50 protein-coding genes and 1 CRISPR repeat array are annotated in these 56,163 nt (G+C 44.8%); of the genes, 32 read left to right on the top strand and 18 right to left on the bottom strand.

From position 1 onward, the window contains the following. The first annotated feature begins 176 nt into the window (after positions 1-176). From NZ875_09250 to NZ875_09230, 5 genes are all read left to right on the top strand, one after another. Positions 177-1,487 (top strand): HD domain-containing protein, encoded by a 1,311-nt coding sequence (locus NZ875_09250; GenBank protein MCS7175922.1) that lies wholly within the window; start codon positions 177-179, stop codon positions 1,485-1,487. Positions 1,488-1,489: 2 nt separating this feature from the next. Next, positions 1,490-3,310, top strand: a complete 1,821-nt coding sequence (locus tag NZ875_09245) for a heme NO-binding domain-containing protein (protein MCS7175921.1) — start codon at positions 1,490-1,492, stop codon at positions 3,308-3,310. A 24-nt stretch (positions 3,311-3,334) separates the two neighbouring features. Beyond that, positions 3,335-5,299 (top strand): methyl-accepting chemotaxis protein, encoded by a 1,965-nt coding sequence (locus tag NZ875_09240; protein MCS7175920.1) that lies wholly within the window; start codon positions 3,335-3,337, stop codon positions 5,297-5,299. 115 nt (positions 5,300-5,414) lie between these two features. After that, on the top strand, positions 5,415-5,729 hold the full coding sequence (locus NZ875_09235; GenBank protein ID MCS7175919.1) for a hypothetical protein: 315 nt from the start codon (positions 5,415-5,417) through the stop codon (positions 5,727-5,729). Between the two features lie 61 nt (positions 5,730-5,790). Then, entirely contained in the window at positions 5,791-7,098 is a 1,308-nt protein-coding gene (locus NZ875_09230) for a deoxyribodipyrimidine photo-lyase (GenBank protein MCS7175918.1), read from the top strand. A 14-nt stretch (positions 7,099-7,112) separates the two neighbouring features. On the opposite strand, the gene NZ875_09225 is transcribed toward NZ875_09230, so the two are convergent. Next, positions 7,113-9,401: a GAF domain-containing protein gene (locus NZ875_09225; GenBank protein ID MCS7175917.1), complete on the bottom strand. Its 2,289-nt coding sequence runs from the start codon at positions 9,399-9,401 to the stop codon at positions 7,113-7,115. Between the two features lie 231 nt (positions 9,402-9,632). On the opposite strand from NZ875_09225, the gene NZ875_09220 reads away from it, so the two are divergent. Further along, positions 9,633-9,929, top strand: a complete 297-nt coding sequence (locus NZ875_09220) for a hypothetical protein (GenBank protein MCS7175916.1) — start codon at positions 9,633-9,635, stop codon at positions 9,927-9,929. 186 nt (positions 9,930-10,115) lie between these two features. Beyond that, complete coding sequence (locus NZ875_09215) at positions 10,116-11,522, top strand: MATE family efflux transporter (protein MCS7175915.1); 1,407 nt, start codon at positions 10,116-10,118, stop codon at positions 11,520-11,522. Positions 11,523-11,749: 227 nt separating this feature from the next. Here NZ875_09215 and NZ875_09210 read toward each other — a convergent pair whose 3' ends face one another. Further along, positions 11,750-12,643 carry a hypothetical protein gene (locus NZ875_09210; GenBank protein MCS7175914.1) on the bottom strand — a complete coding sequence of 298 codons (894 nt, stop codon included), beginning with the start codon at positions 12,641-12,643 and terminating at the stop codon, positions 11,750-11,752. A gap of 58 nt (positions 12,644-12,701) precedes the next feature. Here NZ875_09210 and NZ875_09205 point away from each other — a divergent pair, with 58 nt between their 5' ends. Next, a complete protein-coding gene (locus NZ875_09205) occupies positions 12,702-14,063 on the top strand; it encodes a serine hydrolase (GenBank protein MCS7175913.1) in 1,362 nt (453 codons plus the stop codon). A 1-nt stretch (position 14,064) separates the two neighbouring features. On the opposite strand, the gene NZ875_09200 is transcribed toward NZ875_09205, so the two are convergent. Further along, positions 14,065-15,138, bottom strand: coding sequence for a hypothetical protein (locus NZ875_09200; protein MCS7175912.1), 1,074 nt, complete (start codon positions 15,136-15,138; stop codon positions 14,065-14,067). 97 nt (positions 15,139-15,235) lie between these two features. Here NZ875_09200 and NZ875_09195 point away from each other — a divergent pair, with 97 nt between their 5' ends. Together NZ875_09195 and NZ875_09190 are read left to right on the top strand one after the other, a co-directional pair. Beyond that, positions 15,236-16,021: an S-adenosyl-l-methionine hydroxide adenosyltransferase family protein gene (locus NZ875_09195; protein MCS7175911.1), complete on the top strand. Its 786-nt coding sequence runs from the start codon at positions 15,236-15,238 to the stop codon at positions 16,019-16,021. Continuing rightward, entirely contained in the window at positions 16,018-18,651 is a 2,634-nt protein-coding gene (locus NZ875_09190; GenBank protein MCS7175910.1) for a CBS domain-containing protein, read from the top strand. The genes NZ875_09195 and NZ875_09190 overlap by 4 nt, the downstream gene beginning before the upstream one ends. On the opposite strand, the gene NZ875_09185 is transcribed toward NZ875_09190, so the two are convergent. Both NZ875_09185 and NZ875_09180 read right to left on the bottom strand, forming a co-directional pair. Continuing rightward, positions 18,614-19,357: a cobalamin-dependent protein gene (locus NZ875_09185; GenBank protein MCS7175909.1), complete on the bottom strand. Its 744-nt coding sequence runs from the start codon at positions 19,355-19,357 to the stop codon at positions 18,614-18,616. The two genes, NZ875_09190 and NZ875_09185, sit on opposite strands and share 38 nt — an antisense overlap. Continuing rightward, entirely contained in the window at positions 19,354-20,922 is a 1,569-nt protein-coding gene (locus tag NZ875_09180) for a lysine 5,6-aminomutase subunit alpha (GenBank protein MCS7175908.1), read from the bottom strand. Before NZ875_09180 ends, NZ875_09185 begins: the two co-directional genes overlap by 4 nt. Before the next feature lie 101 nt (positions 20,923-21,023). Here NZ875_09180 and NZ875_09175 point away from each other — a divergent pair, with 101 nt between their 5' ends. The 10 genes from NZ875_09175 to NZ875_09130 are packed head-to-tail and all read left to right on the top strand — an operon-like array spanning position 21,024 to position 30,717. Continuing rightward, entirely contained in the window at positions 21,024-21,527 is a 504-nt protein-coding gene (locus NZ875_09175; GenBank protein MCS7175907.1) for a DUF6512 family protein, read from the top strand. 48 nt (positions 21,528-21,575) lie between these two features. Beyond that, the gene (aspS, locus tag NZ875_09170; protein MCS7175906.1) at positions 21,576-23,327 is read left to right on the top strand and encodes an aspartate--tRNA ligase; all 1,752 of its coding nucleotides are present in this window, start codon (positions 21,576-21,578) and stop codon (positions 23,325-23,327) included. Then, complete coding sequence (locus NZ875_09165; protein ID MCS7175905.1) at positions 23,324-23,656, top strand: STAS domain-containing protein; 333 nt, start codon at positions 23,324-23,326, stop codon at positions 23,654-23,656. The genes aspS and NZ875_09165 overlap by 4 nt, the downstream gene beginning before the upstream one ends. A 1-nt stretch (position 23,657) precedes the next feature. Beyond that, positions 23,658-24,332 carry a (d)CMP kinase gene (gene cmk / locus NZ875_09160; GenBank protein MCS7175904.1) on the top strand — a complete coding sequence of 225 codons (675 nt, stop codon included), beginning with the start codon at positions 23,658-23,660 and terminating at the stop codon, positions 24,330-24,332. Then, the gene (ispH, locus tag NZ875_09155; GenBank protein ID MCS7175903.1) at positions 24,313-25,173 is read left to right on the top strand and encodes a 4-hydroxy-3-methylbut-2-enyl diphosphate reductase; all 861 of its coding nucleotides are present in this window, start codon (positions 24,313-24,315) and stop codon (positions 25,171-25,173) included. Before cmk ends, ispH begins: the two co-directional genes overlap by 20 nt. Then, the gene (locus NZ875_09150; protein MCS7175902.1) at positions 25,148-26,755 is read left to right on the top strand and encodes a 30S ribosomal protein S1; all 1,608 of its coding nucleotides are present in this window, start codon (positions 25,148-25,150) and stop codon (positions 26,753-26,755) included. The genes ispH and NZ875_09150 overlap by 26 nt, the downstream gene beginning before the upstream one ends. A 3-nt stretch (positions 26,756-26,758) precedes the next feature. After that, positions 26,759-28,066 (top strand): ribosome biogenesis GTPase Der, encoded by a 1,308-nt coding sequence (gene der / locus NZ875_09145; GenBank protein MCS7175901.1) that lies wholly within the window; start codon positions 26,759-26,761, stop codon positions 28,064-28,066. A gap of 4 nt (positions 28,067-28,070) precedes the next feature. Beyond that, complete coding sequence (gene plsY, locus NZ875_09140; GenBank protein ID MCS7175900.1) at positions 28,071-28,670, top strand: glycerol-3-phosphate 1-O-acyltransferase PlsY; 600 nt, start codon at positions 28,071-28,073, stop codon at positions 28,668-28,670. Further along, positions 28,667-30,265, top strand: coding sequence for a hypothetical protein (locus NZ875_09135; GenBank protein ID MCS7175899.1), 1,599 nt, complete (start codon positions 28,667-28,669; stop codon positions 30,263-30,265). Before plsY ends, NZ875_09135 begins: the two co-directional genes overlap by 4 nt. After that, entirely contained in the window at positions 30,262-30,717 is a 456-nt protein-coding gene (locus tag NZ875_09130; protein ID MCS7175898.1) for a tetratricopeptide repeat protein, read from the top strand. The genes NZ875_09135 and NZ875_09130 overlap by 4 nt, the downstream gene beginning before the upstream one ends. On the opposite strand, the gene NZ875_09125 is transcribed toward NZ875_09130, so the two are convergent. The 12 genes from NZ875_09125 to NZ875_09070 all read right to left on the bottom strand — a co-directional run bounded on the left by NZ875_09125 (position 30,718) and on the right by NZ875_09070 (position 43,882). Then, positions 30,718-31,302: a sigma-70 family RNA polymerase sigma factor gene (locus NZ875_09125; protein ID MCS7175897.1), complete on the bottom strand. Its 585-nt coding sequence runs from the start codon at positions 31,300-31,302 to the stop codon at positions 30,718-30,720. A 46-nt stretch (positions 31,303-31,348) separates the two neighbouring features. Beyond that, positions 31,349-32,146 (bottom strand): HAD-IIA family hydrolase, encoded by a 798-nt coding sequence (locus tag NZ875_09120; protein ID MCS7175896.1) that lies wholly within the window; start codon positions 32,144-32,146, stop codon positions 31,349-31,351. A gap of 158 nt (positions 32,147-32,304) precedes the next feature. Next, positions 32,305-33,609, bottom strand: coding sequence for a glycosyltransferase family 4 protein (locus tag NZ875_09115; protein ID MCS7175895.1), 1,305 nt, complete (start codon positions 33,607-33,609; stop codon positions 32,305-32,307). Continuing rightward, positions 33,606-34,433: a MurR/RpiR family transcriptional regulator gene (locus NZ875_09110; GenBank protein MCS7175894.1), complete on the bottom strand. Its 828-nt coding sequence runs from the start codon at positions 34,431-34,433 to the stop codon at positions 33,606-33,608. Before NZ875_09110 ends, NZ875_09115 begins: the two co-directional genes overlap by 4 nt. Further along, on the bottom strand, positions 34,423-35,619 hold the full coding sequence (locus tag NZ875_09105) for a glycosyltransferase (GenBank protein MCS7175893.1): 1,197 nt from the start codon (positions 35,617-35,619) through the stop codon (positions 34,423-34,425). The genes NZ875_09110 and NZ875_09105 overlap by 11 nt, the downstream gene beginning before the upstream one ends. Next, the gene (locus NZ875_09100) at positions 35,616-38,138 is read right to left on the bottom strand and encodes an alpha-mannosidase (GenBank protein ID MCS7175892.1); all 2,523 of its coding nucleotides are present in this window, start codon (positions 38,136-38,138) and stop codon (positions 35,616-35,618) included. Before NZ875_09100 ends, NZ875_09105 begins: the two co-directional genes overlap by 4 nt. After that, positions 38,135-39,208 carry an ABC transporter ATP-binding protein gene (locus NZ875_09095; GenBank protein MCS7175891.1) on the bottom strand — a complete coding sequence of 358 codons (1,074 nt, stop codon included), beginning with the start codon at positions 39,206-39,208 and terminating at the stop codon, positions 38,135-38,137. The genes NZ875_09100 and NZ875_09095 overlap by 4 nt, the downstream gene beginning before the upstream one ends. 8 nt (positions 39,209-39,216) lie before the next feature. Further along, entirely contained in the window at positions 39,217-40,011 is a 795-nt protein-coding gene (locus NZ875_09090; GenBank protein ID MCS7175890.1) for a carbohydrate ABC transporter permease, read from the bottom strand. Next, a complete protein-coding gene (locus NZ875_09085; protein ID MCS7175889.1) occupies positions 40,011-40,832 on the bottom strand; it encodes a sugar ABC transporter permease in 822 nt (273 codons plus the stop codon). Before NZ875_09085 ends, NZ875_09090 begins: the two co-directional genes overlap by 1 nt. Before the next feature lie 85 nt (positions 40,833-40,917). Continuing rightward, positions 40,918-42,180 (bottom strand): ABC transporter substrate-binding protein, encoded by a 1,263-nt coding sequence (locus NZ875_09080; protein MCS7175888.1) that lies wholly within the window; start codon positions 42,178-42,180, stop codon positions 40,918-40,920. Positions 42,181-42,410: 230 nt separating this feature from the next. Continuing rightward, positions 42,411-43,046, bottom strand: coding sequence for a class II glutamine amidotransferase (locus tag NZ875_09075; protein MCS7175887.1), 636 nt, complete (start codon positions 43,044-43,046; stop codon positions 42,411-42,413). Positions 43,047-43,114: 68 nt separating this feature from the next. After that, the gene (locus NZ875_09070; GenBank protein ID MCS7175886.1) at positions 43,115-43,882 is read right to left on the bottom strand and encodes an SDR family oxidoreductase; all 768 of its coding nucleotides are present in this window, start codon (positions 43,880-43,882) and stop codon (positions 43,115-43,117) included. Positions 43,883-44,233: 351 nt separating this feature from the next. Here NZ875_09070 and NZ875_09065 point away from each other — a divergent pair, with 351 nt between their 5' ends. The 8 genes from NZ875_09065 to NZ875_09030 are packed head-to-tail and all read left to right on the top strand — an operon-like array spanning position 44,234 to position 50,606. Further along, entirely contained in the window at positions 44,234-45,166 is a 933-nt protein-coding gene (locus NZ875_09065) for an aspartate carbamoyltransferase catalytic subunit (protein MCS7175885.1), read from the top strand. Beyond that, positions 45,123-46,244 (top strand): dihydroorotase, encoded by a 1,122-nt coding sequence (locus NZ875_09060; protein MCS7175884.1) that lies wholly within the window; start codon positions 45,123-45,125, stop codon positions 46,242-46,244. The genes NZ875_09065 and NZ875_09060 overlap by 44 nt, the downstream gene beginning before the upstream one ends. Next, positions 46,216-46,872, top strand: a complete 657-nt coding sequence (locus NZ875_09055) for an oxidoreductase (GenBank protein MCS7175883.1) — start codon at positions 46,216-46,218, stop codon at positions 46,870-46,872. Before NZ875_09060 ends, NZ875_09055 begins: the two co-directional genes overlap by 29 nt. Beyond that, entirely contained in the window at positions 46,863-47,666 is an 804-nt protein-coding gene (locus tag NZ875_09050) for a HisA/HisF-related TIM barrel protein (protein ID MCS7175882.1), read from the top strand. The genes NZ875_09055 and NZ875_09050 overlap by 10 nt, the downstream gene beginning before the upstream one ends. A gap of 14 nt (positions 47,667-47,680) precedes the next feature. After that, on the top strand, positions 47,681-48,838 hold the full coding sequence (locus NZ875_09045) for an iron-containing alcohol dehydrogenase (protein MCS7175881.1): 1,158 nt from the start codon (positions 47,681-47,683) through the stop codon (positions 48,836-48,838). Between the two features lie 12 nt (positions 48,839-48,850). After that, positions 48,851-49,459: an orotidine-5'-phosphate decarboxylase gene (gene pyrF, locus NZ875_09040; protein ID MCS7175880.1), complete on the top strand. Its 609-nt coding sequence runs from the start codon at positions 48,851-48,853 to the stop codon at positions 49,457-49,459. Further along, on the top strand, positions 49,452-50,009 hold the full coding sequence (gene pyrE, locus NZ875_09035) for an orotate phosphoribosyltransferase (protein ID MCS7175879.1): 558 nt from the start codon (positions 49,452-49,454) through the stop codon (positions 50,007-50,009). Before pyrF ends, pyrE begins: the two co-directional genes overlap by 8 nt. Before the next feature lie 36 nt (positions 50,010-50,045). Further along, a complete protein-coding gene (locus NZ875_09030; protein ID MCS7175878.1) occupies positions 50,046-50,606 on the top strand; it encodes a manganese efflux pump MntP family protein in 561 nt (186 codons plus the stop codon). 22 nt (positions 50,607-50,628) lie between these two features. On the opposite strand, the gene NZ875_09025 is transcribed toward NZ875_09030, so the two are convergent. Continuing rightward, on the bottom strand, positions 50,629-52,368 hold the full coding sequence (locus NZ875_09025; GenBank protein ID MCS7175877.1) for a methyl-accepting chemotaxis protein: 1,740 nt from the start codon (positions 52,366-52,368) through the stop codon (positions 50,629-50,631). A gap of 88 nt (positions 52,369-52,456) precedes the next feature. Here NZ875_09025 and NZ875_09020 point away from each other — a divergent pair, with 88 nt between their 5' ends. The 4 genes from NZ875_09020 (at position 52,457) to NZ875_09005 (ending at position 55,667) form a co-directional block, all read left to right on the top strand. After that, positions 52,457-53,509, top strand: coding sequence for a hypothetical protein (locus tag NZ875_09020; GenBank protein MCS7175876.1), 1,053 nt, complete (start codon positions 52,457-52,459; stop codon positions 53,507-53,509). A 1-nt stretch (position 53,510) separates the two neighbouring features. Continuing rightward, a complete protein-coding gene (locus NZ875_09015) occupies positions 53,511-53,675 on the top strand; it encodes a hypothetical protein (protein MCS7175875.1) in 165 nt (54 codons plus the stop codon). A 229-nt stretch (positions 53,676-53,904) separates the two neighbouring features. Beyond that, the gene (hflK, locus tag NZ875_09010) at positions 53,905-54,825 is read left to right on the top strand and encodes an FtsH protease activity modulator HflK (GenBank protein MCS7175874.1); all 921 of its coding nucleotides are present in this window, start codon (positions 53,905-53,907) and stop codon (positions 54,823-54,825) included. After that, the gene (locus NZ875_09005; GenBank protein MCS7175873.1) at positions 54,822-55,667 is read left to right on the top strand and encodes a protease modulator HflC; all 846 of its coding nucleotides are present in this window, start codon (positions 54,822-54,824) and stop codon (positions 55,665-55,667) included. Before hflK ends, NZ875_09005 begins: the two co-directional genes overlap by 4 nt. Before the next feature lie 81 nt (positions 55,668-55,748). Beyond that, positions 55,749-56,115: a CRISPR direct-repeat array (repeat unit 30 nt; unit sequence GTTTCCATCCCTCTAAGGTTCGATTGAAAC). Positions 56,116-56,163: the final 48 nt, after the last annotated feature.

Raw genomic sequence — 56,163 nt, 5'->3', positions numbered from 1 at the left:
TTTGGTGGAACAGGTGAGAAAGTTCAAATTTTGATGTGTGAATCGAATGTGAAAAAGGGCGCAAGCGCGCCCTTTTTTGTATTGAATTAGAGACTGTTAAGTTGGTCGATATGCATTGTGATATGATAATTGTAAGAATATTCTAGTTTCATTTTGTCAGAAAGGATGGATGCGATTTGGATTTAACTTTAAAAATACCTTTGGAATCGTTCGTTCGACTCTACTCTCAGATGAACCATCTTGAATACAGGAATTTCGTCAAGCACAGTCTTCAAGTCGCCAAGATGACAAAGCACATGGTTGAGTTGCTGAAGCTCGATACGGATTTGGAATGTGCTTATCTTGCAGGTTTGCTCCATGATATTGGCTTAGCTTTGAAAGCTTCCATAGAAAACTATGAACTTTTCGTGGACATGTTCAGAAGGGTGCCGGATCTTGAAAAGATCGTCCTAACGTTCGACAAACACGATCAACACGCTGTTCTTTCCTACATGATAGCTAGATACGCAAAACCTTTGTGTCCTTATTGTGCAAAATCCATACTCTATCACCATACACCATATCAAGAAATAAGGGAGGATAAAACGATCGTAATATTCTCCAACGTGTTGAAGATGGCGGACACGATATCGTTGATCGTTCTGAGAAACGAAGATGAAGAACTCACATTGGAACTTTTTCAGAGAATAATCGATTCGATCTTGAAAAACACGACCGTTCTGGATGATGTGAAAAAGGCTGCATTCCATATGGTTCAAGATTACAAAATTCTGTGCGAATTGCTCGACGATGAGCCAAGATTTTCATCCCAAAGGATCATAGACAGTTTGGAGTTCGAACATTTAGCCAGGATCTTAGCCTCTTTGTTGGATATGAGAAGTCCTTACACGAGAAACCACACTTTCCTTGCAGCGAGGTTCGCGAAAGCTGTGGCTAAGGAACTTTTAGCGGAAGAAGACAGTAATTTCATCAATTTGGCCATGTTGCTCCACGATCTTGGAAAGTTGAAAACACCTCTGAGTGTTCTGCACAAACCAGCTCGATTGAACGAAAAAGAGCTGTACATCATGAAGATGCACGTTGTGGATACTTACAGAATGTTGGAGAACGCTGGATTGATCAACTTTGCGAAGGTTTCGGCGTCGCACCATGAAAGGTTGGACGGTTCAGGCTATCCGATGGGTCTGAAGTCCGAAAAAATCTCCATCTATCAACGCATCGTGCAGGTGTGTGACGTTTTTTCAGCCTTGATCGAGCATAGACCGTACAGAGAGGCCATGAACGTTGAACAAGCACTCGAAGTTGTATCCAAAGAGGTCGAAGAGGGGAAATTGGATAAAACGGTGTATGAAAAACTCCGAGAGTTGGTGAAGAACGAATCTTTCCCTGAGAGAGGCATCTTTCAGAACGTTCTTGAATCGATTTTGAATGTGAGCTATGAGGAAATCAAGGAAAAAATCAAAGTCTCACCGTTCGAGGAGGGATAAACGTGAAGGGCTTTGTGGTGAACGTGTGGCTCCAAACTTGGAGTAAGATGTTCGGCGCCGAAACGGTGAAGAAACTCAAAGAAAAGCACAAGATAGATCCTGAAAAGATCTACAGTCCACTCGAAGATGTGCCAGACGAGCTAGCAGTGGAGATGTCTAAAGAACTGGCCTCGTCTAGGGGAATGAGCTACGACGAATTGTGGTACAGAACGGGTAAAGAGAATTTAAAAACGTTCTTTGAACATTATCCAGAATATTTTAAAAAGCCAACTTTCCTTTCGTTCATAGCAGCCATGGACACAGTGCATAAAGTGTTGACCAAGAGGATCAGGGGTGCCACACCTCCGAGGGTGCTGTTCAAATTGCTGAACGACAGGAAAGCCATCGTTAGGTATCAATCCAGAAGGAATTTCAAAAAGTATTTTCTTGGCCTCATGGAAGCGGCTTCCGAGTTCTTCAACGATCCGATAAAGTACAAGGTGATTTCGGAAGGCACCGTCGATGGACAAAATTACATGGAGATAGAAGTTGAGGCGACGAAAAGCTATGGAAGATTCGAAAAGATCAAAACCATCCTCGGTCTCGGACTGGGATTGGTCAGATCGATCTTCCCATTGTATGTTCTGTTCATTCCGGTGTACACTTTCGCGATCACGTACGCCACGTTCAACTTCTTACCTGCGAACGTTTTCATCAAATCCATCGTGACGGCCGGCGGAGTTTCCGTCCTGTCTTTCATGGGTGCACTCGGTCTCAAGAAGGGTTTCAAAACCGTGAACGACGCGATCGACGATGTGGCGAAGAAAAATCTGGACAATCCAACCTCGATAGACGGTGTGAAGGAATTTTCGGATCTGTCCCAGTCGCTCACGAAAGCTGTGGATAGTATGAAAGAGGTGCTTTTGGCCATATCTGGGGACGTTCAAGAAATAAGTTCTTACTCTGAGAAAGTCATAAGCGCGGTCAACGTCATGAAAGAACAGCTCGATACGATGGGTTCTTTAGCAAACGAGATCGCCAACACCGCCGTTCAGATAAGCAACGATACGGAAAGAATATCCAACGCTGTGAGTTCGAACGTCGAAACGATCACTTCGATCATTTCTGAACAGAACCAAATCATCAACTCGCTAAACGAAGCTGTTTCTCTCATAGTCAACTCCGCCAACAACGTTGAGAGTTCGGCCGATGGTATCGTTAAGATGAGTGAAAGGTTCGCCATGCTGGTCGAAGAGGGTAAAAAGCTTCAAGATCAAGCCAGCCTCATCACGCAAGTCGCAGCCACCGTTTCGAGCATAGCTGAACAGACGAACTTGCTCGCTTTGAACGCTGCGATAGAGGCGGCAAGGAGTGGGGAAGCGGGCAGAGGATTCGCAGTGGTGGCGGACGAAATAAGAAAGCTGGCCGAAGAAAGCAGATCTTCAGCCGCAAAGATCACTGAGTTTCTCGCTTCGATAACTGCAGGCATAGAGAGACTGGGGAAGGCGATCCAAGCGGAATTCACAGAAATGAAGGAACAATCGAAAAGACTTCTGAACAGCTCAGAGAGAAACAAAGAATCCAGCAACGTGATTTCATCCATCAGTCAGAAGCTCAACACGCTCATAGAGACATTGAACCAACAGGCGAGCAAACTGAACAGCATAACCAGTAGCATACAGAACTTACTCGCCATATCCGAAGAAAGTTCAGCCACGGCCGAAGAGATCAGCTCTTCCATACAGAATTTCTTCGCACAGTTGAAGATCGTTCTAGAAAGCGTCAACGAGAGCGTCAAATTGCTTTCCGTCATAAAGGAGAATTTTGAAGATTTGAAACTGTAGTTCTGAGCAACGGGGGGTGAGGGGATGAGATTGAGAACTTGGCTGATGTTTTTCGTTCCAACCATGATAGTTGTTGCGTCCTTGCTGATCACGCTCCTTGGAATCTTTTTCGTTTCACGCATGAACTCTTCTTGGCAAAGGATGTACACCGACAAGATCTACGAAGATGTGCTTTCAAAGACAAAGGCGGAACAAGAGAAAGCTGCGTTGGTCGTGGATACAGTTTTGAAGAACGAAGCCATCGTGAAGGCCTTAGCACAGAAAGATAGAGACACGCTCATAAAGCTGGTGATGCCTTACCATGAGATGTACAAACAGAAATACGATTTCTTCCAGATACACTTCATCACACAAGATGGTATTTCTTTTCTGAGGACAGCCAACTTGCAAAGATACGGTGACGATCTTAAGACCTTCAGACCAGACATCGTTTATGTTTTGAACAACAAACAACCTACATCCTCGGTGAGCGTCGGTGCGATGGGACCAATGATAAGGTACATCTCACCAGTTTTTTTGGACGGTTCTTTCGTTGGTATAGTGGAGGCCAACGTGAACATCACGGTGGGCTTCGCGAAGAAGTTCAAAGGTGATGTGATCATAAAAGTCTATTTCGATGATAAAGGTAACAGGATCGATCAAGCCGTCAAATCAAAAGAAGACCTTGAAGATTTCACAAAATTGTTCAACGAAGAATCGATATTGAAAGACGAGATACAGAGCTTTTCTCTCGGTAAGCACATTTATTTGGGTGTGCCAATCAAAGATTTTGCTGGCAAGGTCTTCGCAGCCATCTTCGAAAAGGTCGACGTTTCAGATGTCGTTTCCTACAGAGAGTTGAGTTTCCGTCTACAACTGTTGTCATCCGGTATCGTGATAGCCATCGTGTTGATCTTCAGTCTCATCCTCGGGAGCAAGATCAAGAGCAAAGTGGCCAGTTTTGAAAATTCTATGAACAAGATTTCCAGAGGCGATTTGACGATATCGGTGGACGTCTCTGGTCGAGACGAGTTTGCGCAGATGAACCTCAGTTTGAAGACCGCCGTGGAGAGGTTGAAACAACTTTTGGTTGGTGTCGTAGATTCTTCAAAGGTTTTGATGAACCGTTCTGAAGATCTGAAACTCGCTTCCGACAGAGCTCAATCTTTGGTGGAACAGTTCAAGACCAGCTATGAACAGATCGTATCTGCTTCGAAGAACGCTTCTGGATCGATCGAAGAAGCCACTAACGGCGTGCAAGAAGTTGCGACCAGTGCCACAAACATAGCTAACGCTGCACAAGAGCTTTCAAACTATGTTGATAGTGTCTCAGAGAACGTCAAGAACAGCGTTAAAGCTGTAGAAAGTATCACACGATTGATCCACCAAACACGTTCGAAGGCGGAAGAAACTCAGCGAACGATGAACGATTTGGCGGAGAACGCCAAGAACATCCAACAGATCGTCGAAACGATCAATACCATTTCTGAGCAGACGAACTTGCTCGCCTTGAACGCCGCAATAGAAGCAGCCAGAGCGGGAGAAGCGGGCAGGGGCTTCGCGGTTGTGGCAGATGAGATAAGAAAACTCGCTGAGCAGAGCAAATCCGCCACCTCAAAGATAGGAGAGATACTCAGATCGATCCAACTTGGGACCGAACAAGCGAACAAAGCGACGAACGAGACAGCCGAAGCGACCAATGCAGTGGCGAAGGATTCAGAGAGCATCGCGAGATCTTTGAACCAAATCTTTGGCCAAATGGCTTCACTGACGAACATGGCAAGCAATCTAGCTGCAAGTTCACAGCAACTCAGTGCTTCTGCAGAAGAAATGAGCAGTGCTTTGAGAATGGCGGCAGATTCGTTGAGCAAGATCGTCAAAAACATAGAAAGTCTCAGCTCAGAGATCAACACACAGTCTCAAATGGCGAAAACGCTCAGTTCGATCAGTGCAGAGATGAAGTCGCTTTCTGAGAAAATGAATCAATTCATAGAAAGCTTCAAAGTTTGAATCGACAAAACTCAAGCGGGCGTGTGTAGGGTATTGAAATTTTGGTACAAACCTCCAGAGGCTGTGAACTTCAATATAGCCGTGAAGCTCATGAACAATTTCAAACACACGCACCTTGAACAGATCAAAGACGTACTCAAAAGTTTGCCATACGCAGTATGAATTCTTCGTCGATGAGCTCACCACGGAAGGTTACGAGTTCATAGACGAAGATGTCATAGAGAGTGCCATCCACATTCGAAAGGGTATGCACGGTGACGAAGCAACTTCAAAAAGATCGGTCGAAATACACCAGCTCGATCTGTCGAAGTTGACTTTACTTGACAGCGTGGCTAAGATAGTCCAAGTGGAGGTGTGTCGATCACGGCGTTTCTATTCGGTCAACCGATCGTTCAAAGCGAACATGATCCGCGCACAGAACTTGCACTGAGCTTTATTTTCTCTGATGGTAGCTTCACATACTGTGTACAACTTTCAAGGTGAAACTCCATATGGATCTTCCATTCGCAAAGAGGATCAGCAAGATCAAGAGCGGGAATGAATCTGGCAAGTACATACTTTATTGGATGCAAGGTGCTTTCAGATGCCATCACAACCACAGCTTAGAATTTTCCATTTGGTTGGCAAACCAAACGAAGAAACCTTTACTCGTCCTCGCCGTGGTGGATCCGTCCTTTCCAAAAGCGAATTTCAGAAGTTATAAGTTCTTTTTGGAAGGTTTGAAAGACGTGATGGTCGATCTTTCGCAGAGAAACATCGCTTTTCAAATAGAAGTGGGAGATTTTCTGAAGATCGTGCCGAAGTACGCTGAAAGCGCTTCTTTTTTGATCGTGGACAAGGCCTATCTTCCAAACCTGCGACGCATCAGGAGAAACATCTATGAAAGGGTGGGATCGACCATCTTTGAAGTCGATACGAACTTGTTGGTGCCCGTCGATGTCGCGAGCGATCGGAAAGAACCAGCAGCCAGAACGATCAGACCGAAGATTTTGAGATTGTCAGAAGCGTTTCTGAACGATTTCGAATGGTTCGAATACGAAGGACCAAGGATCGAAGTGGACGATCGCATGAATCTGCAAAACGTCGAGACCGCACTGAACGATCTTCAAGTTGAGTACGTTCCACCATGTTCAATGGTGGGCGGACACAGCGAGGCGATGAAGAAACTCGAAAGGTTCATTGAAGAAAAATTCCACAGTTACGCTAAATTTAGGAACGATCCAAACTTAGATGTTGAATCAAAACTGAGTGCGTATCTTCACTTCGGTCATATAAGTACGCAAGAAATTCTGAAAAGATTGAAACAAACAGACGATGTTGAGAACTACGAAGCGTTCTTTGAACAACTCGTCATTCGACGAGAATTAGCTCACAATTTCGCCTACCACGTGGAAGATCTGGAAGACCTTTATAGTTTGATACCAAGCTGGGCGGTCAAGACGCTTGCACAACATGTCGAAGATGAACGAGAATATCTGTACGAGCTTGAGCAGTTTGAAAAGGCACAAACACACGATGAGGTTTGGAACTCAGCTCAAAGACAACTACTCGAAACCGGAAAAATACACAACTATTTGAGGATGTATTGGGGTAAAAAGATCATTGAATGGACCAGTTCACCAAAAAAGGCTTACCAGATCATGGTCTATCTGAACGACAAGTACGCTCTGGATGGGAGAGACCCAAACGGTTACGTTGGAATCCTGTGGTGTTTTGGCCTACACGATCGACCTTTCAGAGAGAGAAAGATTTTCGGTAAAGTACGCTACATGGGCCTAGGAAAAATAAAAAGACGCTGAATGATGGAGAAAACTTATGTCCTTCCCATCTGACCAACCAAGCTCAAGAACACGCCCACCACTTCGGGATCGAAATGTTTTCCACTCTGGTTTTTGATGTATTCTATCGCCTCTTCTTTCGTCCATGCCTTTCGATAAGGTCTATCACTCGTCAAAGCATCGTACACGTCCACCACAGCGAAGATCCTCGCAGAAAGCGGTATTTCGTATCCTTTCAGTCCTCTCGGATAACCCGTACCGTCCCATCTTTCATGATGACAGTAAGGTATATCCAAAGCAGGCCTGAGGTATTCTATCCTTGACAACATCTGATAGGCATACACTGGGTGCATCTTCATTATCTGCCATTCTTCATCTGTCAGTTTGCCTGGCTTTTGCAATATTCGATCCGGTATAGCCATCTTGCCTATATCGTGCAACAACGCACCCCATTTTATGTACCTCATATCTTCTTCTCTAACGTTCATTCTTCTGGCTATCTCCAAGGTGAGTTCCGTCACCCTTTCGCTGTGACCTTCCGTTTCTTTATCCCTCAGATCGAGCACATAGGCCCAACCTTCGATCGTTTCATCGTAGGCGCGCATCAACTCAACACTCTTTTTCTGAAGAGTTTCAAACATCTTTGCATTATCCATCGCTATCGCAGCTTGGTTGCTGAGAATTTTTAGAAATTCAAACCAATCTTCGCTTTCTTCCACCTCAGATCTGTGGAATACCTCAAGAACTCCCAACAATTTACCCTTCGCAATCAGGGGAAACGCGGCGTAAAACTTGAAACCTTCTTGAAGAAAGATTTCTTTCCTTCTGCAAGCAGAACCTTCGAATTTTTCACAAAATTCGCACAAGTTTCCCTTCACTACAATGGGTTTTCTGTTCAAACCTACACGACCGATCAAACCTTCACCCAACTCGAACGACATGGAGGGTGATTGAGGGAAAGTGAAACCTCTTTCGGTAACGTACTCCAATTTCATGGAATGTTCGTTGAACAGAAACACATCAACGGCATCCACATTCAATTGATGCATCGTCTGGTCCAACAAGACATTGAGCACAAGGTTCAAATCGGTGCCCGCACTTATCGCTCTGTCTATCTCATGGAGCGCTTGAATTCTTCTGAACTTTCTCTCAAGCTCTTCGAAAAGTCTCGCATTTTCGAGTGCCGCAGCGGCCAAATGTGATAGAATCCTGATCTGTTGGATCTTTTCCTGACTGAAAAATCCATACTTATCACTGTACAACACAAGAACACCGAAAACTCCCTTCGGACTGATCAATGGAAAAGAAAGAACGGTTTTAAAACCATATGGGGCTATTTTGTCTCGCCAGGCGCTGAATCTTTCATCGGTCAGAACGTCTTCAATGACGTGAGGTTCTCCAGTTTTTATAGACCTTCCCACGGCGCCCTGCGCGTAGGGACTATCGTCCCACCGAATGATCAAACCTTCAAGATAAGGATGGTTCTGAGGGTATGAGCCTACTATTCTAACACTCTTGTCCGGCGCTGCGTAACCAACCCACGCTAGAGAAGCTCCAAGCAATTGGACGCACATGCGCGATAGGGTGTTCGAACGTTTTTGAACGTTCAATTTTTCAACGACGAGCTGCTCGGCAATCGAATAGAGATCTTTTGACAATTTCAATTGCTCAGAAAGCCGCTCTTGAGTTTGTCTCAGCTCCGTTATGTCGAGGCCCGCGCTCAGTGTGCCCACGACGTTACCCAGCTCGTCCTTGATGACAACGTTGTGCCATGCGATGATCTTTTCCGTGGCATCTTTGCACCGTATCGCGTTCTCGTGATAATCTATCGAGCCATTCTGCAGAGTCTTCACACGCTCGAAGTATTGAGATAGATCGCTCTTTATGTTTTCAGGTACGAAATGTTCGAACCAGTTCATTCCAATGAGCTCATCTTGTTGATATCCAAGCACTTCAGCAGCCTTTTTGTTTGCCGAAACGATATTTCCATTCGAATCGAGCTCAACGATCATGACTTGAACCAAGTCAAAGTAACGTCTAAATCTTTCGAACAATCCTTTATACTTAGCTTCACTCTCCTCCACCATCTTTTTCTGATCGTCCAAATGCTTGAAGATCACACCAAGTAGAGTACCAAAGCCGCAAAACAGCAAAACACCTGCAATCAAATACTCGATCGTTAAATCGGTGCGATTACCAACCACGAACGCTATTGAGCTTGCGATCGAAAAGATCAACCCACCGATCGTTTTCCAAACGTACGAAGACAGTACAACCGTTAGAAAGAATAAGAAAACTTCAATCAGTACAAACTGTCGGGGCATCAAAATCAATATCAGCCCCGCAGAATAAATTAAAATCGTATAGAAAAACCACTTTGAATTTTTGTATTTAATCTTCATCAAATCTTCCCCTTTTCCTCCAACTGTATTATACCGCTTTGAAAAAATTGCAAAGTTGGAAATAATATGAATATGGAAGGCCATGTTACACTTTGGTGTTTTGAGATATAATAATTGCGAGTGCAAGGTATTTTCGATTTGGGGGTGGTTTCTTTGGCAGAGAAATTACCTATAAAAACTGTGATGGCGATTTTGATTGAAAACAGGCGTGAAACGGCAGAAAGAGTTCAAAAGATCCTCACGGCTTGGGGATGTTTGATCAAAACCAGGTTGGGACTACACGATGGAGTGCTCGATAATTGCTCTGACACAGGCCTCATCGTTTTGGAACTGGTAGGAAGTCCAGAACAGCACAAAGAACTTTGCGATAAATTGAACAAATTGCCCGGAGTCAAGGCGAACTACATGGAGCTTTCTTTCGAAAAGAAAGAGAATCAAGCTTCACAGTGAACACCGAAAAACTCTGCTGATCTTTTTAAGAACTCCAAATTTTTTCAAAAATTCAGTAGCTCTGTAGTTTCACTCAGAAAAGGGTCCGTTCTTTTTTCAAACCTCCAAGTTCACAGAGAATTAAAATCTTTTGCACAGCAAGGTTCGTAAAACGAATTATCATTGTTTCGTCGGAGGTTCGCTTGAATGGAAAGACAAACCGAAGGAGTTCGGCTTTTAAGGTCTGAGCCGAAGAAAGCGATAATAAAACTTTCACTACCCATGATGACTGCCATGCTAGTTCAGGCGCTGTACAATCTCGTTGACACGATATGGGTTGCAGGAATAGGCCCCGAGGCACTGGCCGGAATTGGTTTGTTTTTCCCTATCTTCATGGTCATCCTTGCCCTCGCTGGAGGGGTTGGAGTAGGGGCGAACTCCCTCATTTCAAGAAAAGTCGGTGAGAGGAACAAGATCGAAGCAGACAAAGCTGCGAGTAGCGCCATTGTACTTGTGATCTTGCTTGGAATTTCAGCAACCTTTTTAGGTTTTTTGGTGATGGGACCGATTCTGGGTTTGACAGGTGCGTCTGGTGAAACTTTAAAACATGCTACGGATTATGCGAACATCCTGCTCACTTCGATCACACTGTTGATGTTCAACAACGTGGTGAACGGTATTTTGAGAGGCGAAGGTGATACCAAAAGGGCGATGTATGCGATCACGCTCGGAGCTTTTTTGAACATACTGCTCGATCCACTGTTCATATACACCTTCAAACTCGGTGTAAAAGGAGCAGCCTATGCAACCGTCATCTCTATAGCGATGTCGAGCACGATGATGATGAATTGGTTGTTCATCAAGAAAGACACTTACGTGTCCATCAGTTTCAAGAATCTGAAGAACACGAAGAAAACCATCTTCGAGATCCTTCGTGTAGGTATTCCCGCTTCACTTGCGCAGATCATCATGTCCGTTTCTGTGTTCGTGTTGAACGTGTTTAACGTCAAGGCAGGTGGAGACAACGGTGTGGCTGTGTTCACCAGCGCATGGAGGATCATAAATTTTGGAACGATTCCCATGATGGGCATAGCAGCGGCAGTCACATCGGTGACTGGTACGGCGTTCGGTGAGAAGAACGCTCCGAAGCTCAGATCGGCTTATTTGTATGCGATACGTTTCGGCCTCCTGGTGGGCCTGTGCGTGAATGCTTTGGTCTTTTTCTTTGCTCCACAGATCGCACTGATATTCACCTACACTGAAAGCTCCCGCGTTATATATGAAGATCTTGTGAAAGCTCTCAAAATCTTGAGCTTCTTCATCCCCACCGTTCCTTTTGGCATGTTCACATCCGCGATGTTTCAAGGTATAGGTCATGGTTTGAAGAGTTTAGCCGTTTCCATCTTGAGAACGATCGTTCTTCACGTGTTCTTCTCTTGGCTGTTCGTCTTTGTCCTCCAGCTGGGTTTGAATGGAGTTTGGCTAGGTATCCTCATGGGCAACATCGTGGCGGAGGCGATCACCTTTTTGTGGGGACTCGCTGTTTCAAACCGTTTGAAAAAATTTTTCGACGATCAGTTGCGCTTCGATGAGGCAAAATCTGTATTGGGATGAAAAAATAATGTTTGAATTGTTGAACGGTTCAAAAAAGATTGCAGATCATTGAGAAGGTCTTTTTTGCACGATGGTGATATATTTTGCATCTACCGCTGGCAAAGTTACTTCCTGCCCGAAGATGGCTTTATAAGTTATTCGACCTTTGACCGTACCCCAAAGTTGGACGATGTCTTCTTCGAAGATGAAATCACGACGACGGGTTCAGACGTGGGGGATTTGTTTTTTTAGAATAAGTTCAACCAGATCAAAGCTAAAAGTGTTCCGCAGAAAAGTAAGCCAGCTCTGACTTGAGATAGTTCCGCACAACTGAATGAGTTTTCGAAATAGTGAAAGTTCAAAAGTTCAAACGTGTAAAGATCTTTCACACCGTTACCGATATCCGACTCTCGAGATAAGGAATCAACATCGGCGAGAGTTTGACCCAATCCAACCGAAACGGCCTGCAACACATCGTTTCTTATTTCTGCTCTGAAAGCTGCTGGGAAAAGCTTCGATTCAACATAACAGATCGCCAGCATGAGCTCGCTAGGAACGATGGAAAGATCAACTTTTTGTACAAAGAAGTTCGATTGAACCGAAGAGATTCTTGAAAGCTTCAGTTTTGAAATCGAATGACATGCATTCACTAAAAATTCTGCATAACTTTTGAGATCTTCCAAACTCACTTCGATTGAAAATCTTTTGCACCATTCATAGAAAAAACCTTTATTGTTCCAATCGTTGATCAAAAGCCTTTGGACTTTCTCAACGAGTTTTGGAGGAGTTTGATCGGAATCTAAATTCCATTCAGCTTTTGGTAGTGGTTCATCGAAAAGATCGATGAGTTTTATCGAAGAAGTTCCATTCGCAGAAAGATTGGACTTAATCACGTTCAAAATTCGCTCATCGTAGATTTGGGGTGATTTCACGATCGAAACTTTTGACGGTTTGTCTGCTTTGAAGTATTCATAATACATCAACACTTCATCGTCGTAAGTTGTTCGCTCAGCGATTTGAGCGAGCTTTTCTTTGCTCAATCCATAACCGAATCTATAGGCAAGCACGATGTAGCGAAGATTTTCTTCACTCGTTTCGCTCTGTACAGGAACGCACGAGAAAAGAAAAAGAACACTCAGCATTGAGATTATCAAAAGCGCTCTCACAGCACATATAATAGCAAGCAAGGAGGTGTGTCTAATGGATTTTGCGAAACTTGAAGAGTTCATCTTCGAAAAGATGAGACAAACCAAAATGCCCGCTTTGAGCATCGCACTCGTCGAGGACGGGAAGGTCATCTATGCTAGGGGGTTTGGTTTTAGACAGCTGGAAACCTTTGCACCTGCCGATGAAAACACCATTTATGGTGTGGGATCGATCACGAAAAGCTTCACCGCTTTGGCCGTTGTCAAACTCGCCGAGGAAGGAAAGATCGATCTGGACGATCAACTGGAAAAATATTTACCGATCAAACTCAAACCGTTCGGTGAACCTGTGCGTGTGCGTCATCTGCTGTATCACGCTTCCGGAGTACCGTCGTTGGGATACGCTGAAGCGTTCATAGATGGTATGTTCAATCTGGGGGAAAACTGGCTTCCAGTGAAAGATCCAGAAGATATTTTGATGTTCGCAAAGGATGCGGAATCTTGGGCTTTCACAAAACCTGGTGAGAGATTTTTCTATTCCAACTGCGGTTACGTCATGCTCGGAAGGATCGTTTCAAAGATCACCGGTATGCCGTACGAAGAGTATGTCAAAAGGCATATTCTTGAACCGCTCGGTATGACACGATCTCATTTCTACAGGCATGAAGTGGAAAAAGATCCCAACGTCGCAGCCGGTTACATGTTCGATCCTCAAACGCACGCACATGTGAGAAAGCCTTTCCCATACGGTATAAGCTCGGACGGTGGACTCCTCAGTAACGTGATGGATCTGGCCAAGTATTTGATGTTCTACATGAACAGAGGAAAGTTCAACGGTGAACGGATCGTTTCGAAAGAAACCATCGAATCGATGGAGGAAGGTTACATCCCCGTACCTTGGGAGAGTTTCGGTGATGAAAAGTATGGATATGGATGGATAATCCATCCGAACTTCTTAGGAGAAAAGCTTGTAGAGCACGGTGGTTCCGTGTTGATCTACACAGGATTCGTTGGCTATGTGCCGAATAAAAAGATCGGTGTTGCGATCCTATCGAACTGCTCAGGTTATCCTCTATCCAACATCGGCATGTACGCATTGGCGTTGATGAAAGGAGAAGATCCTGAAGAAAAGTTCAACTTCATCAAATACGACAAGATCCTCCAGACGGTGGTGGGCAGGTACGAAGGTTACAAAAAGTCCGTCATGTTCGACGTCAAGAGAAACGGTGATTTTCTCATTATGGAAATGATCAGTAGGAATCTGAAATTGACTTCTACGCTCGTTCCAGAGAAAATAGAAAAAAACTACGTCAAATGCTTCACGTTGCAAAACTTTAGAAAGATGGGCATCGAATTCTTCATCGAGGATGGAAAAGTGACGATGATCTATGAGAGATACAAGCTGGTCAAAGTTTGATTCATTTCGGTGATGAAAGTGAACCGATCGAAAAGGTGTGAACGTAAATATCTTCACCGGTGATTTCGTTTTCCGATTCACCGTAGAAAACAACGTATTCATTCCAAACGAGTACACCTTTCACGGTTTGATCGTTCGGCCAGTGAAAGGTGTGGATTTTCTCTTCAGATCCATCTAACAGGATGAGCACTGGATCGAAGCGTGTCCGATCGTTCCACACGGCACCGTAAATCAACAGATGGTTCCCAAACGCGCAGATACCAAACGGGGAAAAGTCTGAACCAAGATCGATCAAACGCTCCTCGATGAATTTACCATCATGGCTCATCTTTATCAAAAGACCGCTCCTGTGAGATGTGTAGGAGTTAGTCCAACCTAAGATGAAAAGCTTGTTTTCGAACTCAACACAATCTATCGCTTTGTCCCAATTCGATCTTCCAAAAACTTTCTCCCAGATCTTTTTTCCTCTTTGATCGTACAGGGCGATCAGCATGTCGGCCTTCCCGCGTCCTTTGCTCTCCGTTGAGCCCACACACAAAAGGTGTGCACCAACGAGTTTCACACGGTGAAACCAATCGTCCGATAGACCCCCGATCGTTCTTCGCCATACCAGCTCGAGGTTCGAGTTCAGTTTGAGCAGTAGGGCGTCGAACCAACCTTTTTTCAGAGTGTTGTATCCTCCCGCGAGAAAGAAACTGTTGTTATTGAAAGTCGTCGATTCTGCCCACGATTCCGTACCCGGAAAAGCCAAGATCTGCTCCTTCAACAACCTTCCTTGAATATCGAACAAGCAGATATAGACAGCTCTCCTCCGCAGTTCGTCTAAAGAGTGCCCCACCAGAGCGATCAGATTTTTCTTTTCTAGGAACACGGCATCGTTGATCTTGGCTGGTTTAACATTTGCGATCCGCTCCAGTTTCGAAGGTTTGAACGAATCATCCAAATGTACCAGCAAAATTTGCTTGGTTTCATTTTCCTGTGCGATGAGGAGCAGTTCTTTTCCAACTGCAAATAAACCGACGCTCCGCTCTTCACCAGGAAGCTCTATACACGTTGCGAGCAGGACGATGGGCAAGAACAGCAAAACCAGTGTGCTCAGTCGGACTCACCATCCAAGAAATCCGTTTGCAATGTTATGATAGCATTTGAGCGTACGGAGGTGGCAGTCTGGAATGATAGGTTTTTTGACAGATTGGTCCATTCGAAGTCATTACGTTGGGGTCGCCAAAGCCGTGATGAAGCGCATAAATCCCTCTGTGGAAATCGTAGACATAACACACGAGATAGAACCGTTCAACGTGAGGATGGCTTCTCACATCTTGTTGAGGGCTTCGAAAGATTTTCCCACAGGTTCTATCTTCGTTGCTGTGGTTGATTACGGTGTTGGGACGAGCAGAAAAGCTATCTGTTTGCGAACCAAGAACGAACAGTACTACGTGGGGCCCGACAACGGTATATTCACGCATGTGGCTCTCGAGTACGGTGTGAAACAGGTGAGGGAGCTGAACAATAAAAAATATCATTACGCCTCTTCGTACACGTTCCACGGGAGAGACATCTTTGCACCGGTGGCTGCTCATCTTTCGAAAGGTGTTCCTTTCGAAGAACTGGGCGATGTTCTGCCGAATTTCATAGTTTTACCCGTTAAGCAAGTTGAAATTGTGAACGAAACGATCGTTGGAGAGATCGCATACTTCGATAGCTTTGGAAACATTCAAACGAACATCCCAGTGGAGATGGTTCAACGCCTCGGTTGGGAGATGGACGATGTTTTACTGCTCAACGATAAAATCGAAATTCCATACGTTAGGACCTTCGGTGACGTTGTGAAGGGATCTTTGCTCGTTCATCCGGACAGTTCTGGCTATCTCGAGATCGCGGTGAACCAAGGTTCGGCCGCGGAGAAACTCAATCTGAAACAAGGTCAGCAGATAACTCTCAGGAGGAAAAGACCTTGAGGCTCATAGTCGGACACAGAAATCCCGATTTCGATTGCTTCGCATCCGCAATAGCTGCGCAAAAAATTTATCCAGATCACACAGTTTTGATCAGCGGTGCTCCCCAGCAGAATCTGTCCCAGTTTTTGGGCATCTATGAAGAGAAATACAGTTACATAACAGAGAGCGATCTGACGGAAGAAGACGTTGAATCCTTGATAGTGGTGGATACAGCCTCTTTGGATAGGCTGGGTCAAAAGGTGCAGAAAATCGTTGAAAGAGCTCAAAAAATAGTCATTTACGATCATCACCCCGAGATCAAAGAACAAACGATACGCGGGGAAAAAAGGATAGAAAGTGTTGGAGCCACCGTTACGATACTGCTCGAAGAGATCTTTAGAAAACGCATCGATATAGATTCGATAGATGCCACACTGTTCGCAACGGCGATATACGAAGATACGGGAAGCTTGCTCTACACTAGTACGACCCTGAGGGATCTAGAAGCCGTGAAGTTTTTGCTACAGAAAGGAGCAAACTTGGCAGAAGTTGCCGAGTACATAAAGTACGATCTGAGCTTTGAACAGAGACAGCTTCTGGAACAGTTTTTATCGAACATCGAATCGCACCAGATAGACGGCTTGACAGTGCACGTTGCGCTCGCCGAGACAGAAAAATTCATTGGAGGACTCGGGGCGATCGTGAGCAAGCTTTGGGATCTGGAAAACGTTGAAACCTTGATATGCATCGTGCGGACTGGTAAGAAGACACACACCGTAATGCGCACGTCCTCCAACGAGGTGGACCTCGGAGGTGTGGCGAGCGAGCTGGGTGGAGGAGGACACAGGAAAGCAGCGAGTTTCACTGTGAATGAATCCAACACGGCCTCGGTCAAGAAAATCGTTCTGGAGACGTTGAAACGCTATGTGAACAGAGGCGTACTTGCAAAAGACATCATGTCTTCACCTGTCAGAGTCGTCTATTCAGAAATGACCATAGGCGAAGTCAACAAAATCATGGAGAGAACGGGTCACAATGGCTTGCCCGTTATAGAAGGTAACAGGCTTGTAGGTATCGTGACGAAGAAAGCCGTGGACAAAGCGATGAACCACGGTATGCAAAACCATCCAGTGAAGGCGATCATGTCCAGCAAACTGATCGTTGTGGACGCGAACACCCCACTCAGCAAGGTGAGACAACTCATGGTTGAAAACGACATAGGTCGAATACCCGTGCTCGAGAATGGAATATTGGTAGGTATCATAACCAGAACCGACGTCATGAGATCGAGTTTCGCAGATGCCGTGAGAAAAGCACCGAGGAAAGCTGTCTATGAGGAACCAAAAGAGCAGTTCGTCAACGTACGCGATCTTTTGATATCTAGTCTTCCAAAGAAAATCTGTGATCTTTTGAGGCAGCTGGGGCGTTTTGGAGACGAGTTGAATTTACCTGTTTACATCGTTGGAGGTTTCGTGAGAGACCTGTTGATGGGAAATCCGAATTTAGATCTGGACATCGTGGTTGAGCGTGATGGATTGCTCTTCGCTGAGCATACGGCAAGGAAATTCAGTGCCACACTGGTAAAGCACGAAAAATTTCTCACAGCCTCACTGTTTTTGAAAGACGGCACAAGGATAGACGTTGCCACGGCACGCACCGAATATTACGAGGCACCCACGGAATTGCCGCAAGTTGAAGTCAGTACCATAAAGAAAGATCTCTACAGGAGAGATTTCACCATAAACGCGATGGCGATAAAGCTCAACCAGAAAGATTTTGGACTTCTGCTGGACTTCTTCGGAGCCAAGAGGGACTTGGAGAACGGTGTGGTGAGATGTCTTCACACTCTGAGCTTCGTGGAAGATCCCACAAGGATTCTGAGGGCCGTCAGGTTCGAAACTCGATTCGATTTTCACATAGAAGAAAGAACTTCACAGCTCATGCTAGAAGCGGTCAGGCAGGGCTATCTTGAAAAAGTCAGTGGACAGAGACTCAGGCAGGAATTCGAAAAGATTCTGGAAGAGCGAAAATGGCTAGCTGCGTTGAAAAGACTTTCTGATTTTGAAGTGATCAAACGTATGTTCCCTGGTGTTTTCTACACAGTGACGATGGAACAAAAACTCAGATCCTTGGCAGAGTTTTTACCGTGGGCTGAGGGGTTCTTCGACAAGCTGGACAGATTCTACGCGGTGATGTTCGTCTTTCTGGAATACCATGGAGACACTGCGGTTGAACAGATAAAAGAAAGATACGGCCTGTCGAACAGGTTCGTTGAGGAATTGAAGCTTTTGAAAAAGATGATAGTTCCTCTCTCGAAAGTCATTTCCAACAAATTGAATTTTTCTGATATATACAAGATGGTCAAAGGTATCTTACCTGAGGGATTCTGTTACATCGCTGCCTATTTGGATCCCGAATCGCAGGAATATTTGAAGCAGTTTTTGAACACTCAGAAATCCACAAAACTGAAATATGTGGATGGAAGAACCATCATGCAGAGATTTGGATTGAAACCATCCAAACTCGTGGGAGAGCTGTTAGAAGAACTCTACTGTGCGAAGCTCGATGGGTTGGTGAGTGACGAGCAAGAAATGGAGTTTGTAGAAAGAAGGCTCAGAGACCTCGCCGCTTCAAAAGTTCCTGCACAATGAAGTTGGCCACCTCGCTCGGTGTGGTACCACTACCAAAACCAGCATCGTAACCGAGTTCGAGTGCCAATTCGTGCGTTATTCTTGGTCCACCGACGATGATGAGGAGCTTTTCTCTCAAATTCTCTGCGTAAAGTAATTCGATCAGTTCAGTTAGATGCTGAATATGGATGTTTCTCTGCGTCACCACCTGTGAAACTAGAACGACGTCCGCGTTCACCTCTCTGACTTTTTTGACAAGCTCGATGGGCGGTACCTGAGCGCCGAGGTTGTACACCTTGAACGCTTTGTACCTTTCAAGGCCGTAATCTCCGTGGAACCCTTTCATGTTCAAGATGGAATCGAGCCCTATCGTGTGGGCATCCGTTCCTATGGTCGCTCCGACCACAACAATGGGTCGTTTGAATTTCTCCAAAACCAGCTCGTCGATCTTTTCACGCGGCAATTTTTGAACCTTGGGAGCGAGCACTTTTACAGATGAAAGATCGACTGAAACATCCGTTTTTCCATAGACCACAAAAAAGGTGAAATTCTCTCCCAGATCTTCCATAGCCGCCACGGTGACTTCGTAGAAACCGAGTTTTTCACAGAATTTCTTCGCTACCTCTCGCGCCAGAGGACCGTGAGGAAGGGGTAAAGTGAAAGAAAGCTGAACGGCCCCATCGTCCATCTGATCGCCGTAAGGTTTCACTGACTTCGGTTGGCTCATGTTTTCACCCCCAACTCCCTTTCGAGCGCATCACGAAGAGGATTCTCATACTCGTCGCTCTTTTTGAAGACACCTTCCAATCCCTTTCCTCCGTTTCTATCTCTCCTTATATCGGCAAAGATACCTTGTTCTATCGCGCTGAAAAGTCCCACATCACTTATGTACTCTAAAAGCTTCACCGCTTTCCTCAACACTTCATTCGCTCTCTTTTCGATGAATCCATCGTTTTTGAACAGAATTTCACCACCGAGATGTCTCGCAGCCGAGAAGACGTAGTTGGCATTGATGAGCGCGAGGTATCTATCCTGCATGTAAGGTGTATGGATCGCTTCCGTCAAGATGCCGAGTAATTGGATCGATTGGCCAGTCAAAACAGAAACGAGGTTGAACAGCGTGTGCATCGCATAACCTTTGAATATGTTACCAGTCATGTACTTGGTTGGTGGCATGTATTTGATGGGACAATCCGGAAAAAGTTCTCTCGCGAGCATAGCGTGAGCTATCTCGTAGAGCAAGGAGTCTTCTACATCTGGATTGACTTCGAACACGTGTCCTAAGCCCATCAAATGCGGTTTCAAACCAGCCTTGAGTGCGAACTGTTCGTTTATGAGCTGTGACGCCGTGACGGTGTGCGCCTTCTCTATGGCATCGGCAGTCGTAAGATAGTTGTCTTCACCCGTGTTTATCGTGATGTTAGAGTACGCACAGATCAATCTGGAGATGTACTGGTCGGTGAAAGTTCTGAGCATGTTGATGTCTCTGAAAAGAATACCGTACATCGCGTCGTTCAAAAGTATGTCGAGACCTTCGAAAGCCGCCATAACTGCTATTTCAGGCATACATAGACCAGATGCGTAGTTCACTTGCCTTATGTAGCGTCCCACCTTCCGCGCAGCATCGTCGAGTGCTTCCCTCATTATCCTGAAGTTCTCTTGTGTCGCATAGGTTCCACCATAACCTTCGGTCGTGGCGCCGTGAGGCACATAATCGAGCAAACTCTGAGCGGTTGAACGTATGACCGCTATGATGTCAGCACCCTGAAACACAGCCGCGCGCGCTTGAATGACATCTTCGAAGATGTTTCCAGTGGCCACAATGAGGTATTTGTAAGGCTTTGGAGGATCGCCGAGTTCTCTGAGCAAAGCGTCCCTCTCTTCGCTCTTTCTCTTTATACGAGAGAGTGATTTTTCGACCAGTTGCCGTGAGTATTCTTCAAAAACCTCCCTCCTAGCCCTTGGGAGAGTGTTCAAATCCATTCCTTCTGCAATGGCTTCACAAACCTGTTGGACATCTCTGTTCAAAACGATCGCAGCGTTCACGATGGGTTTGAACACCCCACCAGCCAACATGTCCCATTCCTTGAGCTTGTCCACAACGACGTTCACCAAAGGGATCTTTTCTTCGCCTACCACACCGTCCACACCTAAAAGCCTCAACGTGGCACGCTCCGTGGAGACAGTTGAGTGTTCGTCTATGACTCTTTGAACATCATCGGTGATTTTTTTCGCAAGAGATCTAGCGTACTCAACAAGTTTCGAATCGAGCACGATGGTGGGTCTGTTCACTCAACCACCTCCAGCATCATTGTATCATATCTGTTTCATTGAAGTGAATTAGTGAAACAACAACGCAAAAAATGATAGAATTCACCAGGAGGTGCCAGTTTGTGAAAACTTTTCTGAAAATTCTGATCTACACAGTGTTGTTCTCGATCCTGCACTTCGGTTATGAACTTACTGGTTGGCCCCTTTTAAAACCTTTCTGTGGAACGGACGAATCTGTTTTTGAACATCTCAAGATGGGTTTTTGGGCTTATCTGTTTGCAAGTACGATAGAATTCTTCATCCTCAAAAAACGTAGTGATTTTTGGCCTTCTAGACTCTTCGCAACCACATTGGTACCCTGGTTTATACTGATAGTTTGGTACTTGGTTCCAGCACTCTTCGGAAGGATCGAAAGTTTAACGATCGAACTGATTTGGGCGTTCGCCGTGGTGATCATTTCTGGAATTTTTGGAAGAGTGATCGAAAAAGAGTTGGATCAGTTGAACGCCTCTAAGAATTTCAGAACGATTGTGTCGATTCTCTTGATCGTTTCGATTCTTTTCTTCGTGCGGTTTTCCTTCTCAAAACCTTGGATAGATGTGTTCGTCGATCCGTACATCTTGTAAGACTTTGCTGTATTATTTTTCTAAGAGGCAATACTGGGAGGTTGATTTATGCTGAGGACACACACGTGTGGAGAACTCAGACTCAGTGATGTGGGCAAAAAGGTGGTGCTCTCTGGGTGGGTGGACAGGGTTAGAGACCTGGGTGGGGTGAAGTTCATCATGCTCAGGGACAGATACGGTCAGACACAAGTTGTGCTTTCGAAAGATTTCGATGTGGAGCTGAAAAGAGAAGCCGTAGTGCGTGTGGAAGGCACAGTGAAGGCTCGACCTGAAGATACCGTGAACAGAGAACTTCCCACGGGAGAGATAGAGTTGATCGCCGAACGCATAGAGATTCTTTCCTCACCCGAAAAAGAACTTCCATTCTATCCCGGAGAAACGACCTTGCCCAGCGAAGAAGTGAGGCTCAAATACCGTTACATAGACTTGAGAAGGAAAGAAATGATGGACAGGATCATCACCAGACACAAAGTGGCTCAAGCGGTGAGACAGTATTTAAGTTCGCAAGGTTTCGTCGAAGTGGAAACACCTTTCTTGACCAAGAGTACCCCCGAAGGTGCGAGAGATTTTCTGGTACCCTCGAGACTCAAGCCAGGTACTTTCTACGCACTCCCCCAGTCTCCACAGCTGTTCAAGCAGTTGCTCATGGTGGGAGGATTAGATCGATACTTTCAGATCGTTCGATGTTTCAGGGACGAAGATCTCAGAGCAGACAGACAACCTGAATTCACCCAGATAGACATAGAGATGTCTTTTGTGACCAGAGAAGACGTGTTACAAACGGTTGAGGGTTTGGTCCGCCACGTCTTCAAACAGGTTTTGAACGTTGAATTACCTGAGAATTTCGATAGATTGAGCTACGATCATTGCATGAACACTTACGGTTCAGATAAACCAGACAGAAGGATCGGTATGCAGTTCTTCGATGTGACCGAAGTTTTCAAAAGAACCGATTACAACATCGTGAGAAACATCATCGACACTGGGGGTGTCGTCAAAGGCTTCGTGGTTAAGAATTTCGCCTCCAAGATGAGTAGAAAAATCGCCGAAGAGTTTGAAGCGATCGTCAAGAAGAATGGACCAGGTGGTATTCTGTGGTTCGCCTTGGAGGACGAAATTAAAGGTAGCGCCCTGAAGCATTTGAAAGACATCTATGGGGAAGTCGCAAAACAAACCTCAATGAACCAAGGCGATGTCTGTTTGATGGTCGCTGGAAAGTTGAGTGAAGTGAACGTGGCACTGGGCGAGCTGAGAAAGACCATCGGCGATGGTCATCTTTCTCATCTGAAAGTTGGTTTCGACGTGTTCTGGGTCTTGGACTTTCCGATGTTCGAATACAGTGAGGAAGAAGGCAGATTCGTCGCTCAACATCATCCTTTCACGATGCCGAACTTGGAAGATCTATCAAAATACAAAGATGAAGATCTCTCCAAGATAAGGGCACAATCTTACGATCTGGTCATCAACGGTTATGAGATCGGTTCTGGAAGCATAAGGATACACGATAGGAGTTTACAGAGAGAGATTTTCAGGCTCATGCAGTTGACGGAAGAAGAAATCAGAATCAAGTTCGGTTTTCTTTTGGAAGCCTTCCAGTACGGTGCGCCTCCTCACGGTGGCATCGCGCTCGGTTTGGACCGTTTGGTTGCTATAATCTGTAATGTCCCGTCGATTAGAGACGTGATAGCCTTCCCAAAGACTGCGAGCGGTGTGTGCCCATTGACGGGTGCACCAGACGTAGTGAGTGAGAGGCAACTCAGGGAGTTGAAAATAAAAATAACTGGAGGGAATGGTACATGATCGAAGCGAACGTTAAGTTTGAAGAGCATTCCGACAAGCTGTTGTGCAGAATCAACGGTGATTTCGACGCGTACCACTCTGCAGAGATCAAAAAGCTGATAAAGGAGAAGATGGACGGTTCAAAGGCAAGTAAGATCGTGATAGACATGTCAAACGTTCCATACGTGGACAGTGCTGGTTTGGGTGCCATGGTGGCCGTGCTCAAGGACACGAGGAACCTTGGAAAAGAACTGATCTTGATGGGACTCAGACAGAACGTCAAGAGAATCTTTGAAATGACTCGTTTGGACAAAGTTTTCAAGATCGTTGACGTTTTGGAGGAAGCTTGAGTTGGGGAGTTTTCTGATCGCTATAGATGGTCCTGCAGGTTCTGGAAAGTCTACGATAGCAAGACTTTTAGCAGAAAAGCTTGGATTCAACCATCTAGACACTGGAGCTATGTATCGTGCCGTGTCGATCTATTTGCATTCGAAAGGTTTCAAGCCCGGAGATGACCTTCACGATGTACTCGAGAGTATAGAAATAGAATACATCGATGGCCAAATCTACCTCAACGGAAAGAAGGTCCAAGAAGAGGACATCAGATCCGCGAAGGCTGGTCAGCTCGCTTCGAGTTTCGCCACCTTACCGGAAGTCAGGAACAAATTGACCCAGCTTCAGAGGAAAATCTGCGAAAAGGGAAACTTCGTCGTTGAGGGTAGGGATATAGGTACCGTGGTTCTGCCGCACGCGCAAGTGAAGATATTCCTCACAGCTTCGTTCGAAGAGAGAGTCAAACGGAGGCTCAAAGAACTCAAACAAAAAGGAATCGAACTTTCCTTCGAAGAAGTGGCCAAGCAAATAGAAGAACGCGATCAGAGGGATTCTTCCAGAGATCTTGCCCCACTGAGACCCGCTGAGGATGCTGTGATCATCGACACGACTTGTAAGAGTATAGCGCAGGTGCTCGAGGAAGCTTTGGAGGTAGTGAACAGGAGGAAAACAGATGAAGCTGTGCGTTGCTGAAAACATTGGCTTTTGCTTCGGTGTAGAACGAGCACTCGAGATCGTACAGGAATGTTTGAAGACCGAGCGCAGTGTGTACACTCTCGGTGAGATCGTACACAACAAGAACGTGGTTGAAAGATTGAAACGTCAAGGGCTGAAGATCTTTCGCGAGAACGAACCTGTCCCAAAGGATGCGAAAGATTCTGTTCTCATCGTGAGAGCCCACGGCGTGGCTCCGAAAGTTCTGAACGAACTTGAAAAAAATTTCAAGAGAGTGATAGATGCGACTTGTCCGATCGTTCTAAAACTGTTCGATAAAGCCAAGCGGGCGAAGGAAGAAAGTTACGTTGTGGTCGTCTTCGGCGATGAAAACCACGATGAGATGAAGGCACTGAAAGGATATGTAGAAGATGCCATCGTTACTGAAACCGCTATCCCTTTGAAAGATAGAGTGTGCGTGCTTTCGCAAACTACCATGTCGTTGGAAGATTTTCTCGACTTTGGTGCAGAATTACTCAAATCATCTGAACCAAGGGAGTTTTTACTTTTGAACACTGTCTGTGAGATCACCCATAAACGTGAAATCGAGGTCAGAAATATGGCGAGGGAATGTGATTTGATCGTCGTCGTTGGAGGAAAAAACAGTTCGAACACCAAGAAGTTAGCGAAAATCGCCTCCAAAATGACGAAGGTTTTGCACGTCGAGAGTGCTTCTGAGATTATCGACATCGATTTCAAAAATTTCAAAAAGATCGGTGTGACGGCCGGTACGTCCACACCTTTAGAGGACGTGAAAACGGTCGTTGAGAAAATCCAACTGGGAGGTAGATTGTATGAAGGAGAACACGAGTATGAATGATTTTGAGAGATATCTGGATTTCGCCGAACTTGGTCCAGGGCAAGTGGTGGAAGCTGTGGTCACGGCGGTCGATCCGGCCGAGGGTCTGTCCGTCGATTTTGGAGGTAAGCAGGAAGGCAGAATCCAGCCATCGGAGCTTGTGAGAGAACCTTCAAGCTACAGAGTCGGTGAAAAGATCAGGGTACAAATACTCAAGATAAACGACGAGGAAGGCTATGCCATGCTCTCCGAATTGAGGCCTTACAGAAGGAGTGCAGAAAAGCTGTTGAGAGAGGCAAAGGAATCTGGTACACCAGTGAAGGGATATTTCGTTCAGCAAGTGTCTGGTGGTTACATAGTTCGATTGTTCAACGTGTTCGACGCGTTCTTGCCGGGTTCCGAATCTTTACTCAGGCGAGAAGCCGAACTGCCCCAGGGAGAACACGAATTTCTGGTGATCGACTATGTACCTGGTAGACGTGGCAGGATCGTTGTGTCTCGTAAGGCATTGGTCGAGCGGCAAATCCAATCGTTCTTCAGTTCACACACTGTGGGTGACATCGTCGAAGTGAAGGTGGAACGGGTGAAGGCTTCCGGTGCCACAGTGAAGATAGGTCCACTCACGGCCACACTACCACGCGAGGAAGTTTCCCATGATCCTTCCGTTTCCATATACGATGCGCTCAAAGAAGGAGAGACCATCAAAGTCAAGATCACAAAACTGGATCCCAATCAGCGCTCGATCGAGGTCAGCCTCAAAGCGCTCGAACCGGATCCTTGGCAGATGGCGGTCGAAAAGTACAAAGTCGGCACGATCGTTCAAGGGACTGTGAAGAATATCGCACCTTTCGGTGTCTTTGTGAACCTCGAGCCTGGCTTGGACGGTTTGATACACATCTCCGAGATCTTCTGGGGTAACAAGAAGGTCGATCTGAAGAAATTCTTCAAACCAGGCCAACTCATTCAAGCTGAGGTGATAGAGATCGATCCAGAAAAACACAGACTCGCTCTCAGCTACAAGAGGGCACAGGGCGACCCTTGGGATGGTATCACCGAACGCTACAGAGAAGGCGACATTGTGAACGGAGTTGTGCTCAAAGTTCTACCGACAGGATTGATAGTCGAAATCGAAGATGGTGTGACCGGTTTGGTACCAAAATCGGAGTTGGCTTGGAATAAAGTGAACGATCCGACCGAGCTGTTCAGAGAAAAACAGAGAATAAAAGTGAAGATCCTATCGATAGATGCTCAAAACAGAAAGATGAGACTCAGCGTAAAGCAAACGATGCCGGATCCTTGGGAAAAGATCGTCGAGAGCGTCAAGGAAGGCGGTGCCGTGGTGGCGAAAGTCAGGGCAAAATTGAACTCAGGCTACGTGTTGGAATTGAAACAGTACCAAGTTGAAGCGTTCATGCCATCCACCCACGCATCTGAGGAGCTCAAGGAGGGGGCCGAAATAGAAGTGCTCGTACTCAGATTGATACCAGAACGCAGAAAGATCCTCGTGAGTCAAAAAAAGTTGGAAGAAATGAGAGATTATGAAGAATACAAAAAGAAGATGGGAGGTTCTCAAAAGACTCTGGGAGATCTTTTGAAGAAATGAACCATGGCCAAGGTGGTCATCGCGGGAAAAACGAACGTGGGTAAATCGACCCTCTTCAACAGACTCATAGGTAGAAGGAAAGCGATCACCGAAAAAGAAGAAGGCGTCACCAGAGACACCCTCAAAGGTACCGTGGTCTATGGTGACGCTGCTTTCTTGCTGTACGATACATGCGGTGTGTACGAAAAAACCGACGATGGGATGCTTCAATCAATGAAGGAAAGAGCGTTGAAAGCTTTTGAGGAAGCCGATCTAGTGTTGTTCGTCGTCGATGCGAGAGGTGGCATCACTTCAGAGGACGAGTACGTGGCCCAGGTGTTGAGAAAGTTGGGAAAAAAGGTCATACTGGTCGTCAACAAAACTGAGAACATGAAAATCGTTCAGGAAAATCTGCCAGACATTTTCAAACTAGGTTTCGATGATTTCGTAATGGTCTCCGCTCAACATGGTTTGAATGTGGATCAACTACTCGACAAGATCGTGGACACTTTGAAACAAATGAATGTTCCTCTAGACCAAATTCAAAAAGATGCGACCTATCCTTCCATCGCCATCGTTGGTAAACCGAATGTGGGGAAATCTTCCATCTTCAACGCAATTCTCGGTGAAGATCGCGTCAATGTCACCCCGATCCCAGGAACCACCAGAGATCCAGTGGACGAACTGGTAGAAATAGACGGAAAAAAGTACATGTTCATAGACACGGCAGGTTTGAGACGAAAGAGCAGAATCGAGAAGAAGAGCTTGGAATATTTCAGTGTCAAACGCGCCATAGACACGATCGAGTCTGCAGACGTGGTGGTATTACTCTTAGACGCTGTAGAGGGTGTGTCACGTCAAGATAAAAGGATCGCAGGCCTCGCGCTCGATCGCGGTAAAGCGTTAGTGATCGACGTGAACAAATTCGATCTGGTCGATTCGAAGATGTCCGATTATGAACGCATGGTCAGAGCGGAAATGCCGTTCGCAAGTTTTTGCAGAGTTGTGTTCACTAGTGCCATTAAAAGGCAAGGTTTGAAACAGCTTCTCGACGCGATAGACGAAGCTTACAGCTCCTACTGTAGGAAGGCCGAGCAGACGAAACTGAACAGGTTGTTGGTACAACTTCCCATACTCGCACCGAGTCTTGGGAGTGTAAAAGTTTATTCCATCAAGCAAGTGAAGATCAAACCACCGAAGTTCGTGATCACAGTGAACAGAGAAGAGGATATCAAAGAAGAAGCGAAGAGGATGTTTCAAAGGCTCATAAGAGAGAGAATAGATCCTTTCACAGGTTCACCGATCTTTCTTGAATTCAAACCACGGAGGTGAAACCTTGGAGTACGTTCTAACGGCGGTGGTTTGTTATCTGTGCGGTGCGGTCCCGTTCAGCTATCTTCTACCGAAGTTGAAGAAAGTGGATGTCAGAAAGATCGGTAGTGGAAACGTTGGGGGTACCAACGCGTTGAGGGCCGCAGGGCCAGTCATAGGTTTTTCTTGCATGGTGCTGGACGCGCTGAAAACGTTCATACCCGTTTTGATATTCGCCCAGATTTATCAGTACAACAAGATATTCATCGGGATAGCAGCCATCAGTGCCGTTCTTGGACACGACTTTCCTGTCTTTTTGAAATTCAAAGGCGGTAAGGGCGTGGCGAGCACCTGTGGGGTATTCTTCGCACTCTGTCCTGTTTGCGGTTTCGTCTTCCTCGCAAGCTGGCTCGCACTGACGATCCTCACCAAGTACGTCTCTGTGGCATCGATCGTGAGTTTGTTTTTAGCTTCAGCCGTCGCTTTGTTCTTCGACCGCAACATCGCTGTTCTGTTCTTCTTGTTGGCCACACTCTCAACGCTCAGGCATTCAGACAACATAGAGAGGTTGATGCACGGAAAAGAGAGAAAAACGGATCTCATCGCCATGGTGAAGAAGAAATGAAATCGATCCTGCTCTTTTTATTGTTACTCACATCGATTTGCTTCGCCATCACGAACGAAGAAGAAGCCAGGATTCTGTTTGCGCGCGCGCTGGAAGCTTGGTACGGCGGTGATGTGTTGACCGCCAGAGAAAATATGTCCAAAGCACTCTCTGGCCTCATTTACATCACGGACATCCCTGAATTCTGGTTTTTCACTTCGAAATTAGACATAGACATCGGTGCGGTAGAGAAGGCCCTGGAAGATCTGAAAACCATACTGGTCATAGCCCCAACCAAGGACGAGGCAGTTTCCCTCGTGAAAGAAATAGAAACCTTCAGTATGCCTCTGGCTGAATCGACACCGACCCTTTCGCAAGAAGTGTTGAGGATAGACGGATTCAAAAACGGTGTAGAGTATTTTTATTCTCCGATCTCTCCTATCGCATTGGGACGCAACATTTATATTGCAGATAAGATCAACGGTCGCTTGATCGAGTACGGTACGTCAGGATACACCGTCTACAAACTCGGTTTCAAGCCAGAAAGTATGGTCTCTCACGCTTTCAAACAGATCTACATCGCAGGTGAAGACAAACTGGCCGTTTTCGACCCAGCGAATGGAAAAACCCAGATCATCCATTCAGGATTCATCAGGCCGATCTTGGCAGGTTTCGACCGGCTCGGAAGGCTCTGGGGGGCAGACGTGGACAGAATATTCTGTTTCGAATCTGGAAAACTCAAATTCTTCGATCTCGACGAGTTCTACTCGATTCAGGACATAGAAGTCGGTTTGAAAGGCATCTGGATCTTGGACATTTTCAAAAACAGGATTGTGCTTTTAGATTTCAATTTGAAGAAGATCTTGGAAATGCCCGCGTACGGTGCTTGGTGTTTCGAACTGACGGTCTTCGATGAACCCTTCGTTCTCAAAGACAACGCGATCTTTTTGATCAGCAAAGACAATCTCATTGAAGTTGGAAAATTTTCAGAACACTACATCACGATGGAATACAACTACCCTTTCTTGATCACGGCGGACTTTAAAGCCCACAGTGTTCACATCTTTCCCTTCAAAGGTAAAGAGCCTCTCGTGGTGAAGATAGATTCACTCAGTTTCGAACAAGACAAAGCAGTCCTATCGGTACGCGTTGAAAACATCTTTGCAGATCCAATTCCAATAATCGGAGAAATGGTGCAAGTGCGCGAAGGTGGTGGACCCGTTTTCTTCGAACTCAGCTTGGGTCATAGAGCCGTCGCTTGGTCGAACGTGGAGAAAGATTCCTTCAAGAAAGTTTTACCGACGTTGAAGCGTAGTGGTAGTTACGCCGTCGTTCTGAAAGACACCAAAGAATTGAAGCGGACTGACGTGGTGAGCTTGAGAGGAAAGAACGTGCGCATCTTCATTCCAGATGTACCCAACGAAGAGGTTCTTCTGAGCGGAGGTTTTGGCTATTTTAAATCGAACTTTGAAATGTTCCAACCCGTGTGGAACGTTAGATTCACCAGAACCAGGCCTATCCCATCGGACATCGTGCCCGTGAAATTCGAAGTGAGGCTGGCACAAGAGATCTTCTCCGACACAGTGTACTACACGAAAGGTATGCTGCAAAAATGATCGAAGAAATCTTCGAGAAAGCCTTGCGAGCGAGTAAGGAAAACAGATTGGAAGAAGCTGAAAATCTTTACAAGGAATGTCTGAAGATTCACCAGACTCCAGAGGTTTGGAACAACCTTGGGAATGTCTATGCTCGCATGGAGAGGTACGCCGAAGCGATAGAATGTTACAGAAGATCCATAGACTGTGATCCCACCTTCACGATCGCCCACACGAACTTAGCCTCGCTACTCATCAATTTGGAAAGGTTTGCAGAAGCGAGGTTAGTCCTGCTGAGCTTGTTGAACAAAGAGCAACCAAACGAACAGACCTTAGCGATGTTGATCGTTTGCGATCTGGCTTTGAACAATTTAGCAGAAGCGGTGAGCTTATACAAGAAAAACGCTTCAGAAGCTTTGAACAAAGAACTATCGGAGTACGGTGTGTTAGAAAAATTGCTCGAATTGAGTTGATCATCCTTCGCTGAAAAAGCTGTTCAGCAAAGCAGGATCTATCTTCTCTTTCACGATCCTTCTGACTTTCTGTATCGTGTTGTCCACCTTCTTGAAGTTCACGTTCAACGTCGTTTGGATCTCTTCGTAACTGAATCCGTCGAGCCACATTTGAAATATGTCAGCCTCAAGTTCATTCAGGAAATTTTTCACACGTTCGATGATCATCTCTCCAAGCGCATTTCGAGCGGTAGATCTGACTGTGTCTTCAAAAGAATAACCAGTTTCTTCCGAATCTTCCGATGAGGCGAGTAAATCCATGCTCACCGCATCCGTGAGGAGTTTGTTCTTCTTTCTGTTCAAAAAAGTGAGAAAAGATTTCAGTTCCGATTCCACGTTCCTCCACGCGAACGAAGTGAAACCACTCTTGTCCGGTTGATAATAATAAACTGCCTTGATGAGTCCCACCAACGCACTTTGAACCATGTCTTCGAATTCGGCCCAAGGTGCATAGTATTTTGAACAGATCCTGCAGACCATAGGATAATAGCGCTCCACTATGAGCTCGAGCGCTTCTTTCAATCCCGCTTGCGCGAGGCTGACCAATTCTTCATTCTTCTTCGCCCTGAGCCTGTACTTGATTGACAGAACATCAACCTCTCTTGAGCATTTTAGCTAAAACTTCGATGTTTTCAACCACTAAGTGTGGTTTGGTTTGACTGTTCTGCAGATGTTCCAGTTGTGTTTCGCCACTCAACACGAGGATCGCCATTGCCCCAGAACGGAGCGCGAATTCCATGTCTGTGTAGAGTCTATCACCCACCATGGCTATCTTGTGAGGCGGTAAGGAAAATCTTTTGGAAATCATCTGCATCATCAGCTGGTTGGGCTTACCCACGATGTGATCTGGTGTTCTTCCTGTAGAACGTTCTATCAACGCGATGATCGAACCAGCGTCAGGTAAGGGACCTTCTTCAGAAGGACAGTTTATGTCAGGATGCGTTGCGATGTAAGGTAAACCTTTTCTGAGAAGTAAACAAGCTTTCGCGAGCTTTTCGTAAGTGAGTTCCGTATCGTAACCGAGCACCACCATCTGTGGTTCTTTCTCATCGATCGTATGACCATAGGATTTCATCGTTTCTGCCAACGCTTTAGTGCCGACCAAAAAAAGCTTTGATTGACCGTATCGTTCCAACAAAAACATGGCGGTCGCTTCGGCGGAACTGAACACACAAGATTCGTTCACGTCCACACCCAACCGTTTGAGCTTTTCAACGTACTGCGCAGGCCCTTTCGAAGAATTGTTGGTGAGAAACATGAACTTCTTCTTTAAAGATTTCACAATTTCGAGAAACTCCAAAGCTCCAGGAATGAGCTTATCTCCAAGATAGAACGTACCGTCCATATCCAGCAAAAACAGCTCTATGTCAGAAAGTTCCAAAACTGCCACCTCCTATTGCCAAACAAAAAAGCAGGGCTTTTGCCCTGCTAGGATATATTATATCACAATCAGAAATTTTTGTCAATATCCCTTTTCAGCTTTCATTATTATTGTACCACAAGTTCTGTCGAATGCAACTTCAAAAACACCGATTCGAATAAAGAAGATCAACCTGTTGAAAGACCAAGCCGATTGAAGAGGAATGTCAAGTATTGCTGAAGCTTTTCGAGCGAAAGATGTTTCTTTCCTATTTGAAAATTTTTCTCCACGACTTTTGACAATTCTTCTGGATGAGAGAGCAACCATTTCAGCTTTTCAGCAGCCTTTTCAATTTTTGCTTGATCGATCTTGTACAGACTTTCATTTTCATCGTAGTGAATCTCGTCTCCAAGTGAGATGAAATCGAATCCTAATGGAGCGATATCACTCTTGAAGACTGGATATTCAAAAACAACGAGTGGCTTTTTTGAAAAAACAGCTTCTATCAGCTGATTACCCCAGCCTTCAAGTGCGGAAGTATAAGTGATGGCATCCGCCACAGCATACATGTCCCACAACGAGTAATACTTCTTTTCACCCAGAAATCTTTCGGCTCGGACTATGTCGAACACAAAATGAGTAGTATAAGGCATCTTTTTGGCTTTCTCAACGATCTTTCGGTAGTACTCCTGCGACTCTTGCTCAGGAAACCCTGCCAATAAAAAATGAACCTTTCTTTCACTCAATTTGCAAAAACATTCCACAAAGTCCAAGGCCAACTCTATTGCCTTTCTTTGAACGATCCTAGTTGCATGCAGAATCACGATGTCTCCATCACTTATACCCAACGACGGCCGTAGATCTTTGTTGTACTCATCTATCTTCCACAAAGGTTGATCAAAGTCAAAAATGTTGGGCACTACGAGTGATTCGATACCCTTGCGTCTAAAAAGCTCTTTCTGCGCCAGAGTGTTTATGGTGATGTGGAAAAAGTTCTCACCCTTCGGAGGAAAATATCTGTTGAGAATTTTAACTACGAACTCGCTCTGGGGCCTTGAATACCTTTCTCTCTCCCAGTAAAAATCGTGATGATGACCAACTACTTTGATGTTCCTACTTTTCGCGTACTCACTGATGGCAACTGCTGCGGCCAAGTTGAACCCAAGCGAGAGGATGTTGTTCACTATCAAAATATCCAGTGGCGGAACTTTTCGTTCCAACTCTTCCTCGATTCGGCGAACATAATCTTTGAAAACTTTCAAGAACGTTTCGTCACTGACCAACAATTTTTCGAAAGCGTTTCTGTGTATCCAAATGTTTGTAGGATCGTTCATGGCTAGTGTGGGAATCTCGACTCCACTAATTTGGCTGAACTCTCCCGCGACGTAAAGGACCTCGTGTCCCATCCTCTCTAAAACTGTTTTCCATTTTTCCATTTCGAGTGAAACGCCGTCTGTAAAACCCACTCTGAAGTGTAACAGTGCTATCTTCATTTTTCCTTCTCCTCGTATCTTTTCGGTTTGAGAACTTCCGAAAGCCCGTTGAGATGTTCTTCTTTCTCCGCATAAGTTTTCCTGAGCACCGTTCGAAAGAGTATCTCCACGACTGCAAGTTCACCCAAATTCCCTCTCAGAAATTCATGCCTTTCGAATCTCGCGACTGGACTGTAGAGAACCAAATCCGCTACCGAAGCAAGAGCTGAATTCATGCCAGCAGTTATGGCTATCGTCTTGGCACCGACATCCTTGGCTACTTGTGTCGACTTCACTGTGTCTCTTATGTTTCCGCTGTGGCTGACAGATATCACAAGATCTTTTTCGCACAAACTCGTTGCGATTATCACCTGAGCATGGGGATCGTTGTAGTAGAAAGATGGTAAACCTAGAAGTGACAGTAACAAACTTCCATACTCCGCAGCGACAGCTGAAAGGCCCACACCAAAAAATATCGTCTTCTGCGATTGTACGATCCATTCGGCAGCTTTCTCTACATCTTCTTTTTTGAGCGTAGAGGCCAAACGATCCACCAAAGATTTCATCTGCTCAATGCCTTCGTCAAAAGCATCCTTTGAGGTGGTCGGAAACACTTTGGCACCACTCGTCTGCCTGGTGAGTTCTATTTTGAAGGACTGATACCCATCAAACTTTAACTTTCTGATCAATCTGTATATGGTAGTCTCACTCACGCCGATGATTCTGGCGAACTCCGTTATTGAATAGTGTATGACATCGTCAGGTCTTTCGATGATGTAAGATGCAACTTTCTTTTCTGCGTCACTGAGTCTATCGTAGATACCAAGCAAACTGTCAAGTATCAAGAAACCATCTCCTTACAAACAGTTTTTTCCTTTTTAGAAATAGCTCCAACTGTTCATCGATGAGCTTTTCAGCTTCTATACTGTTCATTTCCTTTGTTTTCTCTACAAAATCTGCCACGCGTGCAAAATAGAACGGCAAAAGATCGAGAATTATTCGTTCGTCTCTTTCACTTTTATATCTTAATGCGAACTCGTAAACCACTTCGACCCAACTCTCCATATCCACAGTTCCGGTCCTAAGAACAGATTCAATTATTTCTCCACGTAAAGGCTTAATTTCTCTCAGTGAATCAAGCCTTTCTTGCAGAGCCGTTTTTGCCCTCTCTTTTAACCCCATCAGATCCACGACTATCTCTTCAACCTTTTGAGACGGTTGTTCACCGTAAACCTGTGTAGAAACCACATCAGTGATGTTTTTCCAACTGTCTTGATATCCAACCATCAACTCGAAGAGCGTTTGTACAACCTGTACGAACATACCTTGAAGATGTTTCCCAGGATCTTTCACGTCGTGTACTTTTGCACCCAATGCTGCTTGAATTGGTGGTTTGTCTGATTCAACGATGGCAGTGGTACTCATCCATATATCGATACCAAATCGAGCCACATGAGTTTGCCAAACGCTCGCAGGTTTGCTCAAATATGTATCTATGAGCCTCGCGCCCACTCCGAAATCTCCGCCGATGGGCTGGCGAATTTTCAACCCATAGAGTGCGGACGTGAGTGGATAACAAATATTGTTCGTAATGGTACCATCGTACTTGTGTCGAAGATACAGCGGTGTCACATAATCAGTTTTTGCTTCGAGTATTGGTACCGCGAGTCTTTCAATCCACCAAGGTTCAACACTCCTCAAATCTGAATCGAGCATTATGAAAACCTTCGCCTCGACTTTGTGTGCGATTTCGAACATCGCTCTCACTGCGCTACCTTTGCCAGGGATGCCCTTGTATTTGATAGATACTTTCGGCAAACCAAGCGTATCGCTGTTCAAAAAAGCTCCGGTAGTTCCATCCACAGAACCTCCGTCCGAGTTGACGATCAAGCCTTTCAAACCAAGATCCTTGATCCCTTTCGCAGCAGTTTGAGCAACGTAAGCTATGGTTGCTGCGTTGTTGAAACTCGGTATACCTACCACGACATCGAATTTTCCGAGATCTTGAGGTACATCGTTGTAATAGTTCATGTGCTTCCCTCCTTCACCAACTCAACTATGTAATCGTATATCCTTCTCTTTGCCCTCGCTCGGTTCAATCTCTTCATCATTTTTTTAGGGATCCTCCCTTTACACAAAGACGAACAAACCTTCAGTTCGAGTAGGGTCCTCCTTCTACCCAACAACGAGTGCTTCAAAAGATGGTACTTGACAGAGCTTCTCTTTTCCTTTTTCAAATCGTTCTCAAGAAGCGAAATTTCTTCCTTGATCTTTTCGATATTTTTTTCTATAAGATCAACAGCTTGCTTGGGATCATTTCTGGAGGAATATTTTGGAAAAGCTGGAAATCGGATGAATCTGACTTTCGCTTCTCCGTGAAGACCATGCTGCACTGTCTTGAGTGGTATTTCAGATATTTGACCCTCTTTCAGACCTCGAGTAATTTTCGAATAAGGATTGTACATGACAAGTTTACCGTCCACGACACAGACCCAAGGGAGTTCGCCGGAAAAAAGTTTTAAAGAGTCTTTCTTACCGTATCCATCCCTCACTGAAATCAAAATCGGTTGATCGTCGAATAGAGTGAACCATCTGAAGAATTCTTCCGAACAAACGTGCTGGTCCAGTTCACACACAGCCAGCTCGAACGTTAAAGTTCCTTCACACTTGGCATCTGGGATGTACATCAAAGGTCCCGCATCACCCGTACGACCCTTTACATCGGTTTTTGCGATCCATTCGACACTTCTGACAAGATCTATTTTCACATCTCCGCTCAAATCGACTTCGTACTGGTATGTACCCTTCGACATAACTGCAATCGTTTTTTCTTTAAAGAGCGCAACGAAACCTTGGAAAGGAAATTTTTTGATCGATCCGATCTCGCGCGCAGCGAGTAAGACTGAATTGAGTTTCCCCGCATCTCGATCGAGCAGATTTGTATCGACTCTCACCCGCTCAACCACGTCGAAAGGCATCTTGGCAAAGATTTTAGAATCTTTGTCGCCAGTCCTCGTCACAAAGCTCAAAATGTAGTTTTTACCATTGAGTTCTGCTTCGATCTGCCATTTAACGAGTGGGGAACCATCGAAGATGACTTTCTCTTTTGTCTTTATCAATATGCCCTCTGCTTCTAGACATCTCTCAACTAGAACAACTTTGTGCCTTTCACCAGCTCTTTCAGTCCTTATATTCAACAATCTGGAAGAAAAATTAACCTCTTCGGTATAAGTTGAATAGCTATCTCCGAGTTCTTTCTCAATTTTCAAAATACCTGTGAGCATGTTATTGAGTTTCAACGAGCCATCCTCGCAGAAGGACGCATCGTAATAATCGTTTTTGAAAGATAGGGTTTCATCCTCGATTGAACGATCGAGCTCTTTCAGTCTGAATATCCCAACACCTTTGCTTGAAAGTTTGTAACACCTTTTGCCATCGCAATGCCAATGGTCGTAGTTGAAAGGCGAAAAAGAGACTACGTATCGTCCATCTTCGAATTCAGCTGTGAGTGCTTTTATATTCTCGATGAACATTTTTTTGAGCTTCGTATACATCCTTGCGTAAGTTTTTTGCATATTCTTATTAACCAGATCTACACCAACGCCGCAAATGTTATCGTGAATCAGCGTCTTCAGATAAGTCCTGTGCAGTTCTTCGATTTCTTCACCCTTCAGGGAACTCAGAAGTTCTACGTATCTTAGTAGTTTTCCAATGACATAAGACTGCATCTTCAAATAGACCCGTGTCGAGAGGGTACCCGGAAAAGTGCAGGCGTACTTTCCACTGATCAGTTCACCATTGACTGTGGAAAGATCTGCAACTTTCGAAAAAGCTTGGTTCAAAAATTCCCCGGGCGTTGAGAGCGTCACACCATCCAACAGGTCCCTCGGATCTTCTGGATTGGTATCCAGATCGTACCCATCCAAGAGTGGTACCTCTCCACTGAGAGAAAAAATTTTCAGTTTTTCTATTTCGTGTTGTAATCTTCTTCTCGCGAGGTCTTTTGTGAAAGAAAGACCGTATAAGTTTCTGTATCCACCGACCAAAAAAATGCATTTGATTTGAGAGTGCTCCTTTGAGTTCCACACAAATTCAATAGAAGGTTTTTCTATCCCAACTCCGCGCCACAAAAAGGCTCCCTCGATGCCGTACTTTCTGAGCAATTGTGGAAGCTGAGATATGAAACCGAAATTGTCAACCATCCAAGCCACTTTTGCATTGCCACCGAGTTTGCTCATGTCTTTCCTGCCAATTTCGAAATTCTTGATAATGGCGATCTCCGGAGAGAGTCTGAAGTCTATCTGTGCGTAGAATGGACCTATCAAGAGATTGCCGGATTTTACAAGTTTTTTCACCTTTTCTTCTAACTCTGGTGCCTCGTTGAACAGATCTTCTATCAACAGCGTTTGGCCGTCGAGCACATAGGTATAATCTTTCTTCGTTTCGATCAGCTTGAAGAGTTTTTCAAACAATTCCCTTAGCCACTCGTTCGTGACAAAGGATGGAGCAAACCATTCCCTGTCCCAATGTGTGTGACATATGATTTTCACAGATCGATCCTCTCCTCCGTGAGAGGGTTGAAGAAATGAACCTGCTCAAAATCGATGTAAACTTTCATCTTCTCTCCCTCTCGAACGAGCAGATCGTAAGGTATCTTGACGACCAAATTTTTCTCTGAACTTATGGAGAGATGCACGATAGTTTCTGACATGAGTTTTTCGACAAAATAGACTGTCCCTGTGATTTGCACAGATCTCTCAGTTTTCTCAAGCTTGATGTGCTCTGGTCTCACACCCATTGTGATTGACTCTAAGTTTGGATCTTTTTTCAAAGATATCTTCACCCCGAAGTTCTCCGCATAAATTTCTGTGCCAGATGAGAGCACCTTCATCTGCAGAAAATTCATCTGCGGTGAACCAACAAAGCCTGCAACAAAGATTGTTCTTGGTCTTTTGTATATTTCTTCAGGAGTGCCATACTGAACTATCTTTCCAGCCTTCATAACGGCTATTTTGTCACCCATGGTCATTGCTTCGATCTGATCATGTGTCACGTAAATGGTCGTAACTCTCACCTGTTCGTGCAACTTTTTAAGTTCACTTCTCATTTTCACTCGCAATAGAGCATCCAGATTCGAGAGTGGTTCATCCATCAACAAAACCTTTGGCCTGTGCACAATCGCTCTGGCGACAGCGACTCTTTGTCTTTGACCTCCGGAAAGCTGTGCAGGGAATCTATCCAAAAGCTCGCTTATGTGGAGCAACTCTGAAACCCACTTAACTCTTTCTTCTATCTCCTTTTTTGGCACTTTCTTGAGCTTCAGTGGATAAGCTATGTTGTCTTTCACCCTCATATGTGGCCAAACGGCATAGCTTTGAAAAACCATTGCGACGTTTCGATCTTTCGGTGGCACATTGGTCATATCTTCATCGTCGAAGAAGATCTTTCCTTCGGTGAGATTTTCTAAACCAGAGATGCACCTCATCAAGGTCGTCTTTCCACATCCAGAAGGCCCGAGCAACACGACAAAGAGACCTTCTTCTATTGAAAGGTTTATCCCATCGAGCGCTTTGACATTCCCAAAGTATTTTTTCACGTTCTCAATGACCACTTTTGCCATCATATCACCTACTTCAAAGAAATTCCCCACATCGAGATCAAATACTTTCTTATGATGAATATGAACACCATGGCAGGTACAGCCATGATCGTTCCAGCAGCGAATTTGAAATAATCTGGTGAAGCCATCGCCGTGCTCAAAATGTGTGCCGGTAAAGTCCTGTTCGTTATAGCCAAAACCGAGGCTGCGAAGACTTCGTTCCACGACATGATGAAAGCGAAAATAGCAGAAGCTGCAAGTCCTGGTAAGGCAAGTGGCATCGTTATTCTGAGGAAAGCACCAAATCGAGTTAGTCCAAAAACCATACCAGCTTCCTCATATTCGACAAAAACACCAGAAAAGATACTCGAAGTTATGAGCACAACGAACGGTAGAACCATTGCCGCATGTGCCAAACCCACTCCGAAGGCTGTATCGGCTAGATTCAATCTCAAATATATCGTCACGAGTGAAACCGCTATGACCACGAGTGGTATAGAGCGAGTGAACAACATTACCAGCTTTATGAAATTCTTTCCACGAAACTTGTATCGAGTGAGCGCATAACCTGCGGGGATACCCAAAGCGAAAGAGATCGCGATAGCTATGAGAGCTACCTGTACACTGGTCAACATGGCCCTCCATCCACCGAGGTTAACTAGAAGTTTGCGCACGTGATCCAAAGTGAGCTTGGACGGAAAGATCGCATCCCATCTGTAAAAATCCGAAGAAGGCGTTAGAGAAGCTAAAAATATGAAGAACAATGGTCCCAAAAACCAAAGCGAGACAGCTGTGAAAGCCAGTACGTAGAAGAACTTCTTCATCATTCTACACCCTCTTCTAAATGTTTTGAACGAATGGTCCCTATGTAGAACCATCCGACGATGAACGTCAACAAGGCTATCACCAACGCGTAAGTGCTGGCGATGTTTCTGTTGTTTTGCAGAACATACCAATAATACGTTTCCCCGGCAAGGACTGTGATATCCCTTCCAGCCAAGAGCCATACCACACCGAAGATTTGAAATGCAAAAAGTGTTCTAATGAGCAACGCTGAAACGATCGAAGGTTTTAGCAAAGGCAATGTAATTTTGACGAACTTCTTCCAAGTTGAAAAACCGAAAACATCTGCGGCTTCTAAGTACTCTTGATTTATCGATTGTAATCCTGCAAGTAAAATCACAAACATCAAAGGAGTTGCTCGCCAAACTTCGGTCAGAACTATCACTAAAAATTCTCTAGATTTGAACCAATAACCAAAGAAATAAATGGGCCTCTCTATCCAATTCAAACTGAGCAGTATTTTGTTGAGATAACCATTCGGCGCGAATATGGAATAACTTATCAACGCGGCCGTGATATCGCTCAGAGCAAGCGGTGCTGCTATTATGTACAAAAGCGTTTTGTAACCTTTCCGTTTTTTGTTCACCAGCAAAGCTAGACCAACTGCAAAGACAAACTGAATCGGTATGACCACCATACCCAGGAGTAACGTGTTCAAAAAAGCGTTCTGAAAATCCTTTGAGAAAAATATATATCTGAAATTCTCGAACCAACCCTTTGGGTTGCTGAACGCAAGTTGAAAGGTACCAATTATTGGATAACCTATGAATAACAACAAATAAACAATGGCTGGAAGGATCAAAAAAAATGGGTATGAGATATCCTTTTTTCATACTGAACAACCACTCCCAGATGGAAGGCGGGTGGCGAAAACCACCCGCTTTGAATTAAAAGAGACTCGCATCTGGCTCTGGTAGTGGAGCTTTCACTTCTTTGAAGAGCTGCCTTACTTTTTCACCAAGCTCAACTATAACTTTTGCCGGATCTTCTCTGTTCAGAACGATTCTAGCGAACGCTTGACGATATGTTTCGTTGAATTCTCCGCCTTTCGCCCCGAGACCTGGAATGAAGCAAACTATAGAGTCAGCAGCGGAAGATTGATTCACAACGCCTTGTGCCAGGATCTTCAAACCACCTTCGGGTATTCGACCCAGAGCTTCTTGAACCACTGGGAAGAACCCTACGTTTTCAAGCACTGCAGTTTGAGCCTCTGGGCTTGTGAGGAAATCCATGACCTTGAGTGGTTCTGTCATGTCTGCCCCTTTTGGGATTGACAAACCTGCCAAGACGATGATGTATCCTCTACCCATTGGCCCACGAGGAACTGGAACCACCACGAAATCGTTGGGCTTTTCGATGATAGCCTGCTTGATCCTCGCCGTGTGGTCCCAAGCTATCATCACTTCACCTCTTAAAAGTGGCTGATCCATGTTGTCCCAAGTGGTGCAAGCCGGATGAACATATCTGAACAGTTCTCTCAAATAGTTCCACATATCGATAGCTTTCACACTATCGAATTTCACGGCTTGTGCACCCGTGTAGGAAGGATATATGTGACCGTGCAAAAATCTGTGCCACAATCCCCTTGGTCCTAGTGGAAAGCCAAGCTGCGGTTGTCTAGTTCTTTCTTGCAAATTTCTAGCCCACTCAAGTAATGTATCGTATGTCCATTTGTCAGTCCCGTTGATCACATCTTGCTGAGTCAAACCTCTTGGTAGATACTCGAAAGCTTTCTTGTTGATAGCCATCACAAAGGTTGCTTGCAACCACGGGATGAACACTTTACTTTTGCCAACGTACGTGTATTTTTCGAAAGTTGGTACGAAGGTCTTACCCTCGAACTTCACGTTTGAAAGATCTGTGAGAAAACCATTCGAACCCATCGTGTTGAGTCCACTTTGAAGATCCGCTATCAGGTTCAAAACAATCCTTCCTGCTTTTTGTTCCGCTTCAACTCTGTTGAGCAAATCGGTGTACTCAAAGTTCAAAAACTCGATCTCGATGCCAGATCTTTTGGAAAAATCAGCTAAAAATCTGATCATGAACTCGCGCTCAGCAGCAGGTGTCATCTGAGTAGAACCGAAATTGACCTTTGCAAAGGCGAAAACTGTGAAGACAACCAAGATCAAGCCAACCAACAACCTCTTCATACCAACACCCCCTCGTATAGGTGAAAATTTTTTTCATATTTGCATTTTCAGAGAAAACTTTCTACCATACTTTTACCACACGTTACTCGATGTGTCAATAGATTTAACACGGTTGAGGAGGAAGTGATTCTATGGGGTTCTAGGAAATCAACAAAAGGTAGGTTCTATTCCACCTTTTTCAGAATGAGAAACCTCAAAATGTGATCAATCTCCCCGATTAAAATACCACATCACTTCATGACTTTCCTTATTTTTCCATCCTTCACCACGATCAGGGTTCTGTTGTCTATAGGTTTGAAGCCCTCATGCATGGGTTCTGAACTCACGATGAAACCATCTACATCGTAATACCAGAGAGTGTAGTAATCTTTATTGTCACTGTAACCACAATAGACGATCAATTCGTCGTTGTTCACCATGAGAAAGTTCATGCCTGTGTGCTTGAAGCTTCTTGCCACTTCAGTGATTTTTCGAGCGAGATCCTCATGAGTTGAAAAGTCTTTGATCTTCATGAAATATGCGAAGGTGTCGCTTTCGATTGTCAACGTTGGAATGTCGTAGATAGTTCCATTGTGACAGAATGCCTTACCTTTGTTATCTATGAAAGGGTGAAGTTGTAAAAAGGTCACAGGTAAATGCTCCGATGCCTTCCTAGCATGGATGATTCCTATCTTTGCCTTGATGAATGGTAAGCTTTCTTCGTAAACAGGTTTGGGTGAGCGATGATAGATCAACGCATCACCTTCTAGCGCGTAAATACCCCAACCATGATTGTGTGGGGCATTTTTGCCTCTTTGAGCCATCCACTGAAGATGTCTAAAAAACGGGTTTACGTCCCGCGCCGTTTCGAAAGAAAATCCAATCATTCTACACACGCTCATCACCTTTCTCAAAAAAGAATTTCGAAAAATTTTCACCTGCACTTTTTTAACGCTCAGCCAGCCAAGAATTTTGCGATGGTTCTATCTGGCAAGAGCTTTTTACCGATGAAACTGACAAACTTATTTTTGAATCCAGGTATGTAGACGACTTTCCTCTTTTCGAAAGCTTCTATCGCACCCAAGGCAACTTGTGTTGGACTCATCAGATTTCCAAAGGTTTTGAAATTTTGTCCTTTGAAAGCTCGCTCGAAAAATCTGGTCTCCGTTGGTCCAGGAGAGACGCACATCACATGAACGTTGTACTTTTTTAACTCTGCCCACAGAGCTATAGAGAGATTATAAACGTAAGCTTTCGTTGCAGCGTAAGCGTTGAAGTACGGTAGCGGTATGTGGCCAGCGACCGACGCGACATTTATTATCCCACCGCGTTTTCTTTCAACCATCTTCTTGGCGAAGGTGTGGCTGAGCATCGTCAAGGCCTTGATGTTGACTTCTATCATTTTCTCTATTTCCTCCAAATCGAGTTCGATGAACTCCCCATACAAACCAAAGCCAGCGTTGTTGATCAAAAGGTCTATCTCGTATTTCGAAACGTCTTGAATGAAAGCTTTCACATTATCCGTTGAGGAAAGTTCGACAGTATAAGTCAAGATCGATGAATCCGAAATATCCTTTGCCATTTCAGTCAATTCTTCAAGTCTCTTTGTATCCCTACCTGTTACGATCACCTTCAAACCCCTTCGGCAAAGCTCAAGTGCGAACTCTTTGCCGATTCCAGAAGATCCACCCGTGACCAAGGCATACTTGAAATCTTTCAACATAAACCCTCTCCTCCCACTTCAAACTCAAACGGGCGATTCTCTGTCAAGGATGATCTACTCCAACATACCACGTTCACCTTCAAAGTATACAACGCATATTTCAGTCACGCATTCTGAAGCTTTTCCTCTTGGCAACCACCATGCAATGGAAAAGAAACACAATCTGGTCCTTGCCCAGCTATAATTCTCTTTCAGAGGCAGAGGTGGTATGGTGTTCAAACGCTCGAAGGAAAGGCACGAAAGGCTTTTGAATAGATGTGAAACAAGTCCAAAGGGGCTTTCGAAAGCCCCTTTTATTTTAAAGAAAGGGCCGAAAAGGCCCTTTTATTTTGCCTCGGTGGAGGTGGGAGAATGAGGCATCTTTTAGACATCAAGAGCTTGACGCGGAAGCAAATCGAGACAATCTTGGAGCGAGCCAGAGAACACAGAACATCAAAAATTTACCCAAAAACGTTGACTGGTAAGTTCGTTTTGACGGCTTTCTTTGAACCCTCTACGCGCACCAAGGTCTCTTTCCAAAAGGCTGCAATGAATCTCGGGGCGCAGGTGATCGATTTTGTTCCAGAAACTTCTTCACTCCAAAAAGGCGAAACGGATTTAGATACGATCCTGACTCTGAACATGATGAATTTCGACTGCATGGTGATTCGGATCCGCAGAAACGGTGCCCCAGCTGATTTTGCAAGATGTGTCAACGCCGCTGTGGTCAACGCAGGTGATGGTACGAACGAACATCCCACACAAGCGCTCTTGGACGCCATGACCATGGTGGAACATTTTGGAACACTTCAGCTCAAAGTTGCCATCGTGGGTGATGTAATTCATTCTCGAGTGGCGAGATCACTCACGGAGCTTTTGAAAAAGTTCAACGCAGAAGTGAGGATGGTCGGACCAAAAGGTTTTGTTCCAGAAAGTTTCGAAGGTGTGAGTTTGATAACGAACGATTTGAAAGAGGCCATCCTCGATGTAGACGTTGTATATGCACTGAGAATTCAAAAAGAAAGACTTGAAGAAAGTTATCCAAACATCGACGATTTCTTCAGAAAGATGCAGATAAACTCAGAAACAATCAAACTCGCCCCAAAGCACGCGATTTTGATGCATCCAGGTCCTTTCAATAGAAACATCGAAGTTTCGGACGATATTGTTTATTCAGAAAGATCGAAAATTTTAGAACAAGTGAGAAACGGTGTTTTCATCAGGATGGCTGTGCTGGAGTATGTTCTGGGAGTGATCGAGCTTGAAACTGTACAATCCGTTGAAACGTCAGTGGCTGGACGTTGAGATAAATTTACCTGAACGGAGGAAAGGCCTGATCGTCTGTCCCACTTTTTTCGACATGCACACACACGTACGACTCAACGATCAAGAAGACTACGATTCGCTCTCCAAAGCAGCCATCGTTGGTGGTTTTTCAGCGGTGTTGATTCAACCCAACACAAAACCTTGCATCGAAAATGAAGAGGTTCTCAAAAGGCACGTCGAACTTGCGAAAGATAAACCAGTTCGATTCTATTGGTCTGTCTCTCTGTTCGGTGAACTTGAACCAGACGGTGAAAGAACTCTCTGCTATTCGAACGACGGCATAGAGTACGACACACCCAAGATCGTGAAGGCTTTCAGAACAAAAAGGCCACACCTTTTGCTCGATCACAGTCAGTTACACGAACTCGGTGGCATTTTTTATGAAGGTGTGGCGTTGAGAGTTGAAAAACGCCCCATAAACAGCGAGGCAGTCTCCATTTTCAGAAACGTCATGCTCGGTTTAGAATACGGTTTTAAAGAGTTCCACATACAGCACGTTTCTACAAAACTTTCGATAGAAACCATACAACATTCGAAAAAATACGCAAAAGTAACCTGCGAAGTCACCCCACACCATCTATTTTTCAGTATGGACGATGTTAAAAGCACCAATTTCAAGATCAATCCCCCACTCGCCACAGAGCAAGACAGAAAAGCTCTGCTCGAAGCTGTTGAAAAAGATATCGTCGATGTTTTCGCCACAGATCATGCACCACATCCAGAAAAACAAAACGATTTTGAGAAAGCACCTTTTGGAACGAGCAACATCGAAGTGGCTTTCAGCGCTTTTTACACAATCACAAACCAGTTGGAGAAAACCATTGAAAAACTCGCATTCAAACCGAGAGAAATCTTGAATCTGAAGATGCCACAATGTTCAGAAGAGCTGCTCATCGTTGATCCGTACGCAGAGTGGATTGTGGATGTTAAGAAGTTTCACAGCAAAGGAAAAAATTCCGTTTTCGACGGTGTGAAACTCAGAGGAAGGATCATCGGTGTGAAACTCTCAGGAAGGTGGGTGTACTGGGATGGAGAATTTCTCACTGACGAGGGATGAGTTGATCCAGCTCACCTCGGACAGCTTTTTGATCACGTTCAACGAAGATTTAAATTTTGAACCAACGCAGTTCATCATGATAGAGACACCAACCTCAATCGTGAGAAAGCCATTCGGACTTGGAAGATGGTATGGAAAGCTCGCCATAGGTGTTCAAGTGATCGGACCTGGTACGAAGTACATAATCGAGCAGAGATATTTGAAGGCGCATGGTCCCTGTGGCAAAGGCTTCACCCCACCCTCAGGTAAAGGAGCCGTGATAGCCACTCCCGCATGTCTTGCCATCGTTTTCGATATGCATCGAAGGTTTCTTTGCGACGTATTCATAGGATCCCTTGAAAAGCTAAAGATCGAAGTTTCTTTCAAAACGGTCTTGGGTGATGAAGAGTTTGTGGCTTTGTTGAAATCTTTGAAAGCTTACGATTGGTTCTTCGTGGTTGGATCTGACCAAATGGAGAAGGTTTCTTACAATCTACTCAAAGACAAAGGTCAAGTTTTTGTCTCGCTCAATGAATACATGGCCTGTGGCGTTGGAGCGTGCAGAGGTTGTGCCATTGAAACCAAGCACGGTCTGAAACATTTATGTGTCGATGGACCTGCTCTGAGAGGTGAAGAGGTATGGAATTAAAACCACCGATCGTGATAGCCTCTGGAATCGGAGGCATGGGAGAATATCTCAAACTCATCGAACCAAAGTTCATAGGTGCTTACACGCTCAAAACGATCACGTTTAAACCAAAAAAAGGTAATCCTCCACCGAGACTCATCGCTACGGAGAATTATCTGATCAACAGCATAGGTCTTGAAAATCCTGGCGTGGAAAATTTCATCGAACAACTCAAATCGGGACAGTATGATGAGCTGTTCGAAAGGGTGAAAATCATTTTCAGCTTCGCAGGAGACAATTTTGAAGAATATGAACAGGTTGCAGAAAAAATGGCACCTTTTCAAAACAAATTCATCGCTTTTGAGTGCAATCTTTCTTGTCCAAACGTGCATTTCAACCCACTTTCAGATCTCACAACGCTCAAAAGATTACTCTCCAGTTTGAGAAGAAAGTTGGACATCTTTCTCATCGCTAAGCTCGGTATCGAAGGAGCTTTCGTTGAAAGCATAGCCAAACTTGTAGAACTCTGCGGATGGGACGGTGTGACATTGATAAACACCATCAGGGCACTCCACGTAGATGGCGAAAGAATCATCAAAGGTGGCGTCTCTGGACCTATACTCAAACCCATCGCGCTCAGGGCGGTTCACGAAGTGAGAAGCAAAACCAAACTTTACATCATCGCTTCTGGTGGTATCGCGAGCGAGAAAGATGCTGAAGATTTTTTCAAAGTGGGTGCCAACGCTGTGAGTGTTGGAACGATCTTGTACAAAGATCCTTCGATTGTTGAAAGGATCGCAAAGAATTTCTCATGAAGGAGGGGGTTTTCATGTTCATAAGCTATCTTCCCACAAAGATCGTCTTTGGGCTGGGAGCGATTGAAAAACTGTCAGAACTTGTGAAAAATCTCGGCAGAAAGGCCATGATCGTGACAGGAAGAAAGAGTACTAAAGAAACGGGGATTCTAGATAAAGTGATCAAATCATTAAAAGATGTCGACATCGATAGTGTCGTTTTCGACAAAGTTCAACCCAACCCGATCAGTGATCATGTGGACGAAGCTGCGAAGATGGCGATTGAGAAAAATGTAGATTTCATAATCGGCCTTGGCGGAGGAAGCGCCATCGATTCGGCAAAAGCCATCGCTATCGCTGCTGCAATGAAAGATAGCTTTTGGAACTACACGCACGCCGGTGGTAAGAAAAAACCAACCTCGGCACTACCCATCGTCGCGATACCAACAACGCATGGTACAGGCACCGAAGCGGATCCATTCGCCGTGATCACCAATCCACGAACGAAGGAAAAAGTTGGTATAGGTTACGATGTGATCTTTCCCAGAGTTTCTATCGTCGATCCTTCACTCATGGTGAGTTTGCCGAAAGATCAAACTGCGTACACTTCGATGGATGCATTTTATCACTCCCTGGAAGCTTTTTTGAACATCGATGCCAATCCGTATTCAGACCTGCTGGCTTTAGACTCGATGAAAAGGATCATCAACTATCTCACCAGAGCATACAGAAACGGCCAGGACATCGATGCTAGGACCAATCTCGCTTGGGCCAGTACGGAAGCTGGCATCACGGAAACACTCACAGGCGTCATAGCAAACCATGCGATAGAGCACGGGTTGAGCGGTTTCAATGAAAAATTACCGCATGGACTCGGTCTGTGCATCACTGGCCCATATTTACTTCAGTATATGTTCGATGAATGCAAAGAAAGGCTTGCCGTGCTCACCAAAGAAGTTTTCAACATCGATGAGTTCAAAGTAGAGAAGGCTGCAAAGCTTTTCATCGAGAAACTTTTCGAATTTCAAGATCTTTTCGGCTTGAATCAGAAACTGTCAAACTTCGGTTTTAAAGAACAAGATCTTCCAGAAATTGCAAAGGTTGCATACAGGATCATGAAAGGTGTCGTCGTGAAAAGTCCAAAGAAACTTGAAGAGAAAGATCTCGTTGAAATTATGAAAATGGCACTCTGAGGAGGTGAGAGAATGAAACTGGTGCTGAGTTTGGACATGGAAAATCCCATCGAGTTCATCGATCAATACGGTAGTTTTGAACACGTCAAAGTGGGGCACAACCTCGCAGTCTTGGGTAAACACGTTTTGGACGAGTTGGCGAAGAGAGATCTGAAAGTCATCCTCGATCTCAAGTTCACAGATATACCATCCACCATCATCAGATCGATCAAAGCTTGGGACCATCCTTCAGTTGTTGGTTTCACGTTGCATGCAGCCGCTGGCATCGACTCTATCAAAGCCGCTTTGGAAAGCACAAGCAAACTCATCTTCGTTGTGGTAAAGCTCACTTCCATCGAAGGTTCGTTGGAAGAATACGCACACCAAGTGGAGACACTCAGACTGTTGGGTTGTTCCTTCGTCCTTCCTGGAAGTTGGGCGATAAAATTGAGAAAAAAGATCTCGGGCAAAATACTCGTTCCCGGTGTGCGAATGGAAAGAGGAGCTGATGATCAAAAGGACACAGTCACGCTCGAGCAAATCAAAGGTGTGGCAGACTTCGCTGTTATAGGGAGAGAAATTTATAAAAGTCAAGATCCAAAGGCCACGATGGAGAAGATGAGGAGGTTCGTCCATGCTTGAATTGCTCTTGAAAGTTGGAGCCATTCTCGAGGGGCATTTTCTGCTCTCTTCCGGTAAACACTCTTCAAAGTATATTCAGTGTGCCAAGATATTCGAATATCCCGAGTACGGTGAAAAAATCGGTAAGGCGATCGCTGAAAAAATAGCACATCATAAACCAACCGTCGTCATAGGTCCCGCGTTGGGTGGGGTTATTCTGGCCTATGAAGTGGCACGGCAATTAGGAACACGTGCGATGTTCACCGAAAGAGAAAATGGAACGATGAAGCTCAGAAGGGAATTCCACATAGAAACGGGTGAAAGGGTGGCGATCGTGGAAGACGTCACAACGACCGGCAAATCTGTCCTTGAAGTGATCCAGGTTGTCGAAGAACACGGTGGAAAAGTTTGCTGTATCGCCAGCATCGTTGACAGATCCATCGAAAAACTCCCCTTCGACGTATCGTTCTATTCACTTGCGAAATTGCAGCTTCCCATATACGAGCCAGACAACTGTCCACTCTGCGAGCGAAACGTACCTTTGGTGAAACCGGGAAGTAGGAAAAGCTGATAAATGAGCAAGGTAGATTATTTAACATTAATTTTGTTGGCGCTCGGATTATCTTTCGATGATTTTGGTCTTGCTTTCGCTCTGAGCTTACTGATACCGAGTGAAAAGCTCAGAGAGCGAATGATCCATGCTGGAAAGATGGCGATCGCATTCTCCGCATCAACTGTAATGTTACCTCTGCTCGGATGGCTATTGGGACTAGTGATTTACAAATGGATCGCTTCCTTCAGCGCCTGGGTGGTCTTGATCGTTTTTTGTGGTGTTGGGGTGTGGATCATCAAAGAGGCATTTGAGGATGAGCAAATCAAACTGGCGAGGAACGTCTCATCTTTCTGGGCATTGATGGTCTTCGGCACTCTGGGAAGTTTCGATGAAGGAGCCGTGGGTATAGGTTTTCCATTCCTAGGAACCCCGATTCTGTGGATAATAATCGCTGTAGTTTTGACCAACACCGTCTTGATATACCTCGCTGTATTTTTGAGTGGCTGGATAAAACGTCTAAGTAAAAGAATTCCTTCGATTCTTTCTGGTTCGATTCTGATCGCGCTCGGAATCATCGAGTTTTTGGATCTGATTCTTCCGAATTTAAAACGTTAAACTTCGCTAAAGGACGTTCCCCTCACGTTGAACGCTCAAGTTTGAACCTTCGGAGCGAACCCATCAGTGTTTCAAAAGAAATCGCAACATCCTTCAGCTTCGTTACAAGCTCAGAGATGTGTTCGCTCAGTTTTTGCATGTTCACCGAGACTTCACCACCTTGTGCCGATATTTTGCTGATGTTGCTAGCTATCTCGTTGACTCCACTATTCATTTCCTCAACCGCGGCACTCTGCTCTTCACTGCTCGAAGCGAGAGTGTCTATGGTGGCTCTCAATTCCGCGATGGCTTTGTTCAAATAATCGAACGTTTCGAACAAGTTTTCATAACTCTTTTCCGTGGATTCGATATCTTGTCTCAATTTTTCTATCTGTCGATTCAGAGATTTTGATGACTCTTCAACGGATTGGATCGTCGATATCACCGTATCGGTTGAGCGTCTGGTTTCTTCTGACAGTTTCCTTATCTCCTCTGCCACCACGGCAAAACCTCTTCCTGCTTCCCCAGCCCTCGCCGCTTCGATCGCCGCATTCAATGCGAGCAGATTAGTTTGTTCAGCTATGCTCCTGACAGATTCCACTATCCCTTCGATGTTCTTCGTCGCACTCATCAGTTTGTGGATTTCCCTTTCGAGAGTTTCATATTCCTCAACGAAGCTAGACGTTACGCTCTTTGCTCTCGCAAGTTCACTGGCACTCGACTTAGATCTTTCGTCGAGTGCTTCAGACAACCTTTGAACCTTGATCGCCAGATCTGCGAGCGACTGCGCCTGAGAAGCCAATTGTTGGATATTTGTGGCGATCTGCTCGGTAGAACTGGTTATGCGCTCGACACCCCTTTGCTGACTTTGGACTGATTCAATAGTACTTCTCGCGATATTCTCAAAAACGTTGAAACTGCTCATCAAATCTTTCAGAGTTCTCAACGATGAAGAGGATATCTGCAAAGTTTCTCTCAAAATTTCTGAGATACCCCGACTCGCATCGTTCAACTTACCGCAGATGTATCTGAATTCATCAACCGAACCGACCGTCACATGATTTACCAAATTGCCTGACGACATTTCATTCAACAAGTTCACTATTCCTGGCAGTCCAGACAGAATGCGCTTTGAAAGTAAGATGACCAAGACGGCCAAAATCACATTCAAAATCACACTCATTATTACAAAATTTCTCTGTATCTCCTCACTCAACACCACTTTCGAAAGCATGTATTTCAGAAGGATAGGCGCAATCCACATCGAAATCGACAAAACAGTGAGCGTTAACTTTAGAGACATCGGTACCATGATGTTCGAATAACTTGGACCTTCGTATTCTCTCAAAAACTTTGATTGCGAATAAATCAACACTAATACGGCGATTATGTTCACGTTTATGGCTAGCGCGCCAGCCAATCTCAATATTAAAGTTTCGGTAGGCAGGGGTCGAATGAGCCTCGCTATGAAACCAATGAACGTCGCTGACGAAAAGTTCAAAGAAAATATGAGCAGGGCCAGTACCGTTGGAAGATTGTACTTAACTTCTCCGAAAGCTTTTCTCGCAAGAAGAATCGCAACGTAAATAGTGATGGGTGCAAGGGCAGCCAACATGATGGCATAACCTAGTAAGATTATCCAAACGGGGTACTTTCCTAGTCCGGCGAACACGTAATATGAAAACAACAACGCCAGAGGGTCAACCACGAAGAGTACGAACAATAAACTTTTCAAAACCGATCTTTCGAATTTCCTAATTTCTGCATGATTAACCGAACTCACGTTATCACCTTCCCATCGAAATGTTCATATTACATCACAGTTCTTGGCGTATAATTCATTCATCGGACCATCCGAGGGGGTGATCGGTGTGAAAAGAGGATTGGCAGTATTTATTTTATCACTTGTAGTGGTATTGAATTTCGCTCAGATCAAATTACCGTTCACGCACGTGGTGAGTGGAGGATTCACCGTTCATTCGATCGAAATTCTCACAGTTCCTCAGACATTTCAAGGAGGAGACACGATCAGCGTCGGCGTGAAAATCAATTTCATCAGGGTTATGGCACAAGCCAACGTATATTCGTTCGATTTGAAAGAAGGTGAACAAAAGCTCATGAGCATCAGGCTCATCGGATTGAAGCTCAGCGAAACAGAAACGAATCCTCTCATCTACTATGGCCCAACGTCAGTCTTTCCAAATAGCTATCAATATGGAGGCTTCCAGATCGTCGGTTTTTACATCACTAAAGCCGATCTTGAAGCTGGCTACAAAGAGATCTGGGGATGGAGAACTGCTTCATCCTTGGCCTGTAGAAACTTCACAGTGATCGCCGATCTGGATATGGAACCTGTTTACGCTCAACCCACCGCTGGGGTTCACAAAAGTGCTCAAGCTGAATGGATCTGCCTACAGAAAACCACGGCGCCTGGTCAGAAATGCCAGTTTACCTTGAAAGACCAATCCCTTCAAACTCGACAACACTACCATGCGAAGGAAATAGTCGATATCATTGTGGAGCCAGAGCCATTTGAGACTGGACAAGAGTTGAAGATCACCGTTGTTGTCAATTCAGAACCTGTATCTCAACCTTGGGATGAATATCTTGTCTATTGGGTAACGGTGAAATATCAAAACGGCCAGACGGCTTCCATTCCACACTCTTACGGTACTTTCAATCCAAACCTTGCGATCATCGTCACTTCAGCTCCAAAAACGAACGATGTGAGAAACTTTGTGTTGGATCGACCAGGCTCGATCGGCTATACCATGCCTGAGTTCATAAAATTACCTTTGAACGCTCCAATCGTGGAACTAGAAATAAAAGCTCAACTCTGGGCAGGATTAGACGCAGACCGCTTCTCACCACACAACTTCATCAAGCGTTGGGTTGCAAAAACCGTTTTTGTACCAGCACGTTGAGATGAAGCTTGGACGATCCCACAATGTGACAGCTTTGACAATTTGTCAAAGCAATGAAAACATCCATGCAGACGCTGATGAAAGGCAAAACATGCAAGATCACAACTTGGCAGATACAGATTCTGAGCGAACCAGTTCTCTGCTCACAACAGCACAATCATCATGAACGATGAAGGACACTATTTACCAATATTTCCCATGGGAAGATCAGCACTTTTTTAGATCTTCTTTGCACCATTGCTTCCGCTTTTAAAATGACTTGATCATCGCTCAATTCAAATTGGTACAACGTGGCTCTCAATTTTTCTGCAGATACTCGTTGGAAGGACGAAGAACGTCTGAAGGTTTTTGCCAGCCATATTTGCTATACTGATCGAAGCAGGAGGTGATAAAAGTTGACAGTGAAAACGATAGTGATAATCATCGCAATAATCATCTCCATCGTTTACTTGATGAGTGGTGTCTACCAAGTTGATCCTTCGCAAGTTGCGCTCGTGAAGACATTCGGGAAATACAGCTATACAACAGGGCCTGGAATCCATTTTCACGCGCCATACCCGTTCCAAACGCACGTTATAGTCGATGTACAGACGATCAGAAAACAAGAAATCGGTTTTCGAACGATCAGGCCAGGTCAGTACACCACCAAAAAAGAGGAAGCTTTGATGCTCACAGGTGATGGAAACATAGTCTCGGTGGAGGCAGTGGTACAGTTTCGTGTGAACGACCCTGTGAAATTCGTTTTCAAGGTTGAAAAACCTGAAGAACTTGTGAAGTTCACCACCGAATCTGCTTTAAGAGAAAGAATTGCTAAAAGAACCGTCGATGAGATCCTAACGGCAGAACGTGACAAAGTTGCTTACGAAGTTCACCAAATCACACAACAGCTTTTGGACGAATACGATATAGGTATTACCGTTGTGAACGTTTTACTTCAAGAAGTCGTTCCACCCGAACCTGTGATAGCTGCCTTCGATGATGTGAACAACGCAAAACAAGACAAAGAACGATACATAAACGAAGCACTCAGGTACGCCAACAATTTGATACCTTCAGTGGAAGGAGAAGTCAAAAAGATCATACTGGAAGCCGAAGCTTACGCGCAGCAAAAAGTACTTCAAGCCGGCGGCGAGACTCAGCGTTTTTTGAGTGTATTGAATGAATACAAAAAAGCACCAAAGATTACTGAGACACGATTAAAGATAGAAACACTTGAAGAAGTGCTCCCAAAAGCCAAAAGGATCATCATTCTGGATGAATCTCAAAAGATCACCTTTCTCAATCTCAGCAACTTGATGGATGGTGATTCAAAATGAAGTGGGTTGTACTAATGACCGTTCTGTTCATAGTTGCGATAGCAACTGTCTTCATCTTTTTGTCTTTCTTCATAGTCGATCAAACCCAATACGCGATAGTCTTAAGGTTTGGTGAGATAAGAAGAGTTATTTCAGAACCAGGTTTGTACGTGCGCACACCTTTCGTGGATAGCATCGTTCGTCTGAGCAAGAGATATTACATATACGATATACCCGTTGAAAAGATCATCACACTCGATAAAAAAACCATGCTTGTCGATACCTACGCCATTTGGAGAATCTCTGATCCAAAGAAATTCATTGAATCTGTCAGGACTGTCAATCTGGCTCTATCGAGGATAGACGATGTGGTCTACTCAGGTTTGAGAAATACCCTTGCGAAGCTCGAATTTGACGATATAGTGACCGGTGAAAGGCAGTACTTAACGGACATAACCGAATTTTCAAAGAAGAATCTGGCTGAATTTGGTATCGAAGTGAGGGACGTGAGGATCAAACACACAGACCTACCGGCTGAAAACCAGCAAGCTGTTTTTGAAAGAATGAAATCGGAAAGGCAAAGCATTGCCGCTCTAATAAGGGCAGAAGGACAAAAAGAGGCTCAAAAGATCCGCTCAGAAGCTGATAAAAAAGCTGCAATCATGAGAGCGGAGGCGTTGAGTGAAGCTGAAAAAATAAAAGGTTCAGGAGAAGCAAGCGCCACACGCATCTATGCAGAAGCCTTTTCGAAAGACTACGAATTCTACAAACTTTTAAGAACACTCGACAGTTACAGATCCATCATACCAAACAGTGTCGTGATAGTAGGCAAAGATCTAACGATACTACAACAGATGAAATAGCTTTTTTAAAATTCAATCCAAAATAAAAAGCCCGCATTGAGCGGGCTTTTCGAATACACCTTAGTCTACAATTGTCCCTATGTTTCCATCCCTCTAAGGTTCGATTGAAACTCTGCAAGCTTTTTTTGTGTCAAACCTATTTTTTGTCGTTTCCATCCCTCTAAGGTTCGATTGAAACGATTTCAAGTTAGAACTCGAAGGGATTCCACAGCCGATGTTTCCATCCCTCTAAGGTTCGATTGAAACTTCATAGGCGTCAATGAGCCGGATTAGTTCGGCTTTGGTTTCCATCCCTCTAAGGTTCGATTGAAACGTACTACGATTACATCGAAAAGAATTACGAGCCTGAGTTTCCATCCCTCTAAGGTTCGATTGAAACCGAGTTCACACCACTTGGACCACAGACCATCATAGTTGTGTTTCCATCCCTCTAAGGTTCGATTGAAACACTTAAACGATGGGACGATTGGGTATACCAAACTTAGTTTCCATCCCT

It is taken from the genome of Pseudothermotoga sp. (assembly GCA_025060105.1).
Classification (GTDB): domain Bacteria; phylum Thermotogota; class Thermotogae; order Thermotogales; family DSM-5069; genus Pseudothermotoga_A.
The sequence above is the reverse complement of the archived record's forward strand: the minus strand, read 5'-3'. Positions and strand labels throughout refer to the sequence as shown.

Excerpts from the sequence above, each read along its gene's own strand:
- NZ875_09240 (MCS7175920.1), top strand. The coding sequence starts at position 3,335 with ATGAGATTGAGAACTTGGCTGATGTTTTTCGTTCCAACCATGATAGTT.
- NZ875_09230 (MCS7175918.1), top strand. The coding sequence starts at position 5,791 with ATGGATCTTCCATTCGCAAAGAGGATCAGCAAGATCAAGAGCGGGAAT.
- NZ875_09225 (MCS7175917.1), bottom strand. The coding sequence starts at position 9,401 with ATGCCCCGACAGTTTGTACTGATTGAAGTTTTCTTATTCTTTCTAACG.
- NZ875_09215 (MCS7175915.1), top strand. The coding sequence starts at position 10,116 with ATGGAAAGACAAACCGAAGGAGTTCGGCTTTTAAGGTCTGAGCCGAAG.
- NZ875_09210 (MCS7175914.1), bottom strand. The coding sequence starts at position 12,643 with ATGCTGAGTGTTCTTTTTCTTTTCTCGTGCGTTCCTGTACAGAGCGAA.
- NZ875_09205 (MCS7175913.1), top strand. The coding sequence starts at position 12,702 with ATGGATTTTGCGAAACTTGAAGAGTTCATCTTCGAAAAGATGAGACAA.
- NZ875_09195 (MCS7175911.1), top strand. The coding sequence starts at position 15,236 with ATGATAGGTTTTTTGACAGATTGGTCCATTCGAAGTCATTACGTTGGG.
- NZ875_09185 (MCS7175909.1), bottom strand. The coding sequence starts at position 19,357 with ATGAGCCAACCGAAGTCAGTGAAACCTTACGGCGATCAGATGGACGAT.
- aspS (MCS7175906.1), top strand. The coding sequence starts at position 21,576 with ATGCTGAGGACACACACGTGTGGAGAACTCAGACTCAGTGATGTGGGC.
- NZ875_09165 (MCS7175905.1), top strand. The coding sequence starts at position 23,324 with ATGATCGAAGCGAACGTTAAGTTTGAAGAGCATTCCGACAAGCTGTTG.
- ispH (MCS7175903.1), top strand. The coding sequence starts at position 24,313 with ATGAAGCTGTGCGTTGCTGAAAACATTGGCTTTTGCTTCGGTGTAGAA.
- NZ875_09150 (MCS7175902.1), top strand. The coding sequence starts at position 25,148 with ATGAAGGAGAACACGAGTATGAATGATTTTGAGAGATATCTGGATTTC.
- der (MCS7175901.1), top strand. The coding sequence starts at position 26,759 with ATGGCCAAGGTGGTCATCGCGGGAAAAACGAACGTGGGTAAATCGACC.
- NZ875_09135 (MCS7175899.1), top strand. The coding sequence starts at position 28,667 with ATGAAATCGATCCTGCTCTTTTTATTGTTACTCACATCGATTTGCTTC.
- NZ875_09130 (MCS7175898.1), top strand. The coding sequence starts at position 30,262 with ATGATCGAAGAAATCTTCGAGAAAGCCTTGCGAGCGAGTAAGGAAAAC.
- NZ875_09115 (MCS7175895.1), bottom strand. The coding sequence starts at position 33,609 with ATGAAGATAGCACTGTTACACTTCAGAGTGGGTTTTACAGACGGCGTT.
- NZ875_09105 (MCS7175893.1), bottom strand. The coding sequence starts at position 35,619 with ATGAACTATTACAACGATGTACCTCAAGATCTCGGAAAATTCGATGTC.
- NZ875_09095 (MCS7175891.1), bottom strand. The coding sequence starts at position 39,208 with ATGGCAAAAGTGGTCATTGAGAACGTGAAAAAATACTTTGGGAATGTC.
- NZ875_09090 (MCS7175890.1), bottom strand. The coding sequence starts at position 40,011 with ATGAAGAAGTTCTTCTACGTACTGGCTTTCACAGCTGTCTCGCTTTGG.
- NZ875_09080 (MCS7175888.1), bottom strand. The coding sequence starts at position 42,180 with ATGAAGAGGTTGTTGGTTGGCTTGATCTTGGTTGTCTTCACAGTTTTC.
- NZ875_09075 (MCS7175887.1), bottom strand. The coding sequence starts at position 43,046 with ATGATTGGATTTTCTTTCGAAACGGCGCGGGACGTAAACCCGTTTTTT.
- NZ875_09070 (MCS7175886.1), bottom strand. The coding sequence starts at position 43,882 with ATGTTGAAAGATTTCAAGTATGCCTTGGTCACGGGTGGATCTTCTGGA.
- NZ875_09065 (MCS7175885.1), top strand. The coding sequence starts at position 44,234 with ATGAGGCATCTTTTAGACATCAAGAGCTTGACGCGGAAGCAAATCGAG.
- NZ875_09055 (MCS7175883.1), top strand. The coding sequence starts at position 46,216 with ATGGAGAATTTCTCACTGACGAGGGATGAGTTGATCCAGCTCACCTCG.
- NZ875_09050 (MCS7175882.1), top strand. The coding sequence starts at position 46,863 with ATGGAATTAAAACCACCGATCGTGATAGCCTCTGGAATCGGAGGCATG.
- NZ875_09045 (MCS7175881.1), top strand. The coding sequence starts at position 47,681 with ATGTTCATAAGCTATCTTCCCACAAAGATCGTCTTTGGGCTGGGAGCG.
- pyrF (MCS7175880.1), top strand. The coding sequence starts at position 48,851 with ATGAAACTGGTGCTGAGTTTGGACATGGAAAATCCCATCGAGTTCATC.
- pyrE (MCS7175879.1), top strand. The coding sequence starts at position 49,452 with ATGCTTGAATTGCTCTTGAAAGTTGGAGCCATTCTCGAGGGGCATTTT.
- NZ875_09015 (MCS7175875.1), top strand. The coding sequence starts at position 53,511 with ATGAAGCTTGGACGATCCCACAATGTGACAGCTTTGACAATTTGTCAA.
- NZ875_09005 (MCS7175873.1), top strand. The coding sequence starts at position 54,822 with ATGAAGTGGGTTGTACTAATGACCGTTCTGTTCATAGTTGCGATAGCA.